42 protein-coding genes, 2 tRNA genes and 1 pseudogene (2 of these 45 running past the window's edge) are annotated in these 57,671 nt (G+C 34.5%); 23 read left to right on the top strand and 22 right to left on the bottom strand.

Annotated elements, in window-relative coordinates; genetic code table 11:
- From JM658_RS00750 to JM658_RS00770, 5 genes are all read right to left on the bottom strand, one after another.
- Positions 1–349 carry the 5' portion of a c-type cytochrome gene (locus JM658_RS00750; RefSeq protein WP_236957319.1) on the bottom strand. It extends 242 nt beyond the left edge of the window, so 349 of the gene's 591 nt are visible here — the first part of the coding sequence; it begins with the start codon at positions 347–349; the stop codon falls past the left edge of the window.
- 9 nt (positions 350–358) lie between these two features.
- A complete protein-coding gene (locus JM658_RS00755) occupies positions 359–883 on the bottom strand; it encodes a DUF3341 domain-containing protein (protein ID WP_236957320.1) in 525 nt (174 codons plus the stop codon).
- Positions 884–886: 3 nt separating this feature from the next.
- Positions 887–2,623, bottom strand: coding sequence for an NrfD/PsrC family molybdoenzyme membrane anchor subunit (nrfD, locus tag JM658_RS00760; protein WP_236957321.1), 1,737 nt, complete (start codon positions 2,621–2,623; stop codon positions 887–889).
- A 36-nt stretch (positions 2,624–2,659) separates the two neighbouring features.
- On the bottom strand, positions 2,660–5,776 hold the full coding sequence (locus tag JM658_RS00765; RefSeq protein ID WP_236957322.1) for a TAT-variant-translocated molybdopterin oxidoreductase: 3,117 nt from the start codon (positions 5,774–5,776) through the stop codon (positions 2,660–2,662).
- A gap of 87 nt (positions 5,777–5,863) precedes the next feature.
- Complete coding sequence (locus tag JM658_RS00770; protein WP_236958047.1) at positions 5,864–7,150, bottom strand: c-type cytochrome; 1,287 nt, start codon at positions 7,148–7,150, stop codon at positions 5,864–5,866.
- Positions 7,151–7,362: 212 nt separating this feature from the next.
- Here JM658_RS00770 and JM658_RS00775 point away from each other — a divergent pair, with 212 nt between their 5' ends.
- Positions 7,363–7,767 carry an SPOR domain-containing protein gene (locus JM658_RS00775; RefSeq protein ID WP_236957323.1) on the top strand — a complete coding sequence of 135 codons (405 nt, stop codon included), beginning with the start codon at positions 7,363–7,365 and terminating at the stop codon, positions 7,765–7,767.
- Between the two features lie 68 nt (positions 7,768–7,835).
- On the opposite strand, the gene infB is transcribed toward JM658_RS00775, so the two are convergent.
- The 5 genes from infB to JM658_RS00800 all read right to left on the bottom strand — a co-directional run bounded on the left by infB (position 7,836) and on the right by JM658_RS00800 (position 13,671).
- Positions 7,836–10,820, bottom strand: a complete 2,985-nt coding sequence (gene infB, locus JM658_RS00780; RefSeq protein ID WP_236957324.1) for a translation initiation factor IF-2 — start codon at positions 10,818–10,820, stop codon at positions 7,836–7,838.
- 130 nt (positions 10,821–10,950) lie between these two features.
- Entirely contained in the window at positions 10,951–12,183 is a 1,233-nt protein-coding gene (gene nusA / locus JM658_RS00785) for a transcription termination factor NusA (protein ID WP_236957325.1), read from the bottom strand.
- A 13-nt stretch (positions 12,184–12,196) separates the two neighbouring features.
- Complete coding sequence (rimP, locus tag JM658_RS00790) at positions 12,197–12,658, bottom strand: ribosome assembly cofactor RimP (RefSeq protein ID WP_236957326.1); 462 nt, start codon at positions 12,656–12,658, stop codon at positions 12,197–12,199.
- A gap of 336 nt (positions 12,659–12,994) precedes the next feature.
- Positions 12,995–13,363: a helix-turn-helix domain-containing protein gene (locus JM658_RS00795; RefSeq protein WP_236957327.1), complete on the bottom strand. Its 369-nt coding sequence runs from the start codon at positions 13,361–13,363 to the stop codon at positions 12,995–12,997.
- A gap of 11 nt (positions 13,364–13,374) precedes the next feature.
- Positions 13,375–13,671, bottom strand: coding sequence for a type II toxin-antitoxin system HigB family toxin (locus JM658_RS00800; protein WP_236957328.1), 297 nt, complete (start codon positions 13,669–13,671; stop codon positions 13,375–13,377).
- Between the two features lie 159 nt (positions 13,672–13,830).
- Here JM658_RS00800 and JM658_RS00805 point away from each other — a divergent pair, with 159 nt between their 5' ends.
- Positions 13,831–16,257: an alpha/beta hydrolase family protein gene (locus JM658_RS00805; protein WP_236957329.1), complete on the top strand. Its 2,427-nt coding sequence runs from the start codon at positions 13,831–13,833 to the stop codon at positions 16,255–16,257.
- Positions 16,258–16,306: 49 nt separating this feature from the next.
- Here the strand turns inward: JM658_RS00805 and JM658_RS00810 are convergent.
- Positions 16,307–16,381, bottom strand: a tRNA-Gln gene (locus tag JM658_RS00810).
- A gap of 190 nt (positions 16,382–16,571) precedes the next feature.
- Here JM658_RS00810 and JM658_RS00815 point away from each other — a divergent pair.
- Both JM658_RS00815 and JM658_RS00820 read left to right on the top strand, forming a co-directional pair.
- Positions 16,572–19,934 carry a protein O-mannosyl-transferase family gene (locus tag JM658_RS00815; protein WP_236958048.1) on the top strand — a complete coding sequence of 1,121 codons (3,363 nt, stop codon included), beginning with the start codon at positions 16,572–16,574 and terminating at the stop codon, positions 19,932–19,934.
- Positions 19,935–20,071: 137 nt separating this feature from the next.
- Positions 20,072–20,707 (top strand): polysaccharide deacetylase family protein, encoded by a 636-nt coding sequence (locus JM658_RS00820; protein ID WP_236957330.1) that lies wholly within the window; start codon positions 20,072–20,074, stop codon positions 20,705–20,707.
- Between the two features lie 60 nt (positions 20,708–20,767).
- Here JM658_RS00820 and JM658_RS00825 read toward each other — a convergent pair whose 3' ends face one another.
- The 3 genes from JM658_RS00825 to JM658_RS00835 all read right to left on the bottom strand — a co-directional run bounded on the left by JM658_RS00825 (position 20,768) and on the right by JM658_RS00835 (position 23,202).
- Positions 20,768–21,064, bottom strand: a complete 297-nt coding sequence (locus JM658_RS00825; protein WP_236957331.1) for a thioredoxin family protein — start codon at positions 21,062–21,064, stop codon at positions 20,768–20,770.
- Between the two features lie 106 nt (positions 21,065–21,170).
- Positions 21,171–22,415 (bottom strand): metallophosphoesterase, encoded by a 1,245-nt coding sequence (locus JM658_RS00830; RefSeq protein ID WP_236957332.1) that lies wholly within the window; start codon positions 22,413–22,415, stop codon positions 21,171–21,173.
- 64 nt (positions 22,416–22,479) lie between these two features.
- Positions 22,480–23,202 carry a copper homeostasis protein CutC gene (locus JM658_RS00835; protein ID WP_236957333.1) on the bottom strand — a complete coding sequence of 241 codons (723 nt, stop codon included), beginning with the start codon at positions 23,200–23,202 and terminating at the stop codon, positions 22,480–22,482.
- 62 nt (positions 23,203–23,264) lie between these two features.
- Between JM658_RS00835 and JM658_RS00840 the strand changes: the two genes are divergently transcribed.
- The 19 genes and pseudogenes from JM658_RS00840 to JM658_RS00930 all read left to right on the top strand — a co-directional run bounded on the left by JM658_RS00840 (position 23,265) and on the right by JM658_RS00930 (position 52,209).
- A complete protein-coding gene (locus JM658_RS00840) occupies positions 23,265–24,260 on the top strand; it encodes an isoaspartyl peptidase/L-asparaginase family protein (protein ID WP_236957334.1) in 996 nt (331 codons plus the stop codon).
- Between the two features lie 120 nt (positions 24,261–24,380).
- Positions 24,381–27,209 (top strand): DNA polymerase I, encoded by a 2,829-nt coding sequence (polA, locus tag JM658_RS00845; RefSeq protein ID WP_236957335.1) that lies wholly within the window; start codon positions 24,381–24,383, stop codon positions 27,207–27,209.
- Positions 27,210–27,634: 425 nt separating this feature from the next.
- Complete coding sequence (locus JM658_RS00850) at positions 27,635–30,769, top strand: SusC/RagA family TonB-linked outer membrane protein (RefSeq protein ID WP_236957336.1); 3,135 nt, start codon at positions 27,635–27,637, stop codon at positions 30,767–30,769.
- A 9-nt stretch (positions 30,770–30,778) separates the two neighbouring features.
- A complete protein-coding gene (locus tag JM658_RS00855) occupies positions 30,779–32,272 on the top strand; it encodes a RagB/SusD family nutrient uptake outer membrane protein (RefSeq protein ID WP_236957337.1) in 1,494 nt (497 codons plus the stop codon).
- A 235-nt stretch (positions 32,273–32,507) separates the two neighbouring features.
- Positions 32,508–32,824, top strand: a pseudogene (locus JM658_RS00860) (DNA polymerase); the annotation flags it as partial.
- A 102-nt stretch (positions 32,825–32,926) separates the two neighbouring features.
- Entirely contained in the window at positions 32,927–36,055 is a 3,129-nt protein-coding gene (locus JM658_RS00865; RefSeq protein WP_236957338.1) for a SusC/RagA family TonB-linked outer membrane protein, read from the top strand.
- 9 nt (positions 36,056–36,064) lie between these two features.
- Positions 36,065–37,561 carry a RagB/SusD family nutrient uptake outer membrane protein gene (locus JM658_RS00870; RefSeq protein ID WP_236957339.1) on the top strand — a complete coding sequence of 499 codons (1,497 nt, stop codon included), beginning with the start codon at positions 36,065–36,067 and terminating at the stop codon, positions 37,559–37,561.
- Positions 37,562–37,832: 271 nt separating this feature from the next.
- A complete protein-coding gene (locus JM658_RS00875) occupies positions 37,833–38,546 on the top strand; it encodes a DUF547 domain-containing protein (protein WP_236957340.1) in 714 nt (237 codons plus the stop codon).
- 272 nt (positions 38,547–38,818) lie between these two features.
- Positions 38,819–39,274 carry a 50S ribosomal protein L13 gene (rplM, locus tag JM658_RS00880; RefSeq protein ID WP_236957341.1) on the top strand — a complete coding sequence of 152 codons (456 nt, stop codon included), beginning with the start codon at positions 38,819–38,821 and terminating at the stop codon, positions 39,272–39,274.
- Positions 39,274–39,660 carry a 30S ribosomal protein S9 gene (rpsI, locus tag JM658_RS00885; protein WP_236957342.1) on the top strand — a complete coding sequence of 129 codons (387 nt, stop codon included), beginning with the start codon at positions 39,274–39,276 and terminating at the stop codon, positions 39,658–39,660. Before rplM ends, rpsI begins: the two co-directional genes overlap by 1 nt.
- A 208-nt stretch (positions 39,661–39,868) precedes the next feature.
- The gene (gene rpsB / locus JM658_RS00890; protein WP_236957343.1) at positions 39,869–40,666 is read left to right on the top strand and encodes a 30S ribosomal protein S2; all 798 of its coding nucleotides are present in this window, start codon (positions 39,869–39,871) and stop codon (positions 40,664–40,666) included.
- Positions 40,667–40,760: 94 nt separating this feature from the next.
- Positions 40,761–41,585 carry a translation elongation factor Ts gene (gene tsf / locus JM658_RS00895; protein WP_236957344.1) on the top strand — a complete coding sequence of 275 codons (825 nt, stop codon included), beginning with the start codon at positions 40,761–40,763 and terminating at the stop codon, positions 41,583–41,585.
- 161 nt (positions 41,586–41,746) lie between these two features.
- Positions 41,747–42,454: a UMP kinase gene (gene pyrH / locus JM658_RS00900; protein ID WP_236957345.1), complete on the top strand. Its 708-nt coding sequence runs from the start codon at positions 41,747–41,749 to the stop codon at positions 42,452–42,454.
- 46 nt (positions 42,455–42,500) lie between these two features.
- Positions 42,501–43,055, top strand: a complete 555-nt coding sequence (gene frr / locus JM658_RS00905) for a ribosome recycling factor (RefSeq protein ID WP_236957346.1) — start codon at positions 42,501–42,503, stop codon at positions 43,053–43,055.
- Between the two features lie 100 nt (positions 43,056–43,155).
- The gene (locus tag JM658_RS00910) at positions 43,156–45,681 is read left to right on the top strand and encodes a DUF5686 and carboxypeptidase-like regulatory domain-containing protein (protein ID WP_236957347.1); all 2,526 of its coding nucleotides are present in this window, start codon (positions 43,156–43,158) and stop codon (positions 45,679–45,681) included.
- 45 nt (positions 45,682–45,726) lie between these two features.
- A complete protein-coding gene (locus tag JM658_RS00915) occupies positions 45,727–48,111 on the top strand; it encodes an efflux RND transporter permease subunit (protein ID WP_236957348.1) in 2,385 nt (794 codons plus the stop codon).
- 504 nt (positions 48,112–48,615) lie between these two features.
- Positions 48,616–50,049, top strand: coding sequence for an asparagine--tRNA ligase (gene asnS, locus JM658_RS00920; protein WP_236957349.1), 1,434 nt, complete (start codon positions 48,616–48,618; stop codon positions 50,047–50,049).
- Between the two features lie 91 nt (positions 50,050–50,140).
- Complete coding sequence (rpoN, locus tag JM658_RS00925; RefSeq protein WP_236957350.1) at positions 50,141–51,604, top strand: RNA polymerase factor sigma-54; 1,464 nt, start codon at positions 50,141–50,143, stop codon at positions 51,602–51,604.
- The gene (locus tag JM658_RS00930; RefSeq protein WP_236957351.1) at positions 51,604–52,209 is read left to right on the top strand and encodes a hypothetical protein; all 606 of its coding nucleotides are present in this window, start codon (positions 51,604–51,606) and stop codon (positions 52,207–52,209) included. Before rpoN ends, JM658_RS00930 begins: the two co-directional genes overlap by 1 nt.
- Here JM658_RS00930 and JM658_RS00935 read toward each other — a convergent pair.
- The 8 genes from JM658_RS00935 to JM658_RS00970 all read right to left on the bottom strand — a co-directional run.
- Positions 52,204–52,899, bottom strand: a complete 696-nt coding sequence (locus JM658_RS00935; RefSeq protein ID WP_236957352.1) for a porin family protein — start codon at positions 52,897–52,899, stop codon at positions 52,204–52,206. The genes JM658_RS00930 and JM658_RS00935 overlap by 6 nt on opposite strands.
- Before the next feature lie 104 nt (positions 52,900–53,003).
- On the bottom strand, positions 53,004–53,486 hold the full coding sequence (locus tag JM658_RS00940) for an ExbD/TolR family protein (RefSeq protein WP_236957353.1): 483 nt from the start codon (positions 53,484–53,486) through the stop codon (positions 53,004–53,006).
- A 20-nt stretch (positions 53,487–53,506) separates the two neighbouring features.
- Complete coding sequence (locus JM658_RS00945) at positions 53,507–54,127, bottom strand: ExbD/TolR family protein (protein WP_236957354.1); 621 nt, start codon at positions 54,125–54,127, stop codon at positions 53,507–53,509.
- 18 nt (positions 54,128–54,145) lie between these two features.
- Positions 54,146–54,565 (bottom strand): hypothetical protein, encoded by a 420-nt coding sequence (locus JM658_RS00950; protein ID WP_236957355.1) that lies wholly within the window; start codon positions 54,563–54,565, stop codon positions 54,146–54,148.
- A gap of 24 nt (positions 54,566–54,589) precedes the next feature.
- Positions 54,590–55,390 (bottom strand): MotA/TolQ/ExbB proton channel family protein, encoded by an 801-nt coding sequence (locus JM658_RS00955; RefSeq protein ID WP_236957356.1) that lies wholly within the window; start codon positions 55,388–55,390, stop codon positions 54,590–54,592.
- A gap of 76 nt (positions 55,391–55,466) precedes the next feature.
- Positions 55,467–55,554 (bottom strand) — tRNA-Ser (locus JM658_RS00960).
- A 70-nt stretch (positions 55,555–55,624) separates the two neighbouring features.
- The gene (locus tag JM658_RS00965; RefSeq protein ID WP_236957357.1) at positions 55,625–56,644 is read right to left on the bottom strand and encodes an asparaginase; all 1,020 of its coding nucleotides are present in this window, start codon (positions 56,642–56,644) and stop codon (positions 55,625–55,627) included.
- On the bottom strand, positions 56,634–57,671 hold the 3' portion of the coding sequence (locus JM658_RS00970) for a 1-acyl-sn-glycerol-3-phosphate acyltransferase (protein WP_236957358.1). The gene runs 102 nt beyond the window's last position; only the last 1,038 of its 1,140 coding nucleotides appear in the window; its start codon lies off the right edge, out of view; its stop codon occupies positions 56,634–56,636. The genes JM658_RS00965 and JM658_RS00970 overlap by 11 nt, the downstream gene beginning before the upstream one ends.

Genomic DNA, 57,671 nt, shown 5'->3' on the forward strand with positions numbered 1-57,671 from the left:
AGATATTAAAAAGATCTCCACCCTTCTGTAAATACGAATCTGTAACAGTAGAATCAGCATTTCTAAAAGCTTCAAACGGTAACGGATTTTTAAGATTTGCTTTTGCCGCATTATATCCCTCTAATGTGTTAGGATAATCATATGGCATATGCCCTCTTGCAATTGTTCCTTCTACAGGTAATTGCCCTTCTTTACCATTCCTAAAAGCAGCAGTCTCTTGGTAGGTTTCGTAACCTACAGACTTATACATATTAGGCATGTATTGATAATTTCTTGATGATTTATTTTGACATGATGCTACCAAAGTAACAACACCTAAAACAATCCCTATTTTTACAAAAACTCTCATTTCGAATTATTAATGCTTATCTGAAACTTTAACTTCTACTGCTCCTGTATCTACCAAGAGTCTTGTTAACTCGTCTTCATTGCCATTCAAAGACACTTCCATTAAAAAATGGTCATCTGTAGTTCTAACATCAGGATTCTCAGCTTTCTTGAAAGGCCATAATCTACTTCTCATATAAAAAGTAATAACCATTAAGTGGGCTGCAAAGAAAACTGTTAATTCGAACATAATCGGTATAAAGGCCGGCATATTCTGAATGAAACTAAAACTAGGCTTAGCTCCGATATTCTGAGGCCAATCTTCTATCATAATAAAGTTCATCATTGTAACAGCTACAGTAAGACCAATACAACCATATATAAATGCTGTGATTGCTAATCTTGTTGGAGCTAATCCCATCGCTTTGTCTAGTCCATGGACTGGAAAAGGCGTATAAACTTCTTCTATATGATGATGCGCTTCTTTAACACGTTTTACGGCTAACATCAAAACGTCGTCATCATTGTACATTGCTTGTATAACTTTTGAAGCCATAGATTAATTTATTAGATTTTTAGCTTGACCTGCCCAATCATCTCTTTGTGCTCTTCCTGGGAATTTTCCAGTAATTGAGTCTAAAAGATTATATTCTTTCTCGGACATTTTACTTACTTGTTCATATTTATAAATCCCAATCTGATTTAATGTCTGTTCCATAACTGGACCAACACCATCAATCTTCTTAAGATCATCTGCTTTATCTTCTTCAGGGTTAAACGCTCCTAAAGCACCTATTAACTGAGCTTGCTTTTCAGCATCTATAGTTACACTAGCTGTAGAAGTTTCTTTACTTACTTCAGCAATATCTGAAGTTCTGTTATCCGCTCCTGTACCTACTAAACTATTTCCATCTTCACGAAGACGTTTGTAACGCTCTCCAGATGATTTCAATATAGTTTTAACCTCTGCCTGTGCAATTACAGGGAATGTTCTAGCATATAAAAGGAATAATACAAAAAAGAATCCTATTGTTCCTAAGAAGATACCAACATCTACAAAAGTAGGAGAGAACATTGTCCATGAAGATGGTAAATGACCTTTACTTAAGTTGATCACGATAATATCGAAACGCTCAAACCACATTCCTATATTAATTATAATAGAACATATAAATGACCAAATATAGTTTCTTCTTAATTTTTTAATCCAAAGTGTTTGTGGCACTATAAAGTTACAAATAATAAGTGCCCAGAAAGCCCACCAATATGGTCCTGTTGCTGCACCTATAGATAAGTATGTATAATCTTCATAGTTACTACCAGAATACCATGCAATAAAGAACTCTGTAATATAAGCAACACTTACAATACCTCCAGTAAGCAAGATTACTTTATTCATATTCTCGATATGAACTCTAGTAATATAAGCTTCTAGGTTAGATACTTTACGCATTATAATAAGTAACGTTAATACCATCGCAAAACCAGAGAAGATAGCCCCAGCAACGAAGTACGGAGGATAAATTGTACTGTGCCAACCAGGAATTACCGAAGTAGCAAAGTCAAAAGATACAATGGTGTGTACAGAAAGTACTAATGGAGTTGCTAAACCTGCCAACACTAAAGATACTTCTTCAAAACGTTGCCAGTCTTTCGCTCGACCACTCCAACCGAAACTTAATAAACTATATATTTTTTTCTGAAAAGGCTTAACTGCTCTATCTCTAAGCATTGCAAAATCTGGAAGTAAACCAGTCCACCAGAAAACCAATGATACTGATAAGTACGTAGAGATTGCAAATACATCCCAAAGTAATGGAGAGTTAAAGTTCACCCAAAGAGAACCAAATTGATTAGGAATAGGAAGTACCCAATATGCTAACCATGGTCTACCCATGTGAATTATTGGAAACAATCCTGCTTGTACTACCGAGAAGATAGTCATAGCTTCTGCTGAACGGTTAATTGCCATCCTCCATTTCTGACGGAATAACAATAATACTGCCGAAATAAGTGTTCCAGCGTGACCGATACCTACCCACCATACAAAGTTGGTAATATCCCAGGCCCATCCAATGGTTTTATTTAATCCCCATACACCAATACCAGTTGATACAGTATAGATAATACAGCCTATTCCCCAAAGGAAGGCTACTAAAGCTATTGAAAAGACAATCCACCATAGTTTGTTAGCTCTTCCCTCAACCGGGGCAGCAACGTCTACAGTAACATCATGGTAAGATTTTTCTCCCGTTACTAAAGGTTCACGTATAGGTGCTTCGTAATGCGACGCCATAATACTTTATATAATTATTCTTGTTAATTCTTTTTTTTATGCTTCTTCTGTATTTCTAACTTTCACATGATAGAATACATTTGGTCTAGTTCCTTTAAACCCAAGTAAGTGATACATACGGTTGTCTTCTTTCAATTCAACTATCTCACTTTCCTTATCGTTAACATCTCCAAACTTAATTGATCCAGAGCTACAAGCTGCAGAACAAGCGGTCTTAAACTCACCATCTTTAATCGGTCTACCCTCTCTCTTAGCGTCTAAGATTGTCTTCTGTGTCATTTGTATACACATAGAACATTTCTCCATAACACCACGAGATCTAACCGTTACATCTGGGTTTAATACCATTCTACCAAGGTCGTCATTCATATGGAAATCAAACTCATCATTCTCACTATATAAGAACCAGTTAAAACGACGTACTTTATACGGACAGTTGTTTGCACAATAACGAGTACCTACACAACGGTTGTATATCATTTGGTTTTGACCCTGCTTACCATGAGAAGTTGCCGCAACAGGACAAACAGTTTCACAAGGAGCATGGTTACAATGCTGACACATTACCGGTTGGAATGCCACCTGAGGATTCTCAGAAGGGTGCTCTAACTGATGATATGTACTTATTGAATTTGGAGCAGCTTCCACTACTTCATTATCTCCTTCAAAACTTTCTTCTGAAGAATAATATCTATCGATACGCAACCAGTGCATATCTCTGTATTTTCTAACTTCGCTCTTACCTACAACTGGTACATTATTTTCAGCGTGACATGCTATAACACAAGCCCCACAACCAGTACATGAGTTAAGATCTACAGATAAGTTAAAATGATGACCAACACTAGAATCAAATTCTGCCCAAAGGTTAGCTTCTTCTGCCGCAACCTCTTGATGATTTACAGAAACCTCTGGTTGAGGATTCCAATCATGAGAATTTTTAGTATTGAAAATCTCTAGAGAAGTTTCTCTTAAGATATCACCTCTTCCGTCCATAGTACTTTTCATTTGCACAGAAGCAAACTCATGAGTACCAGAAACTTTTTCTAACTTAACTTCTTGAGAAGCATTAAAACCTAAGTAAAGCGGATATGCATTTACTCCAGTTTTCATTTCTTCTTTCACACCAAGCGTTTTACCGTAACCGAAAGAAAGACCTACAGTCCCCTTTGCTTGTCCTGGCTGAATTAACGCTGGTACTTTATCTAATGTAACACCTCCAACAACTACTTTTACGTAGTCACCATTTAAGGCTCCATCAGAAACAGTATAATTTTCTACTCCTAAAGCTTCAGCATCTGCTAAAGATATAGTAAGGTAGTTATCCCATGTATTTCTTGTAATAGGATCTGGCAACTCTTGTAACCAAGGATTGTTTGCCTGACGCCCATCACCTAATCCTGTTTTAGGATATAGTGTAATTTCCATTCCATTTGCAGTTGCACCAGCAAGCTGATTAACAGCAGAAGCAACAGATGCTACCGCAGCTTCAGCATTCATTGGCTCTGTATCTGCAGGAGCAGCAAAAGGAACCGCATCTTCATCAGCTTCAGCAGTTACATTTCCATTTCCAACAAAAACACCATCGTGCAATGCAGTATTCCAAGAAGAACCACCAAGAATAGTAGATCTCCAAGTTTCTTTTATATAATCGCTATAACTAGCATCGCTATCAGTCCATTTTAATAAAGAATCTTGAAATTGTCTTGTATTAAATAAAGGACGAATAGTAGGCTGCATTAAGCTATAATGACCTTTTTTCATTTCTACATCACCCCAAGATTCTAAGTAATGAGGCTCAGCTGCAATGTATCCAGCTTTTGTAGAAGTTTCATCTTCTTTTAAAGAGAATGCAACAGATAAATCTACATTTGCCAACCCTGCCTCAAACTCAGCAGCATTTGGCAATGTATAAAGTGGATTAACACCACTCATAATCAATGCACCAACTTTACCAGCATTCATATCTTCAACTAAAGCAGCAACTTGTTTTACATTTCCTTGGCGAGTCATTCTAGGTGCATCTACATCCATAACAACACTTCCAATAGATTTATTTATTGATAAAACAACTTTTTGAGCATTTACGTCGGTAATTCCAGTAACAACTACTGCATTTTTACCTGCTCTTGCTACTTGTGCAGCTGCATTTTTAACAGCTTCATCAATTTTTGCTGGCAACTCACCTCCAACAGATTTTCCGTTTAAATACCCATAAAACTTAGCTAAGGCTACTTTTTGCTGAGATGGTGTTAACGGAACTCTCTTATCGGCATTTGCTCCAGTTAAGCTCATATTAGACTCAAACTGAATATGTCTCGACATTTTACCATGCGCAGGAACACGTCCTTTAGCATAGCCAGTATCGAAACCTCCACCTTGCCAATCTCCTAAGAAATCAGCTCCAAACGAAACTATAACTTCAGCTTTAGAGAAGTCGTAATCCGCTAAAGCGCGAACTCCATATGACGACTCAAAAGCATCTAATGCTGCATCTTCAGATATGGCATCGTACTGAATATGCTTTACGTTTCCGTACTTAGCAGAAAATTCAGCAATTAATCTTTTTACAGAAGGACTAGCAAAAGTTTGTGTCAATAACACAATTTGTTTTCCACTAGCCTTAGCAGCGTTAAGTCCGTTTGTTACATTTGTATCAAGATCTCCCCAAGAAATATACTCGCCTTTTGCTTTTGGTCCTTGAACACGCATGCTATCATACAATCCTAAAACAGATGCATGAACTCTAGCATTTGCGCCACCATTAACTTTAGCGTCATTATTACTTTCAATCTTAATAGGTCGACCTTCACGAGTCTTTATTAATATGCTAGCAAAATCGTATCCATCTGCAATTGTAGTAGCATAGTAATTTGCTACTCCAGGAATAATATTCTCTGGCTGAACAACGTAAGGTATAGATTTTGTTACTGGACCTTCACAGGCTGCTAAAGAAGCAGCAGCTGTAGTAAATCCTACATATTTAAGAAAATCTCGTCTACTCGTAGACGAAGAACCTAATGAATCTTCATCTCCTAAAAATTCATCGTTAGGGATTTCCTCAACAAACTCATTCTGTTTAAGCGTCTCAGCGATAGAGCTATTTGGATTTAGCTCCTCAACACTTGACCAGTATTTTTTGTTTGATGCCATGTTATATATAACTATTTTAAATCAACCTGCCTAAACAGGCTTATCTTAGATTCTTTTATTCTAAATTCTTTTTTTAAAGCGTCTTTATTAATAGTGACACTTAGCACATTCGATTCCCCCAAGCTGAGCAGCCGTTAACTGATCTACCCCATATTTCTTAGAAAGCTCTTCATGTATTTTTGCGTAGTACTCATTACCCTCCATCTTAACATTTGTAGTACGGTGACAATCTATACACCACCCCATAGTTAAAGGAGCTTCTTGATGTACAATCTCCATCTCTTCGATTGGACCGTGACATTTCTGACAAGCGATCTGACCAACAGTTACGTGTTGCGAGTGATTAAAGTATGCGAAATCTGGTAAGTTATGAATACGAACCCACTTAACAGGTTTTGTTTCCCCAGTGTACTGCTGATTTTCATTATCCCAACCAACAGCATCGTATAATTTAGCAATTTCTTTATCGTAAAACTCTTTAGAATACTCCTCAGTAGCTGTAGACTCAGCAACTTCTGGAATACTTTTGTGACAGTTCATACATACATTCAAAGATGGAATCCCTGAAGTTTTAGAACTTCTTGCAGATGAGTGACAATATTTACAGTCAATCTCATTATCTCCAGCATGAATTCTATGTGAATAATGAATAGGCTGTATTGGCTGATACCCTTGATCAACACCAACCTGCATCATCCAACCATATGCAAAATATCCTGAAGCTAATAATAAAAACACTACAGAAACCAATACTAAGAATTGATTCTTAACAAAGGCTTTCCATAACGGCAAGCTCTTTTCTTTAACAGCGTACTCAACACCATTCGCTTCTGCAATTCTTCTTAAGGTCTTATTAACCAAAACAAGCATTACAACTAAAACAGCAAAGATTAAAATAAGTGCCCCTAAAATAATGTCATTCCCTACACCTCCAGAATTAGCATCACCATCACCTGCAGCCTGCGCATTTGCTTCTGCAGCTGGCGCCTCTTTTTTAGGCTCCATTGTATAAGCGATGATATTATCAATATCTTCAGTACTTAATTGAGGGAAAGCTGTCATCACAGAAGGCTGATACTCATCCCAAAGCTTATTCGCTTCTGCATCTCCAGATTTAATTAACGCTTGACTGTTCTTGATCCAAGAATGCAACCATTCGCTATCATGTTTATCTCCAACACCTCTTAGCGCAGGTCCAGTCATCTTTCTATCTAGATGGTGACATGCAGCACAATAAGTATTAAATAAAGATTTTCCTGCAGCAGGGTCTCCTTGTTGATCCTGAGCAAAAGCAGTAGTTGTAAACGCTAGCAAAAGCGCTAATCCGATACCTAAAATTCGCGTAATTGAATTAGGGTGTATCACCTTTTTCATATTAGAATATGTATTTTCTATCATAAATTGGCACGATTTTTACACTGTAAAAGTCATAAACCGTTTTATTAATCCGAGCACAAAAATACGACATAGACTCGATTTGCGAAATGTTAGGGAAGCGTTAATACATAATTTATACTTATTCTAAATAAAAAAAATTATTTTTAAACAAAATATTAGATTTACATTTGCATAAAACAGCATTCATTATGAGAATATTAGCACATAAAAAACAATTAACTTTAGTAGTTTCTGCCCTTATTTTCAGCGGAATTACTCACGCTCAGAGCAGTGTTAAAACTTCAAAAGAGGTAGGAAAAATAAATATTGAACAAGACGCGAGGATAGAAAAACTGGTTGCATATAAAACCAATATCAATAAAACTGACGACGAAAAGCACTATAAAATCCAAATTTATAACGGAACATTAGAAGGAGCTCAAAAGGCAAAACAAGAATTCAATAGAGAATTTAAAGATATAGTTTCCGACATCGCCTTCGAAACACCAAACTACAAAGTAAGAGTTGGTCAATTTAGAACCAGATTAGAGGCCGACAGATATTTAATTGAAGTAAAAGAAGATTACCCTAGCGCATTTTTATTACAGCCTTAAATTGCGTAAAAATAAGACATAAAAAAAGCGACTCATTTGAGTCGCTTTTTTTATGCTTGATACTGAAATTATTTCAGCTTTTTCTTAACCTCTACTTCTCTGAAACTTTCTACAACATCTCCAATATGGATATCGTTGTAGTTCTTAACTTGAAGTCCACAGTCATAACCTTTAGAAACTTCTTTAACATCATCCTTAAATCGTTTTAAAGAAGATAATTCTCCAGTGTAAACTACCACTCCATCTCTAATTAATCTGATTCCAGAATTTCTATAGATCTTACCATCTGTTACCATACAACCTGCAATGGTACCAACTTTAGAAATCTTGAATGTTTCACGGATTTCTGCAGTACCTGTAATCTCTTCTTTAAGCTCTGGAGATAACATACCTTCCATCGCATCTTTAAGATCATTAATTGCATCGTAGATAATAGAATATGTACGGATATCAATTTCTTCTTTATCAGCTACCGAACGAGCATTACCCATTGGCCTTACATTAAATCCGATGATAATCGCATCAGATGCTGTTGCTAATAAAACATCAGATTCTGTAATTGGACCTACTGCTTTATGTATAATATTGATATGAATCTCTTCTGTCGATAATTTTTGGAACGAATCTGTTAAAGCCTCTACAGAACCATCAACATCTCCTTTAAGGATAATATTAAGCTCTTTAAAGTCACCTAACGCAATACGTCTTCCAATTTCGTCTAAAGTAATATGACGCTGTGTTCTTACAGATTGCTCACGTTGTAATTGTGTACGTTTAGTAGCAATTTGCTTAGCCTCACGTTCATCTTCATAAACATTAAATTTATCACCAGCCTGTGGCGCTCCATCTAAACCTAGAATAGAGATTGGAGTTGAAGGCCCAGCAACTTTAACTTCGTTACCACGCTCATCTTGCATTGCTTTAATCTTACCACTATGCGTTCCCGCAAGTACGTAATCTCCAATATTTAATGTTCCTGCTTGTACAAGTACAGTAGACACATAACCTCTACCTTTATCTAAGTAAGCTTCTACAACTGTACCGTTAGCTATCTTATTTGGATTTGCTTTCAATTCTAAAATCTCAGCCTCCAATAATACTTTCTCTAATAATTCTGGAACTCCTTGTCCTGTTTTTGCTGAAATATCTTGAGATTGAATTTTACCTCCCCAATCTTCAACAAGAAGATTCATTTGCGCTAACCTCTCTTTAATCCTTTCTGGATTTGAAGTTTCTTTATCAACCTTATTGATTGCAAAAACAATAGGAACTCCAGCAGCTTGTGCGTGACTAATTGCCTCTTTTGTTTGTGGCATCACATCATCATCCGCTGCAATTACAATAATTGCAAGGTCAGTTACTTGAGCTCCACGAGCACGCATTGCCGTAAAGGCCTCGTGACCAGGAGTATCTAAAAATGCAATTTTATTTCCATTTTTTAAAGTAACACCATAAGCACCGATATGCTGCGTAATACCTCCACTCTCTCCAGCAATAACATTTTCTTCACGGATATAATCCAATAAAGATGTTTTACCATGATCTACGTGTCCCATTACCGTTACAATTGGCGCACGGAATACTAAATCTTCAGGAGCATCTACTTCTTCAACTACTGCTTCTTCAATATCAGTTGTTATAAACTCAACTTCATATCCAAATTCATCAGCAATAATAGTTAATGTTTCAGCATCTAATCGCTGATTCATAGTAACCATCATTCCTAGAGACATACAAGCAGAAATAATTTGCGTAACAGGAACATCCATTAATGTTGCAACCTCACTTACAGTAACAAACTCTGTTACTTTAAGCACTTTGCTTTCTGCTTCCTGCTGCGCTTGTTCTTTCTCAGTTTTCTGTCTATGGAAATCTCTTTTCTCTCTACGATACTTAGCACCTTTAGACTTACTTGATTTACCTTGCAGTTTTTCAAGCGTCTCTCTTACTTGTTTTTGAACTTCTTCTTCAGTAGGCTCTACTTTCTCAACAGGAGCTGATCCACGTCTACCTCTTCCTGTTCCGCCAGAATTTCTGCCTTTAGCAAATCTTCCGCCACCACCAGATGTGTTATTTGGTCTAGGCCCTTTATTATTGTTGTCCTTACTTATTCTACGACGACGTTTCTTTTTGTCATCAGCAGCTTTAGAACCACCTTTTTTATCAGTTGACTTAGCGTCTTCTTTCTTTTTCTTAGGCTTATTAAACTGGGAAAGATCTATTTTCTCTCCAGTAAAGTTAGGACCAGATAATTTAGTATACTTTGTCTTAACTTGTTCAGAATCTACTTCCTCACCATCTACAATAACCTTTTTAGTTTCCTTAGGAGCATCTGACTCTTTTTTGGCAACTGGTTTAGACTCTTGTTTAGGTTTTTGCTGAACAGCTTCTTGCTTCTCTTTAGGAGCCTCCTGTTTAGCTTTAACAGGCGCCGCTTCCTCTTTCTTTTCAGTTTTACTTTCCACAGGTTTATTTGCTTCAGGTTTTTTATCTTCAACCTTTTTCTGTTCTACCTGTTTTGGCTCAACTTTTTTCTCCTGCACCTTCTCTACTTCAGCCTGCTTTTTCTCCTCCACCTTCTTAACCTCAGGTTTTTTTACTTCTTCCTTAGGCTCTTCTTGTTTGTTTTCTTGCTGAGGCGTCTCTAATTTCTCGGCTGGCTTTTCTTCCTTCTTCTCTGGAGCAGCTTTTTCTTTCTTACCATCAAGATCAATCTTACCAACAGTCTTTGGACCTGCTAAATTCGCCTTAGCCTTCACAATTTCTTGCTCTTCTTGCTTCTGACGCTTTAGCTCATTCTCTTTTTCCAATTCCTGCCTGATCGCTTCTTTCTCTTTACGCTTTTCCTCCCCAACCTCTTTAGAAGCAACTTTCTTACTTCTGTCCGTTTGAAATTCGTCTAAGAGAACATTATATACCTCATTGGTGATTTTTGTGGTAGGGCGTGCCTCCACATCATGACCTTTTGACGATAGATATTCTACCGCACGATCCAATGAAATATTTAACTCTCTTAAAACTTTATTTAGCCTCAATTTTGCGCTTTCAGCCATACAATATTTGTTATCCTAAATTTTATTTACTCACCCATTGTGAGTTGAATGTTTCGATATCAATCGAAATTCATTTATTATTCCTTTCAAAAACCTCGCAGGCATTACCCGAGGTTGTGCACTCTAAAAACTAGTCATCAAACTCTTCCTTAAGAATTCTTACTACTTCTAAAATTGTTTCTTCTTCAAGATCTGTTCTACGAATTAAATCGTTCACATCTTGATCTAGAACACTCTTAGCCGTATCAAGACCAATTTTTCTAAACTCATTAATAACCCATGCTTCAATTTCGTCAGAGAATTCTGTTAACTCAACATCCTCCTCTACACCTTCACGAAGCACGTCAATTTCATAACCGGTTAATTGACCAGCTAAACGTATATTGAAACCACCTTTACCAATTGCTTTAGAAACCTCTTCTGGTTTTAAAAGCACTTCAGCATGCATAGTTTCATCATTCAAAGTTACTAAACTTACTCTAGCTGGACTCAATGCACGGCTAATAAACAACTGTGGGTTGTTAGTAAAATTAATAACATCGATATTTTCATTTCCTAATTCACGAACTATTCCATGAATTCTAGAACCTTTCATCCCAACACAAGCCCCAACAGGATCTATTCTATCATCATAAGAATCTACCGCTACTTTTGCTTTCTCACCAGGAATCCTAACAACTCTCTTAACAGATATCAATCCGTCAAAAACTTCTGGAATCTCTTGCTCAAATAATTTCTCTAAAAATGCAGGTGCAGTTCTAGACATAATTATCATTGGCTTATTACCTTTCAGCTCTACGCCTTCAATAATACCTCTTACATTTTCTCCTTTTCTGAAAAAATCTGAAGGGATTTGCTTATCCTTCGGAAGAAGAATCTCATTACCTTCATCATCTAACAAAATAACAGCTTTATGACGAATATGATGTACTTCCGCAGTATAAATCTCTCCAATAAGATCTTTAAACTGTTTGTATACAGTTGTATTATCGTGTTCGTGTATCTTAGAAATTAAGTTCTGTCTTAACGCAAGAATAGATCTTCTTCCAAGATCGATCAACTTCACCTCTTCAGACACATCCTCTCCTACCTCAAAATCTGGCTCAATTTTTCTAGCCTCTGTAAGTGAAATTTCTTGATTATCATCTTCCACCTCATCATCTGCAACAACGATTCGGTTTCTCCATATCTCTAAATCTCCTTTATCAGGGTTTATAATGATATCAAAATTATCATCAGATCCAAACTTTTTCTTTAGCGCATTTCTGAATACATCTTCCAAAATGGCCATTAACGTTACACGATCTATGAGTTTGTCGTCCTTAAACTCAGAAAATGATTCGATCAATGCAAGATTCTCCATGTCAATTTCTTAATTAAAATGTTATCATCACTTTAGCTTCTTTAATATCCGCAAAAGGAATCTCTTTTTCGTACTTTACGGTTACCTTACCCTTACCTACCGGCTTAGGTTCACGAGCTTTCCAACTTAAATGGATCCCGTTATCTGTAACAGCCGTAAGTTCACCTTCAATTTTCTCTTCAGCAGTTTTCACCTGAAGCTTTCTTCCTACACTTTTTTTATACTGCCTGTTGTGTACTACAGGTTCTGTTGCTCCCGGAGAAGCTACTTCTAGAGCGAAATCATGTTCATCTCTATCAATATTATGCTCAACATGTCTACTTACAGTCATACAATCTTTCAAAGTAACCCCATTGTCACCATCAATAACTATCTTGATTTTGTTATCTGGAGTCATAGAGAAATCGATCAAAAAAATCGACTCATTCTCTGCTAATACTTCATTCAAAAGCGCTGTTACTCTTTCCTTCAACATGTAATATTTGTATAAAAAGAGGGGACTTTTTGTCCCCTCTGAAATAGATTATTCATTTTCAACGGTGCAAATATACAATTTTTTTTAAACCTAAAAACACCTTGATACATCTTTATATTACATATCTTTCTATAAATGAATTTATTCCTACCCAAAAAAGATAAGCTCCACAGAAAATAATTCTGATTCTGAAGCAATAAAACACCTTAATATTTCGTCTAAATAAATTACAACCTCCCACAAAAGGGATGTGTAGTATATACAATTTTACTAATATTTCATAATAATTTAAAGAACAAAACAAGATAAAACCGCTGCTATTATTAAAATCAGCTATTATCTTTTGAGATGATAATTACTAACTAAAACAGAAGCAGATATATGTAGTGTTCGCTCCAACTCTCTTATCATTTCGACAGTTAATTTCTTTCTTCGATTTAAAATTTCAGAAACACGACTCTTACCTCCAATTACTCCTACCAAATCCTTCTGACGCATATTTAATTCTTCCATTCTAATTTTTATCGCCTCAATTGGATCGGGTGCTTCAATAGGATAATGCTCATTTTCATAGTTTTCGATAAGCAAAGAAAGTATTTCCGCCTCATCTCCCTCTTCACTATCAATTGAGGCATCAAAAATCACCTCTAAACGACTAAGTGCATCTCGGTAATCTTTGTCAGATTTAATTGGTCTTAACTTCATAACAGTTTTTCTTAAATTGTATCAGCATCAATTTTATCATATTCAGCATGCGTACCTACAAAACGTATAAATGCCCATTGTTTTTCATAATTAAATTTAACAATCAATCGATAAGAATTACCTTTAATATTAAAAACAACTCGGCCATTTTTCAAAATACTTGCATTAATATAAGTCTGCTTAACATCACTTGGAGAAAACCATTTTGCACTTTTAGCAGTGTCATACCAAGTCTTTAAATATTGTTCGGAATCAGCATGACTTTTCCAATATTCTCGAAGCGTACTTTTTGCAATCATTCGTTTCATTTATCCGACTCTAAACCAAAGATACAACAAGTTCTCTAATAACGAACTAAATAACTTCTAATAAATCACTCTTCAAAACAAACACACAACACCTAAATCAATTTGTTTTAATAAAACCTAAACTGTACTTTTAAAAACAGATAATCTAAATATAATTTAATGAAAAAAATACTATTCTTACTTGCCTTAGCTGCAAATATTTGCACCGCACAAGAAAAGTTATCCTACCAAAAGCCATCAAGCGAAATTCTAGAACTCGCAGATGTACAATTAGCTCCATCAGTAAAAATAGCAAGCAATCAAGAATACATGATTATGCTATACAGAGATCGTTACAAAAGCATCAACGAGCTTTCTGAATCGGAATTACGTCTTGCAGGACTCCGAATAAACCCTAAAACGAATATCGGCAGCAGAACTACTTACTACAACAATATCACAATAAAAAACCCTAAAGAGAAAGAAGCTTCTGAAGTTAAAAACTTACCTAAGGAGTTGCGCCTTTCTAACTACAAATGGTCTCCAGACGAATCTAAAATTGCCTTTACAAACACCGTAGAAAACGGAGTAGAGCTATGGGTAATTGACTTAAAAAGTAAGTCTGCAAAAAAACTTACGGATGCAAATGTTAATGCAAACCTTGGAGATGTTATAAATTGGTACAAAGACAGCAACTCTCTTCTTGTAAAAATGATTCCTAATGAAAGAAAAGAACTTATAAATCAGAATGAAAGCGTCCCTACTGGACCTACAATTTCCACAAACAACGGGAAAAAGGCACAAAACAGAACATACCAAGATCTTTTAAGTAATCCTAATGACGAATTTAATTTCGAACAATTAGCGGTTTCCGAAATCTACAAAATCTCTCTCGACGGAAGCAAAACTAAATGGAAAGATAGCGATATGTACAGAAATATTAGCTTTTCTCCTGACGGAAACTATGTAATGACCACAACTATAAAAAGACCATTTTCATACCTAGCTCCCTATTATAGATTCCCATCTGTAACAACTATTTACAAGAAAGACGGAACACTCGTAAACGAAGTCCTTAACGCACCTCTTAACGAAGATTTACCAAAAGGATTTATGGCTACTGAAGAAGGTAGAAGAGACATTTCATGGAGGAAAGATAAAGCTGCAACGCTCGTTTATGTTGAAGCGTTAGACGGTGGAGATCCTGAAAATGATGTAGAATATAGAGACGAAGTTTTTACACTAGAAGCGCCATTCAACGGAAATGGAACGAGCATATTAAAAACAAAAAATAGATTCAGTGGAATTATTTGGGGAAATGAAACAACAGCTATCGCCTATGATAGATGGTGGAACAACAGAAACACTAAAATATACCTTTTTAACCCTGAAAACACTTCAAAAGCACCAAAAATAATTTCAGATAGAAATTACCAAGACGTTTATAGCGATCCAGGTTCTTTTGTAACACATGAAAATAAATACCACGAAAACATACTTTATTTAGATAATAAAGAAAATACTTTCCTTATTGGAGATGGTTTTTCTGAAGAAGGACAACATCCATTTGTAGATAAGCTAAACTTAAACACACTAAAAAAGGAAACCCTTTACAAATCTAACTTAAAAGATAAAAAGGAAGACTTATTGGAGTATGATCCAGAGACAGATCAATTACTTACGAGAATTGAATCTCCAAGCGAATACCCAAATTACTATTACAAAAACATTAAATTAAGAAAAGCTGCACAACAACTAACATTCTTTAAAAATCCGTTTGATAAAATTAAAGACATTCACAAAGAGGTTATTACTTACAAAAGAGATGATGGATTAGAACTCTCTGGGACACTTTACCTCCCTGTAGGCTACGACATGAATAAAAAGGAGAAAATGCCAATGATTTTATGGGCATACCCAAGAGAATACAAAGACAAAAACAGCGCTTCTCAAAACACTCAGAATCCAAATGAATTTACATACCTATCCTATTCATCTCCTATTTTCTGGGTATCTAAAGGTTATGTAGTTTTAGATGATGCTGCTTTCCCTATAATTGGAGAGAATAATGAGCAACCAAACGATACTTTTAGAAAACAACTCGTTGCAAATGCAAAAGCAGCTATAGACGCAGTTGATAACTTAGGATATATCGACAGAGACCGTGTTGCTGTAGGCGGACATAGCTACGGTGCTTTCATGGTAGCCAACTTGCTATCACACTCAGATTTATTTGCAGCTGGAATTGCAAGAAGCGGTGCTTACAACAGAACACTTACTCCTTTCGGATTCCAAAGCGAAGAACGTAACTATTGGGAGGCTCCAGAAATTTATTACAACATGTCTCCATTTATGCATGCTGAAAAGATGAACAATCCTCTTTTACTAATCCACGGGGAGGCAGACAACAACTCAGGAACTTACCCAATGCAAAGCGAGCGCTATTTTAATGCATTAAAAGGATTAGGAGCCACAGTAAGACTTGTAATGTTGCCAAAAGAAAGTCATGGATATAGAGCTAAAGAAAGTATTTTACATGTTATTTGGGAGCAAGACCAATGGCTAGAGACGTATGTGAAAAACAAAAAGACAGAAAAAAGCAACTAGCAGAAAGTATATAAAAAACAAAAATCCCGATTTTCATCGGGATTTTTTTTGGTTGGCCTACTAGGACTCGAACCTAGAACGACTGGACCAAAACCAGCTGTGTTGCCAATTACACCATAGGCCAATCAATCTTGCTTCACTTGACACGTGGTCTTTAAAAGCAGGTGCAAATTTAATACAAACTTTGATATGCACAAACATTTTTTTAAATTATTTTTAAATCATTTAAAACTCTCTTGTTAACATTTATCAAAAGTGGGGTACATTCGCTTATAATTTATTAAATTCGCCTGCTATATATGAAAAACAGTTACATGTCTGCAAATCAATTTAAAAAATGGGATACAATCCTTGGATGGATCGTATTTTTGATCGCATTAATTACCTACCATTTAACGGTTGAGCCCACCTCAAGTTTTTGGGATGCTGGGGAATACATTGCCACATCTGCAAAATTACAAGTAGGACACCCACCGGGAGCTCCTTTCTTTCAGATGATGGGTGCATTCTTTGCTATGTTCGCTCCAGATGCAGAAGCAGTAGCTGTAACCGTAAATCATATGTCGGTTTTTTCGAGTGCTTTTGCCATTCTATTTATGTTTTGGTCAATAACTAATATCACTAGAAAATTAGCCTTAAAATCAGGAGAACTTACTACTGCAAACTATATTGCTATCTTAGGAAGCGGTGTAGTTGGCGCATTAGCATTTACATTTTCAGATAGTTTTTGGTTCAATGCTGTAGAAGCTGAAGTATATGCAATGGCCATGCTTCTTACCTCTTTAATGGTTTGGCTTGGACTTAGATGGGCAGACGAAATGAACACTCCACGAGGAAATCGCTGGTTGATTCTAATCTCTTTGGTAGTAGGACTTTCTTTTGGAGTTCACTTTATGGCATTACTTACCATTCCTTCCCTAGGAATGATTTATTACTTCAAAAACTACAAAGACTATAACGCAAAATCTTTCATAATAGCCAACATTGTTTCGATAGCAATTTTACTTTTCCTATTTAAATTACTCCTTCCAAACGTTCTTAAAGTGTTTGGATATTTAGAAGTTTTCTTTGTAAACAGCATCGGACTTCCTTTTAATTCAGGAACAATTATCGCGGGGATTATTATTATTGCAATATTCTACTTCGCTTTAAACTATACGAGGAAGAAAAATTACAAACTCATAAACACGATCGTTTTAAGTGTTATGTTCATACTGATTGGATTTTCCACTTGGATGATGATTCCTATCCGTGCGAATGCTGGAACGGTAATTAATGAGAATAGCCCAACAGATGCACGTCAATTATTAGCCTATTATAATCTAGAGCAGTATCCAGAAACACATTTGTTTTACGGACCTATGTATTCTGATGCTTTTGCTGGTCAAGATCCAGACAATCCATATAAAGACGACAAGCCTAAGTACGAAAGAAAAGGTGGTAAATATGTTATTGTAAACAAATACAAGAATTCTAGAGTAGCTCCAAATAGTAGTCAAGAAGGATTCTTACCAAGAATGTGGAGTAGCGAACATGCTGCTAACTACATGAAAATTACGGGCCCATTAGACATAAAAGTAAAACCAGAATATCGTAGTGAAAAGCAACTCACCGATGCGGTTAGTCAGTTTAAAAGAGATCTTGAAAATGGTACTATTGATGAAGATGAATACATAAATTTCATCAAACAATTTAATGAATATCTCACCATAGAGAAACCTTCATTCATGCAAAATATGCGATACTTATTTGAGTTTCAAATGGGATATATGTATTGGAGATATTTTATGTGGAATTTTGTTGGACGCCAAGATGATATCCAAGGAAGGTTAGACAACCATGGAAATTGGCTAAGTGGAATTAAGTTCGTTGACGAATGGCGATTAGGATCTCAAGACAACTTACCTTCAGATGTACTAAACAATAAAGCTAGGAACACCTATTTCTTCCTTCCATTAATTTTAGGACTGATAGGATTTCTATTTATATTAAAATCCAGTAAACAACAATTCTGGATACTCTTTACGCTCTTCCTGTTTATGGGAATTGCATTAAAAATATACCTAAATGAGCGCCCATTTGAGCCTAGAGAACGTGATTATGCCTTAGTCGGCTCTTTCTTTGTCTTCTCTATGTGGATTGGAATGGGAGTTTATGCGCTTTTTGATGAATTTAAAAAATACCTAACACCAAAAATATTAGCTCCGATTGTTACAGTAGTTTGCTTATTGGCAGTTCCTACAGTAATGGCTTATCAAAATTGGGATGATCACGATAGATCAGACAGATATACAGCACAATCTATGGCGAAATCGTATCTAAATTCTATCGAAGAAGATGCTGGTGCCATGCTATTTACTATTGGAGATAACGATACTTTCTCATTATGGTATGCACAAGAGATTGAAGAATACCGTACCGATGTAAGAACCATAAACACAAGTTTATTTGCTACGGATTGGTATATCGATCAGATGAAACGTGCTGCATACGAGAGTGCACCAATTCCTTCACAGCTTACTCACGACAAGTATGCCTTTGGAGTTAGAGATGCCGTTTACTACCAACAGCTTACAGACGAACGCTGGGATATCAAGAAATTTATGGATTGGATTGCGAATGATGATAACACAATTCGAAACCTCATTAAGAAAAGAGGAGGCGATACAAGTCAGTATCCAGAAAGCTATTTAAACCTTCCTTTCTATCCTACCAATAAAATCCGTGTTCCTGTAAATAAGAAAAACGCTTTAGCTACAGGACTAGTAAAAGAAAAAGATGCTGCTGAAATTGTAGATTATATAGACATCGATTTACCAAAAAGCGCCTTGCCAAAAAACCGACTATTGATGCTAGATTTATTAGCAAATAACGATTGGGAACGTCCAATATATTTCACTGGTGGTAGTTTTGATCCTGCGGAATATCTATGGATGAAAGATTACCTTCAATTAGATGGATTGGTTTATAAGTTAGTGCCTATAAAAACACCTATCGATAAGAACAATCCATACGAAATGGGTAGAATTGATGAAGATCTTATGTATGATATCGTTATGGATTGGGATTGGGGTAACTCCGACTCACCAGATATTTATCACGACCCTGAAACTCGTAAAAACAGTATTTCTTATCGTGGTAATTTAGCGAGGCTTACAGAAAAACTTATCAATACTGATAAAAAAGAGAAAGCTAAAGATGTTTTAGATTTAGCTATGGATAAAATGCCATTTGGATACTTTGGATACTATGTATTTTTAGAACCTTATGTACAAGGTTATTACAAAGTAGGCGAAACAGAAAAAGCAAGAGAACTATATTTAAATGTAGCTAAGAAATACCAAGAGAGCTTAAATTACTACAGCAACCTTCCTATAGATGATCAATATGATTATGCTTCAGACATTGTTAGCGACATAGAGCGCTACAGAAGCCTTCTAGACATCGTTGTAAGTAATGATAGCAAAGAGTTTGGATTGCCAGAAACTACTAAATTCAACGAATATTTAGAGCGTTTTAATCATTTCTATAGAAGACCTCCTGGAAGTGCGGAGCCTACTCCTACTCCTAATGAAGAACCTATAACTGATGGAAATGCAATGCCTCAAAATATAGATTCTACTATTCTGGAAGATAATACTCCTATTAATGGAGGTATAATTCCAGAGAGTGAATAGTAACAAAATTCTTATCCTTAGAAATTAAAACTCTTTGGATAGTATAAAACAAATGCTACCTTTTTATACGAAGTCGAGAAAATTAAGATTTTAAATTTCTCGACTTCGTAAAAGTGGCGACAAAATTCTGCTACTACGTGAAGCCCTATTTAATAAAAACACCTCGTGCCGTAAAGCTCATCTTCAAGAAACTTACTTGGGATATTAAAACGGAGAAAAAAGAGGTTTTTTTAACTTTTGATGACGGCCCAACTCCAGATGTTACCGCTTTTGTTCTGGAACAACTACAAAAGTATAATGCCAAGGCTACGTTCTTCTGTATCGGTAAAAACGCCTCACTATATCCAGAAATTTTAAAAGCTATTTTAGCTGAAGGACATTCTATTGGAAATCACACCAATAATCATTACAACGCAAGTAAGCACAAGTTAGCAGCTTACCTAGAGAATGTAACCCTAGCTAAAAACACAATTGAAGAACACATAAATTTCTCTACAAAACTCTTTAGACCTCCTTACGGAAGGATTTCTTCAAAAGCATCTAAAGCTATCAGAAGAAAAGGGTATACTATAATAATGTGGGATGTGCTAAGCGCCGATTTCGACACTTCTATTTCAGTAGAAAAATGTATTAATAATGTTATTAAAAACGTAACATCAGGGAGTATTGTAGTATTTCATGATAGTAAGAAATCCTATCCTATATTAAAAAAAGCACTTCCTGTCATATTAGAAAAACTCCAAACAGAAGGCTACTCTTTTAGCGCTATTTAGCCAATAAAAATCGAGAGAATAGGCTTAATTGCTAACCTATTTATACAACTAAAAAGGCAACTATATATAATCTTGCAACAAAGCTATTAGCGAATTTGCGTCTTGCTCTCCACTTTTACGCCATACCATTTCGCCAGCTTTATAAATCATTAACGTAGGCAAACCTTTAACCCTTAAAGCCTCTGCCAACTCCTGGTTTTTATCAATATCGATTTTTATAACTCTAGCTTTATCTCCCAATGCTGCTGCCACATCTCGAAGAACAGGATGCATCGCTGTAGAAGATTCATTCCAATCCGTATAAAAGTCTAATAAAACAGGTATGTTACCATGAATTAACTCACCAAATTTTGACATATATATCCAATTTTAACATCTTGATAAATCAAATGTAATAAAAAAACCGTTAAAATGCTCTAAACAAGGCTTTTTAGCTACTTTCAACCTATAAAAGGACAAAAACTTAAGAAACTACTCCTTTAGATTTTTTCTTTAACTCTATTACCGTTACTTCTGGCCAGATACCTACTCTACCAGGATATCCTATAAAACCAAGACCTCTATTTACATTAATAAACTGGCCTGCTTTTTCATAAACTCCAGCCCAATATTTATATCTATATTTTGCAGGACTCCATTTAAGCCACCCTGGAATTTCAACTCCAAATTGCATTCCATGCGTGTGTCCGCTTAAAGTTAAATGGTAATGATAAGGGTGGTCTATAACTTGATATTGCCAATGAGAGGGATCATGACTCATCAATATTTTAAAATCATTGCTATCGATATTCTGAATTGCCTTCTCTAAATCTCCAGCCTTTTTAAAACCACCTTCTCCCCAATTTTCAACTCCTACAAGCGCTAATCGTTCGCCGTCTTTTTCTAAAAATCGGCTGTCATTCAATATCAAATCAAATCCCATATCTTTTTGAATCTGCTTCAATTCATCAAGGTTAGCTTTTTTTGCTTCTTCTGAAGGCCACTCTGCATAATCACCATAATCGTGATTCCCTAGAACGGAATACTTCCCATCTTTAGCACTTAATTTGGAAAATGTATCTTTCCAAGGATGCATTTCTGCAGCCACATTATTTACAAGATCTCCAGTGAATAATAAAATATCTGAACCTTGCTCATTAATAAGATCTACAACATATTCTATCTTCTCCTTATTATCGAAACTACCACTGTGAATATCTGAAATCTGAGTTATTTTATATCCATCAAAAGCATCTGGAAGATCGTCAAATTCTAACGTATGTTTTATCACTTGGAAGTCGTACTTCCCTTTGTACATACCATATAATAATGATAAAAATGGTACGGCAGCAACACCAAGCGCAACCTGACTCATAAATCTTCTACGTGAAGGAAATCCTTCAGCAGAAACCGTATCCGACTGAAATAATTTTCCGAATATCCATCCGAAAAAGCGAACGATATCTTCTATCAACATAAAAATACCTGTACAAAAACCTAACGCCATAAAAGCCAAAAAGAGACCTACAGAAACTCCCATAGCATGACTCATTCCTTGAGAACGATCAAAATGATTAAACTGCACATATACATTAACCAAAACTGCAACAAAAACAAGGGCATAACCTATTTGCAGATATGGATTTTTAACAAGAGTTCTAAAGGCTTGAAAGCCATAAAAGGCTCCGATGAGATAAACTATTCCTAATACTATAAAAAAACGCGACATATATTTCTTTCTCTATTTAAAGCAAAATTATCTTATATACAGCCAAATAGAACGCTTTTAGAGTTTATTTAACGTTATCTACCATTTGCTGAACTATAGATGAGTCGGATTTTCTGACAAAACTTTCATCAAAAGCATTCCCATTAAAAGAGATTGGAGCAGCTACAAATACATTTTTATAAAGTTTACTTGCTGAAAAATGAATCTCCGAAAAGCCTTCCTTTTTAAAAGCTTTTACATTGTCGATATTTACCCCACTGCCTGGCATAATTTTAATTTTGTCTTTATATTCCTGCTGAAGTTTTACCAGCAATGGAAGACCATCAGCAGCCTTATTTGCTTGCCCACTGGTTAAGATTCGATCACAACCCATTTCTATTATCTGCTGTATTGCTTCCTCCGGATTCGGAATCCAATCGAAAGCCCGATGGAAAGTAAATGATAATGGTTTTGCTAACTCCACCAACTCTTGAGTTCTTTTAAAATCTAACGTATTATCATTATTTAATACTCCAGAAACAATTCCGCTACAACCTATCTTTTTACAAAGTAGAATATCCTCTTTCATCACCTCAAATTCTTCATCAGAATACGTAAAATTCCCACTTCTTGGTCTAATAAGTACAAATACAGGAATTTCAAGTTGAGCTACAACCCCTTTTAAAACACCGTAAGAAGGAGTAATTCCACCTACTTCCAATTCTCCACAAAGCTCAATTCTACTAGCCCCTCCTTTTTCAGCATTCAACGCAGATTCAACAGAGTTTGCACAAATTTCTATAATCATATTTCTTATATTTAACCCGAAATTATCATTAACACCCTTGTAAAAATAAACAAGATATAGCCATGCAAAGAAGAAATTTTCTAAAAAAGACAGGATTAGGAGCCACAGGAATTCTATCGATTCCATTTTTAGCCTCTTGGACAGAGGAAGATATTAAAGTGAATCCTAAAACGATAGCTACACCAATGACTCCAATTGCAATCTGCACCTGGAATTTTGAAAATGCTACCGCAAAAGCATGGGAAGTTTTAAGTAATGGAGGAACTGCTTTGGATGCTGTAGAGCAAGGGGTAATGATTGAAGAAGCTGATGAAACCAATCAAACTGTTGGAAAAGGAGGACGCCCAGATAGAGATGGAAACGTAACTCTTGATGCGTGTATTATGGATAAAGATGGAAACTGCGGTTCTGTTGTGTATTTACAAAATATAACACATGCTGTTTCTGTTGCCAGAAAAGTAATGGAAGATACTCCACATGTAATTTTAGCAGGAAAAGGAGCTGAGCAATTTGCGTATGAAAAAGGCTTTAAGAAAGAGAATATCTTAACAGAAAAATCAAAAAGAGATTGGTTAAAATGGAAAGAGAAATCTCAATATGAAACTATTATAAACATAGAGAATCACGACACGATAGGAATGCTAACCATCGATAAAAATGGTGATATTGCTGGCGCTTGTACTACAAGTGGAATGGCTTATAAAGTTGGCGGAAGAGTTGGAGATTCTCCTATTGTTGGAGCTGGACTTTTTATAGATAATGAAGTTGGTGGCGCTACGGCAACTGGTGTCGGGGAAGAGGTTGTAAGAACTGTTGGTTCTTTTCTAATTGTTGAATTAATGAGACAAGGAAAATCACCTCAAGAAGCATGTGAAGAAGCTGTAAAAAGAATCATCGCTAAAAATAAAGATCATGATTCTTTCCAAGTAGGCTTTTTAGCTATCAATAAAAAAGGAGAAACTGGAGCATATTGTATTCATCCAGGGTTTAGTTTCAGAAAATATACCGAAGAAGGGCATACCAATAATCCTGCTGGATCATACGTAAAAGGAGAATAAAGAATACATCAAAAAAAGTAAAAAATCAATTTAAAGAAATAGAGTTAAAAGAAACGGACAAGCACCTTCTCTTCTTAAATCTTTATAACTTTACACATTATATAATTTATCATAGAAAACATGGCAGACCAAAAAAGGTTATTTCTTTTAGACGCATACGCATTAATTTTTAGAGGCTATTATGCATTTATAAAAAACCCAAGAATTAACTCTAAAGGAATGGACACCTCTGCGGTTCTAGGATTTATGAATTCTCTTTTAGATGTTATAAAAAGAGAGCAGCCAGATCATTTGGCGGTAGCGTTTGATAAAGGAGGAAGCAAGGATCGTGTGGAAATGTTCGAAGAATATAAAGCCAATCGTGATGAAACTCCAGAAGCCATCCGCATTGCTGTACCTATTATTCAAGACATCTTAAAGGCAATGCATATTCCGTGCATTGTAAAAGACGGTTTTGAAGCTGATGATATTATTGGAACACTAGCCAAACAAGCAGAAAAGGAGAACTATAAAGTGTATATGGTTACTCCAGATAAAGATTTTGCTCAATTGGTTTCTGAGAACATATTTATGTATCGCCCAGCAAGAATGGGGAACGGTATAGAAATATTAGGAATTCCTGAAGTACAAAAAAAATTCGAAGTAGAAACTCCTGAGCAGGTAATAGATTTCTTAGGAATGATGGGAGATGCTGCGGATAATATTCCTGGACTTCCGGGAGTTGGAGAAAAAACAGCTAAGAAATTTTTAAAAGAATTTGGAAGCATGGAAAACCTTTTAGCAAACACCGATAAGCTAAAAGGGAAAATGAAAGAGAAAGTAGAAGCAAATAGAGAGCTGGGATTACTATCTAAAGAACTCGCTCGAATTATGCTCGATGTTCCTGTTCAGTTTCATGAAGACGACTACAAACTCGACACTCCAGATATCGATAAAGTACAAGAAATTTTCCAAGAGTTAGAATTTAGAAGACTAGCAGATAGTATTTCTAAAATCTTCGGAAAAGAAGTTGCTATAGAAGAATCTAAAAACGCAGACAATAAAGCTAAAGTCAACGATGGCTTAGAAGTTCAATATGACCTTTTTGGAAGTAATGAAAAAGCAGACAACTCAACTACTGGGCATGTTACTGGCTATAAAACGATAACAGATGTACCGCATTTTTATCAGCATGCTAATACTGCTCTTGCTAGAAAATTATTAATCAAAAACTTACTTCAGCAAAAAAGCGTTTGTTTTGACACCGAAACTACAAGCTTAAAATCTTTGGAAGCTGAATTAGTAGGTTGCGCATTTTCATGGAAACCAGGAACAGGATTTTATGTTTCTTTTCCAGAAAATCAAGAAGAGTCAAAAGCCATTTTAGAAGAATTCCGTCCATTTTTTGAAAATAAAGAAATTGAAAAAATTGGTCAGAATTTAAAGTACGACATAAAAGTGCTCTCCAATTATAACATGCCTGTTGAAGGCCCTATTTTTGACACTATGATTGCGCATTATCTTATAAACCCAGATATGCGTCATAATATGGATATTTTAGCAGAGACTTATTTAAACTATAGTCCTGTTTCTATTGAAACTCTAATTGGAAAAAAAGGTAAAAACCAACGTTCCATGAGAAGCGTTGCTTTAGAAGAACAAACAGAGTATGCTGTTGAAGATGCTGATATTACCCTTCAGCTAAAAAACATTTTTGAAAAAGAACTACCAAATCTAAATGCTAAAAAGCTATTCGATGAAATTGAAGCGCCACTTGTAAAAGTATTAGCAGAAATGGAAATAGAAGGTATTAATTTAGATGAAGAGTTTTTATTCTCTCTTACAAAAGATCTGAATAGTGATATTCTAAGATTAGAAGGTGCTATTTTCGAACAAGCAGGAGAAGAGTTCAATCTAGCATCTCCAAAACAACTTGGCCTTATTTTATTTGATAAATTAAAGTTGGTAGACAAACCTAAAAAAACTAAAACTGGACAATATTCTACTGCAGAGGATGTGCTTTCTTATCTAGCAAAAGATCATCAAATTATAAACGATATTTTAGAGTGGCGACAATTAAATAAATTAAAAAGCACCTATGTAGATGCGCTGCCAAATGAGATCAATTCCAAAACGAAGCGTATTCATACTGTTTACAGTCAGGCAGTAGCCGCAACAGGAAGACTAAGCTCTAACAACCCTAATCTTCAAAATATCCCGATAAGAACTGAAAGAGGTCGCCAAGTAAGAAAGGCGTTTGTTCCAAGAGATAAAAACTACACATTGCTAGCAGCCGATTATTCGCAAATAGAACTTCGTATTATTGCTGCTCTAAGTGAAGAAGATACAATGATAAAGGCTTTTCAAGATGGCGTGGATATCCACACCTCTACCGCCGCAAAAGTATTTAATGTTCCTCTCGAAGAAGTAACCCGTGAGCAACGTAGTAATGCTAAAACGGTAAACTTTGGTATAATATATGGTGTTTCCGCTTTTGGTTTAAGTAATCAAACTACATTAAGTAGAAGTGAAGCCAAAGAATTAATAGACACCTACTATGAAACATACCCAAAACTAAAGGCATATATGAGCAAACAAGTTCATTTTGCACAAGACAATGGCTATGTGGAAACTGTTCTTGGTAGAAGGAGGTATTTAAAAGATATTAATTCTAGAAATCAAGTGGTTCGTGGGGCTGCAGAGAGAAATGCTGTAAACGCACCTATTCAGGGTAGTGCAGCAGATATCATAAAGATTGCAATGATTAATATCCAGAAAAAGCTTAAGGACGGTAACTTCAAAACAAAAATGCTTCTTCAGGTACATGATGAACTAGTTTTCGATGCTTACAATGAAGAACTCGACACTATAAAAACTATGATTAAGACCGAAATGGAAAGCGCCTACAAGCTAAATGTACCTTTAGATGTTGAAATAGGACTAGGAAAAGACTGGCTTGAAGCGCATTAGAAATTAACAAAATATACTTACAATCTAATACTTAAAAATCTTCAGACAAAGTAGGAGTTGATTAAAATAGTACGCTACCGTATTATAAGATAGACCCGGTGTATGATCGATAAAGTGATTACATTAAAAATTAACTTAAGCAGATCAAAAGCTCCCGAATATACTCGGGAGCTTTTTTTTACAAAAAACATTCTGTAAACTACTTTAGTACTTTACAAACAATAACTAGTTATCATAAAATCAATGGAATTTTAAATCTGAAAAATCAAAAATAAATATTCATTTTAATAACTCTACAAATAGCTATTCTATATGGTATGATAAAAATATAAATGCATAATTTTTCCTACGCATAATTAAAGATTTCATATTGCATTTAACATTAATTTTCGCTTTATTTAACAAAATTTTAAAGCTAATCAAAAATGAATGTAAAATTTAAATGGATTTTAACACTCTTGTGCCTTTTAACGATGCAAATATCGCTAGCACAAGAGAAAACAGTCTCAGGTACTGTTGTTTCAAAAACAGATGGCTTCCCTTTACCAGGAGCAAACATTGTTGTTAAAGGAACCACAAACGGCGTACAAACAGATTTTGATGGAAATTACAGCATCTCCACCAAAGCAGGAGAAACAATCTCTTTTTCTTACATAGGGTACAAAACTACTGATGTAAAAATTGGTAATTCTAACACTATTAACGTCTCATTAGAAGAAGATGCCCAATCATTAGACGAAGTAATAGTTGTTGCCTATGGTACATCAAAGAAAGAAGACTTTACAGGTTCTGCAACACAAATTAATGCAGAGCAACTAGAAAGTAGAGTTATCACAAATGCTGTTAATGCCTTAGATGGTGCTGCCGCTGGTGTTAATGTTTCAGCACCTAGTGGTCAACCAGGAGCTAGCCCTAATATTAGAATTAGAGGAACAGGTTCCTTTAGCGCATCTAACTCTCCTCTATACATAGTAGATGGAGTTCAATTTAACGGAGAACTTTCTAGTATCAACCCTAATGATATCGAAAGTATGACTGTACTTAAAGATGCAGCTTCAACATCTCTTTACGGAAGTAGAGCTGCAAACGGAGTAGTTCTAATTACTACTAAAAAAGGAAAACAAGGAAAGAGCAAAGTTTCTTTGAATGTAAGTCAGGGGCTTACTTCAAGATCTATACCAGAATATGATCGTGTAAATGCTCAACAATATTACCCTTTGCTATGGGAAGCATATAGAAATGGACTTTCCATCTCTGGAAACACTCCTGTAGCGGATGCTAATACTGAAGCTTCTGCTGAAATATACAATGAGTTAGGATACAATCCTTTTAATGTAGCTAATAATCAAATCGTCTTAACTAATGGGCAATTGAATCCAGACGCTCAACTAAAAATTGATCCAAAGGATTTAAATTGGCAAGATCAACTTATTAGAACTGGAGTTAGACAAAACATAGATTTCTCATACCAAGGAGCTAACGAAAACACTGATTATTATGCTTCTATTGGATACTTAAATGAAGAAGGGTACATAGTAAACTCTGATTTCGAAAGAGTTTCTGCTAGAATTAATGTGAACTCAAAATTAAAAAAATGGTTTAAAACAGGAATAAACCTATCTGGAACTAGTTCAATTTCAAACCAAGCTGCAGATGCAAGTAGTACAGGATATGTAAATCCTTTTTACACCACACGTGCTATTGCTCCAATATATCCAGTTCATCAACATGATTTAACTACAGGCGCTTATATCTTAGATGATAATGGAGATAGAATTTACGACATTGGAGACTACCGAGTTGGAGGTGGTGGTAGCGGAAGAAACGTTATACAGGAAACAATGCTTAATGTAGATCAAGATAAAATATTTTCTTTTTCTGGTCGTACCTATGCTGAATTCTATTTTTTACAAGACTTCACCTTCACAGTTAACGCTGCCTTAGATAAAAGATTTTACTATAACGAAGAATTTGACAACCCTATAGTTGGAGATGGAGCACCAGATGGTAGAGCTGGAAGAACTTCCACAATGCGTAGTACCCAAAACTACAATCAATTATTAAGATATGATAGAGATTTTGGAAAACATAGCGTCTCTGCCCTTTTAGGACATGAAAGCTTTGAAACTGAATATAATTATTTAGATGGTTTCAGACAAGAACAAATTGTTGAAGGTAACACAGAACTTATAAACTTTACAACCACTAACAATTTAGAATCTTATACAAGTAGACAAACTACGGAAGGTTATTTCTCAAGATTAAATTATGATTTTGATAATCGTTACTATATCTCTGGATCATTTAGAAGGGACGGTTCTTCTCGTTTTGACCAAGATGCTAGATGGGGTAATTTCTTCTCTGTTGGAGGAGCATGGAGATTGGATCAAGAAGCATTTATAAAAGGAGTAGACTGGATCAATCTGTTAAAATTAAGAGCTTCTTATGGTCAAGTAGGTAATGATGACTTAGGTGGATATTATGTAAGTCAATCGTTATTTGATTTAGGGTACAACAATGGACCTGAAGGTGGGATTTTAGTTAGCTCACCAGGGAACCCTTTCTTAAAATGGGAAACTAATATTCAAACAGACTACGCTTTAGAATTTGGTCTTTTCCAAAACAGAGTAGCAGGTACTGTTGAATATTACCAACGTAAATCTGAAGATTTATTATTTGATGTTCCTCTTCCTGTTTCTTCAGGTTTAGACGATTATCCAGATAACATTGGTAGCTGGACTAATAAAGGTATTGAAATAGAGTTAAATTTTGGAATAGTAAGAAATGAAAATTTCACTTGGGATTTAGGAATCAATGCTTCTACACTTAAAAACGAAATCAATGAGCTTTCTCAGGAAGAAATCATAAATGGATCAAAAAAACTAGTTGTTGGTGGAGATATTTATGATTATTGGTTAAGAGATTGGTATGGAGTAGATCCAGCTGACGGATCGGCATTATATATTGTAGATCCTGAATTAATTGAAGAAAATGACGATGATGTTAGAACTATCGATGGTACACTTGTTACTACTAACCAAAACAAAGCTCTTTATGACTTTGTAGGGTCTGCAACTCCAGATGTATTCGGATCTATAAGAAACAGCTTTACTCTTAAAGGTTTTGAACTTGGATTTATGTTTACATACCAGCTTGGAGGTGAAACTTACGATTCCAATTATGCAAACTTAATGAGTTCTGGAGAATATGGGTCATCATTAAGTACAGACATATTAGATCGTTGGCAACAACCTGGAGACATTACCAATGTTCCTAGACTAGACGCTACTAAAACAGCTGTTTTTGGAGCTGGTTCTAGCAGATGGTTAACAAGCTCAGATTACCTATCTCTAAGACAAGTAAACTTAGGTTATAATTTTGACAGTCATTTACTTGATGCTTTAGGATTAGGAAGTCTTAAAATATATGCTTCTGGTGAGAACTTATTTAAACTTACTGATAGAAGTGGTATGGATGTAGGAGAAAACTTTAGTGGTACTACTAGCAACAGGTTCACACCTGCTAGAGTAATATCATTAGGACTAAACGTAACTTTTTAAATTGTAATCATGAAAAGAATATTAAAAAATAAAATACTAATAGGCTTAGCCATTTTAAACCTTGGCCTTTTTTCCTGTAGTGACGACTTTTTAGACGAAGTCCCTACAGAAAGTGTATCAGATCAATCTGCAACTACAACAACTGGAAATTTATTCTTAGTAATTAACGGAATTCATAGGTCTTTATATATAAGATACGGATCCCAAGGGAGAAGCGGTATTGGATCTCTAATGATTCAAAATGATGTACTAGGAGAGGATTTTGTAATGACATCTAGAGGAAACGGTTGGTTCGTTAGCGCATCAGCATGGAATGACCATACAAATGCTAATGATAGTGATGATCTATTTCCATATAGAACTTATTATAGAATCATTAGAAATGCCAATGTTGTGATTAATGGAGCTGAAAATGCAGAAGGACCAGAAGCAGAAAGAAATGCAGCTCTTGGACAAGCATACTTTTATAGAGCATGGGCACATTTCCAAACAGTACAACTATTTGGAAAAAGATATGACGGCACTACAACTAACTCCCAATTAGGAGTTCCTATTAGACTTACAGCAGACAATGAGCCATTAGCTAGAAATACTGTTGAAGAAGTATATGCACAAGTTCATGAGGACTTGAACCAAGCAATCTCACTATTAGACGGTTATTCAAGAACAAACAAATCCCACTTAGATAAGTCAGTAGCTCTTGGACTTAAAGCAAGAGTTGCTTTAGTTCAACAAGATTATACAACCGCTGCTAATTATGCTAAACAAGCAAGAAGCGGGTACAGTCTTATGTCTAGAGACGATTACTATGCTAATTTTAATGATTATGGTAATGGAGAATGGATGTGGGGAAGTCACATTCAGGAAGATCAAACAGATTATTTTGGAAACTTCGGAGCATATGTTTCTAGAAACTACAGCTCTACTAACATCAGAACAAATCCAAAAGCTATTAATAATCTGCTATACGATAAAATAGCTCCAACAGATATTAGAGCTAAAATATTTGATCCTACAGGGGAGCATGATAGCCTTCCTCCAGGATATGAAATCGGATCTAATTTCAGCAAAGAACCTTATACAAGTCAGAAATTCCTTGCTGTGGGAGCAGGAGACAGTAGAATGGACGTTCCATACATGAGAGCTGCAGAAATGTATCTAATTGAGGCAGAGGCTCTTTCATACTCTAATGAAAGTGAAGCAAAACAAGTTCTTTTTAAGCTAGCTTCAAATAGAGATCCCAATTATACACTTTCTACAAATTCAGGAGATACTCTAAAAGAAGAGATTTACGTACAGCGAAGAGTAGAATTATGGGGTGAAGGGTTTAGATTTTACGATTTAAAACGTTTAAATCAACCTTTAGACAGAACAGGTGCTAATCATGTTGGAAGCGTTATCAATAACGTATATGAGGTGCCTGCTGGAGATAATAGATGGCAATGGCTTATCCCACAGGATGCACTTAATGCTAACCCATTATTAGAACAAAATCCTATATAAAGTAATAACATAGATATCTTTATAAAACCAACAAGCTCGTTATTCTAATAAATAACGAGCTTGTTTTGTATTATAGTAAGTCTCTTAGAGCTATAAATAAATACCTCTCTTTATATTTTTACTCCCTATTTATTAAAGGAGTAATAATATTCAGATTAGACAGAAAAATCAAACTCTTATTGAATTCCCGAATAAATATAGTGATACATCTATTAATGAACATGCAACGCTATTGTATTTAAAAGTTATTAATTCTAGAAATCAAGTGATTGGTGGAGTTGCAGAGAGAAATGTTGTAAACGCAACTATTCAGGGTAGTGCAGCAGATATCATAAAGATTGCAATGATTAATATTCAGAAAAACTTAAGGACGATAACTTCAAAATCAAAAGGCTTCTTCAGGTACATGATGAACTAGTTTTCGATGCTTACAATGAAGAACTCGACACTATAAAAACTATGATTAAGACCGAAATGGAAAGCGCCTACAAGCTAAATGTACCTTTAAATGTTGAAATAGGACTAGGAAAAAACTGGCTTGAAGCGAATTAGAAATTAATCTATGTTAAATAGCATTTAATTTATTTTAAGTAGAAATATTTCTATTTATTGGCTTTTTTTTGTTTTCTTTAACAAAATTAAAAGCTAATTAAAATGGAGTTAAAAATTAAATGGATCTTAACACTCTTGTGCATAGCTGTCACACAATTTGCACTATCCCAAGAGAAAACAATAACAGGTACTGTTGTTTCTGCAGCAGATGGTTTCCCATTACCAGGGGCTAACATTGTTGTTTTAGGTACCACTAACGGGGTTCAAACAGATTTTGATGGAAAATTCAGCCTTAACACTAAAGTAGGGGAAACTATAACCATATCGTATATTGGTTTTAAATCAATCGATGTAAAAATTAGCGGTGCTAATAATATAAACATTTCCCTACAAGAGGATGCTCATTCTTTAGACGAAGTAATTGTTGTTGCTTACGGTACTACTAAAAAAGAGGATTTTACTGGTTCAGCTACACAAATCAATTCCGAACAACTAGAAACTAGAGTTATTACCAATGCTATAAATGCTTTAGATGGAGCATCTGCAGGGGTTAATGTTTCTGCCCCAAGCGGGCAGCCTGGTTCAACTCCTAATATTAGAATTAGAGGTACAGGATCTTTTAACGCTTCTAGCTCACCACTTTATATAGTAGATGGAGTACAATTTACTGGTGAACTTTCTAGCATAAACTCAAATGATATAGAAAGTATGACAGTACTTAAGGACGCTGCATCAACTTCTCTTTACGGGAGTAGAGCAGGGAATGGAGTCGTCTTAATTTCTACGAAAAAAGGAAAACAAGGGAAAAGCAAAGTATCTCTAAATGTTAGTCAAGGTATTACTACTAGATCTATAGAAGAATATGACCGTGTAAATGCTCAACAATATTACCCACTTATGTGGGAGGCTTATAGAAATGGCCTTTCTATCTCAGGCAATACTCCTACTGAAGAAGCAAACATGCAAGCTTCTTCAGAAATTTTCGAAAGGTTAGGATACAATCCTTTCAATGTAGCTAATGATCAAATAGTTTTAACAAATGGACAACTAAACCCAGATGCACAGTTAAAAATTGATCCACAAGATTTAGATTGGCAATCACCCCTTATCAGAACGGGAGCAAGACAAAACGTAGATTTCTCATATCAAGGAGCAAATGAAAATACTGATTATTATGCTTCTCTAGGATATTTAAATGAGGAAGGATATCTAGCTAATTCTGATTACGAAAGGGTATCTGCTAGAATAAACGTAAATTCAAAACTAAAGGAATGGGTAAAAGCGGGTTTAAATTTGTCTGGAGCGAGTTCCATATCAAATCAAGCTGCAGACGGGAATAGTACAGGGTTATCCAACCCATTTTTTGTTACCCGACGCATGAGTCCTATATATCCAGTTCATCTACACGACGTAGATACTGGCAATTATATTTTAGATGATGAAGGGCAAAGAATTTATGATTCGGGTGAATATAGAATCGGAAGTTCTAATGGAAGAAATATTGTTCAAGAAACAGAATTAAATGTTGATAGAGACAAAATATTTTCATTTTCAGGTCGAACTTATGCTGAGTTTTACTTCTTAAAAGACTTTACATTTACACTTAATGCTTCCTTAGACAAAAGGTTTTATCACAACGAAGAATTCGACAATCCAATTGTTGGAGATGGTGCACCAGACGGTAGAGCGGGAAGAACTTCGACAACACGTAGTACTCAAAACTACAACCAATTATTAAGGTATGATAAAGAATTCGGCAAACACTCTATCTCTGCTCTTCTAGGGCATGAAAACTTTGAAACTGAATATAATTATTTGGATGGGACAAGACGAGAAGAAATTATTGAAGGAAACACAGAACTTGTGAATTTCACAAACATAACCGACTTAGAGTCTTATACAAATAGACAAACTACTGAAGGTTATTTCTCGAGAGTTAACTACGATTTTGATAACCGTTATTATATATCTGGATCTTTTAGAAGAGACGGATCTTCTAGATTCCATGAAAACACTTGGGGTAATTTCTATTCTGTTGGTGGAGCATGGAGAATAGACCAAGAGGCTTTTATTAAACAGATAGATTGGATAAACTTATTAAAGTTAAGAGCATCATATGGTGAAGTTGGGAACGATGATTTGGGCGGATATTATGTAAGCCAGGCACTATTTGACTTAGGCTTTAACAATGCTACCGAGGGAGGAATATTGTTAGAGTCTGCAGGAAATCCCAATTTAAAATGGGAAACGAATGTCCAAACTGATTACGCACTTGAATTTGGTTTCCTTCAGAATAGAATAACTGGTACATTAGAGTATTACAGACGTAAATCTCAAGACATTCTTTTTGAAGTTCCACTTCCAATTTCCTCAGGTCTTGATGATTATCCTGCTAATATCGGAAGCTGGACAAATAAGGGAATAGAAATTGAACTTCAACTCGGAATTGTAAGAAATCAAAATTTCAGTTGGGATTTAGGAATTAATGCATCTACACTCGACAATGAAATTAATGAACTACCCCAAGAAGAGATAATTGATGGTTCTAAAAAATTAGTTGTTGGAGGAGATATTTACGATTATTGGTTAAGAGATTGGTATGGTGTAGATCCATCCGATGGTGCAGCATTATATATTGCTGATCCTGAATTGATAGAAGAAAATGATGATGAAATTAGAACTATTGACGGTACTAATGTTACTACAAATCAAAGTAAAGCGTTATATGACTTTGTAGGATCTGCTACTCCTGACTTATTTGGTTCAATCAGAAACAACTTTAGATACCATGGAATAGAGCTTGGCTTTATGTTCACATATCAACTTGGAGGTGAAACTTATGATAGAAATTACTCAGGAATAATGCATTCAGGAACATATGGTACAGCACTGAGTACAGATATATTAAACCGCTGGCAACAACCGGGGGACATTACTGATGTACCTAGATTAGATACAACAAAAACAACTGCTTTTGGAGCAGGGTCAAGCAGATGGTTAACAAGCTCAGACTATCTTGCGCTAAGACAAGTAAGCTTATCTTATAATTTTGATAGCTCTCTTATTGACGCACTTGGTCTCGGCAGCCTTAAAATATATGCATCAGGAGAAAATTTATTTAAAATAACTGATAGAAAAGGTATGGATGTAGGAGAGAACTTTAATGGTACTACTAGCAATAGATTTACACCTGCTAGAGTAATATCATTAGGATTAAACGTAACTTTTTAAATCGTAATCATGAAAAAAATACTTATAAATAAAATACTAATCGTCTTAGTTATTTTAAATTTCAGTCTGTTTTCATGTAGTGATGACTTCTTAGAAGAAGTTCCTACAGAAAGCATATCAGAACAAGCAGTTGCAACAACAACTGGTAATCTATTTTTAGTAATTAACGGAATTCACAGGTCTCTTTACATAAGATATGATTCTAATGGTAGGGCTGGAGCAGGATCTCTTATGATTCAAAATGATGCGCTAGGTGAAGATTTTGTGATGACAGGAGAAGCTAATAAATTTTTCATCCAAATGGCAGGATGGTCAGATCACACGGATGCTAGTGACAGTTATGACTTATATCCATATAGATTCTATTATAGAATTATTAGAAATGCTAATGTAGTGATAAATGGCGTTGGTAATGCTGAAGGTCCAGAAATTGAAAAAAACACTGTTTTAGGAGAAGCTCTTATTTACAGAGCATGGTCTCATTTCCAATTAGTACAATTATATGGAGAAAGATATGACGCTTCTAGTGAAAACACCCAATTAGGTGTACCTATAAGACTTACCACAGATAACAATCCTATAACTAGAAATACTGTGAAAGAAGTTTACACACAAATTCATACAGATTTAGATCAAGCTATTAAAGTATTGGAAGATTACTCAAGGGCAAATAAATCTCACCTAGATAAATCCATAGCACTTGGCATTAAAGCAAGAGTAGCACTAGTACAACAAGATTACACCACTGCTGCAAGCTATGCAAACCAGGCAAGAAGTGGATATAGTCTTATGTCTAGAGACGATTATTACGCTAATTTTAATAATTATGAAAATATTGAATGGATGTGGGGAAGTCATATTCAAGAAGATCAAGTAGGAACTTTTAGCACTTTTGGAGCCTATGTATCTAGAAACTTTAGCTCATCAAACATTAGAGGAAATCCTAAAGCAATTAACAATCTACTTTACGACAAAATAACTTCAACAGATATAAGATCAAAACTTTTTGATCCTACAGGACAGCATGACAGTCTACCTCCAGGACATGAGGAATTGAGTTCTAGGTTCAGCAAAAAGCCATATACTAGTCAGAAGTTTTTAACAGAGAGTACCGGAAGCAGTAAAATGGATGTACCTTACATGAGAGCTGCAGAAATGTATCTTATTGAAGCGGAAGCACTTTCATATTCTAATGAAAGTCAAGCCAAGCAAGTTCTTTTTGAATTAGCTTCAAATAGGGATCCTAACTATACACTTTCTACAAACTCTGGAAGTGCATTAAAAGAAGAAATATATATTCAACGCCGAGTTGAATTATGGGGTGAAGGTTTCAGGTTTTATGACTTAAAACGGCTAAATATCCCTTTAGATAGAATAGGCACTAATCATACTGGAGAACTTATAAATTATGTTTATGAAGTACCTGCTGGAGATAATAGATGGCAATGGCTTATCCCACAGGATGCACTTAATGCTAACCCATTATTAGAACAAAATCCTATATAAAGTAATAACATAAAAACTTTATAAAATAAGCTCGTTATTCTAATAAATAACGAGCTTGTTTTGCATTATAGTAAGTCTCTTAGAGCTATAAATAAAAGCCTTCCTTTATATTTTTACTTCCTATTTATTTAAGTAGTAATAATATTCAGATTAGACAGAAAAATCAAAAATGATGAAAGTGTTTCCTTAAGCCAATTATGTAATACATTTGTTATAAATGCTAGGTACTTTAGTTAATTATTAACGAAGATTACTCTTAAACCATAAAAATATGAAATACAAACTAATCATATTTCTATCAATTACCATTACTGTTTTTTCTATTGAAAAAAGTTATACTCAAGAGTTAGATCATGAAATTTGGAATCAACTACTTAAAAAATATGTATCTGAAAATGGAACTGTAACGTACAGTAATTTTGATGAAGATTTATTAAATACGTATTTGAAAGAATTAGAAACCAATCAGCCAAATGATTCATGGAGTAAAAATAAAGTATTATCCTATTGGATCAATGCATACAATGCATTTACAATAAAACTTATATTGAAAAACTTTCCACTTAATAGTATTAAAGACATAAAAGACCCTTGGAATCAGAAGTTCATTCCCTTAAAAGATGAACAACTAATATCTTTAAACGATATCGAACATAGGATTTTAAGAAAAATGAATGAACCTAGAATACATTTTGGGATAAATTGCGCCTCTATCTCATGTCCAAAACTATTAAACGAAGCATTTACAAGCAAAAATGTAGATCTACAGCTTAATAAAGCAAGTCTTGATTTTATTAATGATAAATCAAAAAATAATATTTCTACATACAGAATTGTAGTTTCTCCTATTTTTGATTGGTTCAAAGAGGATTTTACAAAAAACCAAACTCTTATTGAATTCCTGAATAAATATAGCGATACAACTATTAATGAACATGCAACACTATCGTATTTAAAATACAACTGGAATATAAACGGCAAATAATTAGAAGCTTTACCAAAAATAGAGTTGAAATTTAGATTTTCAACTCTGTTTTACATTATATGAAACTATAAATTGCGGTTCTATTCAAAATTGTTAATTTGCAGCTTCTTACCGTGTTGTTTTAACTTACTAAAAACCAAACGGTTCAAAACAACAAATAATTAACACCCCCTATTTGTATATAACATAAATAGTTGTACTTTTGCACCCCATTATCCCGAATTCACGTTTGGGTATGGGAATGGAATGTTTAATTTTTTAAAAAATTTAGTGTGGATACATTAAGCTACAAAACAATTTCAGCAAACAAGGCTACTGTTAACAAACAGTGGGTTTTAGTTGATGCTGATGGTCAGACGCTAGGACGTCTTTCTTCTAAAGTGGCAAAGCTACTTAGAGGTAAGTATAAGCCTAATTACACACCGCATGTTGACTGTGGAGATAATGTAGTTATTATCAATGCAGAGAAAATCAACTTGACGGGTAAAAAATGGGATGCAAAAGAATACGTGCGTCACACAGGTTACCCAGGTGGTCAAAGAACAACAACAGCTACGGAACTTTACAAAAAAGATCCTACACGTTTGTTGGAAAAATCTATTAAAGGAATGCTTCCTAAAAACAAATTAGGCGCAGAGCTATTCCGTAATTTAAAAGTGTACGTTGGTGCAGAGCACGCTCAAGAAGCTCAAAAACCAACTGCTATTAACTTAAACGATCTTAAATAATGGAAGTAATTCACAAAATCGGCAGAAGAAAAACTGCAGTTGCAAGAGTTTACGTTTCTGAAGGTGAAGGTAAAATCACCATCAACAAAAAAGAATTTGCACAATACTTCCCAACGCCAACTTTACAGTACAAAGTTAAGCAGCCTCTAACATTAACAGAGAATGTTGAAAACTTTGACATTAAAGTAAATGTTTTTGGTGGTGGAGTAACAGGACAAGCTGAGGCTATCCGTCTTGCAATTTCTAGAGCTATGTGTGAAATCGATGCAGAGCATAGATTAACTCTTAAACCAGAAGGATTACTTACAAGAGATCCAAGAATGGTAGAGCGTAAGAAATTCGGTCAGAAGAAAGCACGTAAGAAATTCCAGTTCTCTAAACGTTAATCTGTATCAGATTTTTTACATGTGTTTTATACACATTGTTCATTTATTATTGAATTTAAAACATGTCGTTGCTTCGTTTCTTGAAAAAGAAAAGGAGAGCAGTTTAGCATCCAAATGGTAAAGGCAATCGATTTTTATCGTGACCACTTTAACATTGCTAAATATTCAAACCCACTTAGTGGGCAACGGAAAGTAAACTATTACAAAAATGGCAAATAACATAGAAGTTAAAGACTTACTAGAAGCAGGTGTACATTTTGGTCACCTTACTAGAAAATGGAATCCAAACATGGCTCCTTATATCTACATGGAGCGTAACGGGATTCACGTTATCAATTTATACAAAACAGTTGCTAAAATTGAAGAGGCTAACGAAGCCCTTAAAAAAATAGCACAATCAGGTAGAAAAATCTTATTTGTAGCTACCAAAAAACAAGCTAAAGATATCGTTGCTGAGAAAGCAGGAGCAGTAAATATGCCTTACATCACAGAAAGATGGCCAGGTGGTATGCTTACTAACTTCGTTACTATTAGAAAAGCTGTTAAAAAAATGGCTGCTATTGATAGAATGAAGAAAGACGGTACTTTCGATACTCTTTCGAAAAAAGAAAAATTACAAGTAGATCGTTTAAGAGCTAAACTTGAGAAAAACTTAGGTTCTATTACAGACATGACTCGTTTACCAGGAGCATTGTTTATTGTAGATACTTTACGTGAACACATCGCAGTAAAAGAAGCACAGAAATTAAACATTCCAATTTTTGCAATGGTAGATACAAATTCTGACCCAAGAGAGGTTGATTATGTAATACCATCTAATGATGATGCTTCTAAATCTATCGAGAAAGTTCTTACTCACGTTACTGCTGCTCTAGCTGAAGGTCTTTCTGAAAGAAAAGCTGACAAAGATGCTGAGAAGAAAGCAGAACAGGAAGAAGAAAGTAAAGCAGAACAAGAAGCTAAAGAGAAGAAAGCTAAAGCTTTAGAGACTGAAGACAACGATTAAATAACAATATAATAAAGTCGTTATCCTCTTACCTTCTATACTTTTGTACAGAAATTAATGGATAACGACTTTACTAATTAAAACTGATATAGAAATGGCAAAAATTACAGCCGCTGAAGTAAATAAACTTAGAAAGGCTACCGGTGCAGGTATGATGGATTGCAAAAATGCATTGGTTGAAGCTGAAGGCGATTTTGATACAGCAGTAGAAGTTCTTCGTAAAAAAGGACAAAAAGTAGCAGCTAAAAGAGCAGATAGAGAATCTACTGAAGGTGCCGTCATCGCTAAGGTAAACGACGCTAACAGCAGAGGTATTATTATTTCTCTTAACTGTGAAACAGATTTCGTTGCTAAAAATGATACTTTCGTTGCTTTAGCTAACGAACTTGCAGATTTAGCTTTAAATTTTGACTCTAAAGAAGCATTTTTAGATGCAGACTTTAAAGGAGTTAAAGTTTCAGATAAATTAATCGAACAAACTGGAGTTATCGGTGAGAAAATCGAAATTGGTGACTTTAGAACTTTAGAAGCTCCTTTCGTAGGTTCTTACATCCACGCAGGAAACAAAATCGCTACACTTGTAGGTTTATCTGCTGGTGTTGAAGGTGCAGATGTTGCTGCTAAAGATGTTGCAATGCAAGCTGCAGCAATGAACCCAGTTGCTTTAAACGAATCTGGAGTAGACCAAGAAGTTATCGATAAAGAAATCGAAATTGCAAAAGATACTTTAAGAGCAGAAGGGAAACCAGAAGCTATGCTAGAGAACATTGCAAAAGGTAAATTAAAGCGTTTCTTTAAAGACAACACTTTAGTAAACCAAGATTTTATTAAAGATAGCAAACTAAGCGTTACAGATTATGTAAAATCTTACGACAAAGAACTTACAGTTCTTGCTTTCGAAAGAGTAGCTTTAGGATAATACATTACAGCTTATTCAATATAAGCTTTCATATATAAGACCACTTTTGAATTTACTTCGGAAGTGGTTTTTTTATACACGATATTTCTACTACTACGACTTAATTATTTTGCTTATTTTTGCTGAGGAAATTTTTCAGAAATAATCTTCAACAGAAAAACATGCAATACAAAAGAATACTTCTAAAGTTAAGCGGAGAAGCTCTAATGGGCAACAAACAGTACGGAATAGACCCAGTTAGGCTAAAAGAATATGCTGAAGAAATAAACTCAGTGATCGCAAAAGGTGTTCAAGTAGCTGTTGTAATAGGTGGCGGGAATATTTTTAGAGGACTTGCAGGCGCTAGTAATGGAATGGATAGAGTTCAAGGAGATCATATGGGAATGCTTGCTACCGTTATAAACGGACTTGCGCTACAATCTGCTCTAGAAGATGAAGGTGTACAAACTCGATTACAATCTGCTATAAAAATAAACGAAGTTGCTGAACCTTTTATTAGAAGACGTGCCATAAGACACCTAGAGAAGGGCCGTGTTGTAATTTTTGGTGGTGGAACAGGAAATCCTTATTTTACAACAGATTCTGCAGCTGTATTGAGAGCGATAGAAGTAAAATGTGATGTTATCTTAAAGGGAACTAGAGTTGATGGAATCTATACTTCAGACCCTGAGAAAGATAAAGACGCGACCAAATTTGATAATATTACATTTAAAGATGTACTTACAAAAGGACTAAAAGTAATGGATACTACAGCCTTTACATTAAGTCAAGAAAACGAATTGCCAATTATCGTTTTTGATATGAATAAACCTGGGAATCTGCTAAAAGTAGTATCAGGAGAAAAAATTGGTACAAAAGTTAATCTTTAATTATCTTGTAATTTAATTAGCTAAACTATTTTAAACATTAATAGTTATGAACGAAGAAACACAATTTATATTAGATACCGCCAAAGAATCTATGGACGGTGCGCTAAAGCATTTAGAGAAGGAGTTTGTAAACATCCGTGCCGGTAAAGCTAGCCCAGCAATGGTTGGTAGCGTTATGGTAGATTACTATGGTTCTCCTACTCCACTTAGTCAAGTTGCCAATATAAATACCCCAGACGGAAGAACAATTTCTATCCAGCCATGGGAAAAAGGAATGATTCAGCAGATAGAAAAAGGAATCATGATTGCCAACTTAGGGTTTAATCCTATGAATAATGGTGATATGGTGATTATTAACGTTCCACCGCTTACAGAAGAAAGAAGAAGAGACTTAGTAAAACAAGCAAAAGCTGAAGCTGAAGATGCTAAAGTATCTATAAGAAGTGCTAGACAAGAGGCTAATAAAGAAATAAAAAAATTAGATATCTCTGAAGATCTTAAAGCGAATGCAGAAGTAGATGTACAGGCATTAACAGATGAGTACATCAAAAAAACTGATGCTAGTTTAGCTACCAAAGAGAAAGAAATAATGACAGTTTAATTTTAGTTAAACTTTCAATAAAAAATTAAAGCGGCTCCAAGGAGTCGCTTTAATTTTTTGTAACATTACAAGATATTTTCAAAAGACCCGTTTCTAATAAATGAAAAATAAAGCGTCCTTTATTTTAATACTATTCTTACTACTGGCAAACGCAAGTTTTGCCCAAGATATCATATCTGGAAGAGTACTATCTGAAGAAAATGCTACCCCGCTTCCATTTGCCACTATTGTTACTAATAACGGCAAAAACACAATTACTAATTTAGATGGAGAATTCTCCATTGTTAAGAGTGATAGCCTCCAAATTCTAACTATAAGCTACATTGGCTATAAGCCAAAAAAGCAAGCAATCTTCTCCAACGATGATATTACTATAATTCTAGAAAAAAATATCGAAGAATTAGATGAAGTAATTTTAAGGGAAAAAGGAACTGATGGCTTAGCTATTATAAAAAAAGCAATTGAAAATCGTGAGAATAACAACCCTGAAGATATTCTAAACACATATTCTTACGACAACTATAGTAAACTAATTATTACTGCTGATAAAGATTCTATCAACGGAACAATCGATTCTATATTTAAGGTAAAAAGAAATGATAGATTAAAATTTAAAAAAATAGATTCAACTAACTATCAGCTAAAAAAGCAACTCGAAAAGTCTCATTTATACATTATTGAAAAAGCTTCTAAATTTTTGTATTCTAAACATAAAGGGGAGCGAGAAAATATCATTGGGACACATATGGCTGGTTTTAAGAAACCAATCTATGAAGCGTTAGCTCTAGAAATGCAATCTTTTTCTTTTTACGACAATCATTATAAAGTATTCGGAACCGAATTTGTAAGCCCACTTGGAAAAAATGCATTAAAAACATACAATTATAAAATTTTAGATACCGTAAACGAACAAGATCGTGATGGCTATATAATTCATTATTTCCCTAAAAAAGATAAAGAAAGAGTAGGCTTAGAAGGCGTTTTATATATCGACACAAAAAGCTACGCTATTCAAAAAGCCATTTCTCAATTAAATGCTGCAATAGATGTTCAAGCTGTACAAAACTATACTTATTTTGAAAAGGAAAATATATGGTTTCCTTCCAAAAGTAATGTTATGGTCGGAAAAGGAGAAAACAATAATGTAGTTACCTTATTTGGAAAATTAAGGATAGCCTCTAGCTCTAAAATGGAAGATTCTACTTTTGTGAGCACCAATCCTGATGATATTACTAAACATATTTATCTTATTGCAGAAACGAATAATTCTAATATCAACCTCAATCAACCAGTAACAATAGAAAGGAGAGACACTGCAATTGATCTTCTAAACGTAGCTGCAGATAGAGAAGAAGATTTTTGGAGAAGCTATAGAACTGATAGTATTACTGATAAAGAAAAAGAAACTTACATAGCAGTAGATAGTTTAGTGGAAGCTAATAACTACGAAAAGAAACTATCTTTTATAAGAAAAGTGATGGTAGGATATGTGAGTACAAAATATATTGATTTTGATTATAAATCGTTACTAAAGTTCAATAGGTATGAAAACTTTAGACTTGGACTAAGCGCTGTAACCAATAATAATTTCTCTACTAAATATAAAATACATGGTTATGGTGCCTATGGAACGAAAGACGGAGAATTTAAGTATGGTTTTGGCGCAGAAAGGAGATTAGATAAATATGATGACACCCGAATTGGAATAAACTATAAAGACGACTTAGTAGAAACTGGAAGTTTAACTTTTATTACTGACGGAAGGGCTTTTTATTTATTTGAACCGAGACTATTTAACATTAGTCAGTTTCATAAAGTAAACGACATAAGTGCTTATGTAACCCATGATTTTACTCCTAAAATAAGTTCTAGATTCGAGCTCTCTCACCAAGACGTAAAACCTACTTACGATTATACTTTTACCAATAATGGGCAAACCTATGAAACTTACCAAACAAGCTCCATTACAGCTGCAATTCAATGGAACCCATTTAATAAATACATGCAAACTAATGAAGGTAAAGTTATTATAGAAAACAAATACCCACAGTTTACTTTACAAACTACTCAAGCGCTTAGGAATCTATTTGACAGTGATTTAAGCTTCTCAAAAGTAGCTATGAGAGTTATGCATGAAATAAGTCCACTCAACAAAGGAAAAACAACATTTCTATTTGTTGGAGGGATAGGATTTGGCGACCTCCCAATAACAGAATTGTTTAACACCTCTCCAAACCAGCCAGACGGAGAAGTAATATTAGACAGATTTTCTGTTGCTGGACGTGATAGTTTTGAGACTATGTATTTTAATGAGTTTTTCTCTGATAGATATGCTGTCTTACAAGCAAAACATTACTTTAAGCGTTTCAATATTACAAAGAATTTTAGACCAGAATTGGTGCTAATATCAAGATTCGCAATAGGGAATGTATCCGAAAGACAACAACATGAGGGAATCGATTTTAACTCTTTAGAAAACGGATATTTAGAAAGCGGGATAGAAATAAATAAAATTCTCAAAGGTTTCGGACTCAACTTTATGTATAGGTACGGAGCTTATCACTTACCTAATTTTGATGACAATATCTCCTTTAAGTTTACCTACTATTTTAGTTTAGGTTTTTAGGCACATTCGCAGAGGTTTTCTACCTTTGCATTGAAATTTTTTTTGATGATAAACAAGATCAGTAAAGGCTTTTGGAAGAAAACAGCTAGAATAATTCTTCGCAATCGCATCGTTATTTTGTTGATTCTACTCGGAATCACTGTTTTCCTTGCTATGCAGTGGAAAAATATGCGCTTCACTTTTACAGAAGCTAATCTACTTCCAGATCACCATCCGGTAAATGTAGAATACAATAAGTTTCTTGACGCCTTTGGGGAAGAAGGAAACCTAATTATCATCGCTATAAAAGATGATAGCCTGTTTACTCCTGATAATTTTAATGAATGGAATAAACTGAGTAAAAAGCTGCAAGCAAAACCTGAAGTAGACCTCGTAATATCTACAGACAACCTTCAGAAACTAGTAAAAAATACTGAGAAGCAACAGTTTGAAATGGAACCTTTAATTAAAGGGGAAATAAAAAATAATGTTGAAATCGATAGTTTAAAGGACGAGTTATTCCATAGACTTCCATTTTATGAAAGCCTACTTTACAATAAAGAAACACACACTATTAGAACAGCTATTTATATTGATAAAGAGATTGTAAACACTAGTGTACGTAAAGATTTTGTGCTTAATGACTTTGAACCGCTAATTGACGATTTCGAAGCCAAAACGGGACTTGACGTTAGAGTTTCTGGAATGCCATACATAAGAACACTAAATTCTCAAAGTATCATAGACGAAATAAGTATGTTTATTGGTGCTGCCTTAGGTGTTACTTCTTTAATATTCTTTTTCTTTTTTAGATCCTTTAGAGCTACTTTCATTTCAATGATAGTAGTAATAATTGGAGTTATGTGGGCATTTGGAATCTTAGGCCTACTTCATTATGAAATTACTGTTTTAACTGCACTCATACCTCCTTTAATCATTGTTATTGGAATCCCCAATTGTATATTCCTCATCAATAAATATCAGCAGGAGGTTCAAAAACACGGAAACCAAGCTAAATCACTACAGCGTGTAATATCTAATGTTGGGAATGCTACATTGATGACCAATATCACCACTGCTGCTGGTTTTGCCACTTTTATTATTACAGAGAGTAAGCTTTTAAAAGAGTTTGGTATCGTTGCTTCTTTAAACATCTTTGCAATTTTTGTATTATCGTTACTTATAATTCCGATTATATACAGTTTTATGCCTTTGCCTAAAACAAAGCATTTAAAACATTTAAATACAAGATGGATCAACACATTTGTTGGTTGGATGGAAAACACCGTTCGTAATCATAAAATTGCTGTATTTATAGTTTCCCTATTAGCTCTAATTAGTAGCATCATAGGTATTTATCAAATTAGAATCTCTGGGAGTTTAATAGAAGATATGCCTCAAGACGCAGCTTTCTTTGATGATATTCGTTTTTTCGAAAAAGAGTTTGATGGAATCCTTCCTGTCGAAATAATGGTGGATACAAAGAGAAAAAATGGCGTTTTAAAACTCTCAACCCTTAGAAGAATGGAAGAGCTGGAAGACCTTATTAAAGAGATTCCAGAACTATCAGATCCGATTTCTGTAACTAATTTGGTAAAATACTCCAAACAAGCTTATTATAATGGGAATCCTGATTACTACCAGCTTCCTAATAATCAAGAAAATGCATTTATCCTTTCTTACGCAAAAAAATCTTCTAACAATGCCAATCTACTTAAAAGCTTTGTAGATTCTACCGGGCAAGTGGCAAGAATCACCACTTTTATGAAAGATATTGGTACTGACAAAATGGAAGGGATAGAAGCTGACCTATGGAAAAAAATACACAAAGTTCTTCCTGAAGATCGCTACGACATCACTCTTACAGGGAAAGCATTGGTATTTATGAAAGGAACGAAATACTTAGTGAAAAATTTAGTGATGTCTCTTGCGCTAGCAATTTTTCTTATTTCTCTATTTATGGCCTATATGTTTAGGTCCTTTAAAATGATCATAGTCTCCTTAATTCCAAATATCCTTCCGCTTATAATTACAGCCGGAATGATGGGATTCTTAGGAATACCAATTAAGCCGTCTACAATTTTAGTTTTTAGTGTTGCTTTTGGTATTTCTGTAGATGATACTATTCACTTTTTAGCAAAATACAGACAGGAACTTACAAAGAACCATTGGAACATAAGAAAATCTGTATATAACGCACTAAGAGAAACTGGAGTGAGCATGTTCTACACTTCTATAGTATTATTCTTTGGCTTCTCAGTTTTTATGTTAAGTAGCTTCGGTGGAACAAAAGCTTTAGGAGGACTTGTTTCTTTTACGCTATTAACAGCCATGTTAGCAAATCTAATTTTACTACCTGCCCTTTTATTAGCGCTAGAAAGAAACATAGCAAACAAGAAAGTTCTTAAAAAACCTAATATCGATGTGCTTCCTAAAAGCAGTAAACAGTAAAATTTTTCTTATTAAGAAATAAATCATTGAAAAAAAGCCATTGGCGAATTATTAAAAATTTGCTAATGGCTTTTTTTTATAAAATCTAATCAAGAAAGAAAATATTCATAGGGATTCTAAGTGCTTAGAAATAAAAAAAAGCCTGCCGGAAACAAGTTTCCGAACAGACTTTAAGGTTCCCCCAAACCTACAATCTTATATATTTTGAATTGCTTTAAGAGCAATATTTTTTACGAACTATTTTCTACAAAGGTAGAAATTAATATTAAATACACAACAGGAAAAATCCCTATTTTTATATTATAAAATTATCTTAAATTTCTTATTGTTATGTTAAATGTACAAAAAAAATACATTCAACAATTACTAAATACATTAAAATTAATGTATTTAATGAAAAATTAATATTACGTGATAAATAAATAAAATTTTCTAATGGCTATTGAGTTTATATGTAGCTTTAAAATTTTATCTTTGCTTCCTCACTTATTGAAGTAACTCATAATGAAATTAGATAGTATAAAAGAACTACTTGGAGGAGACAAACTTCTTCAAGAGGTGAACGTTAAAGGATGGATCCGTACTTTTAGAAGTAATCGTTTTATTGCTTTGAATGATGGTTCTACGATTAACAACATACAATGTGTTGTTGATTTTGAAAACACTTCAGAAAAAATCCTTAAAGAAATCAATACTGGAGCTGCCGTAAGTATCACTGGTACTCTGGTAGAAAGCCAAGGTAAAGGTCAGAATGTAGAGATTCAAGTAAAAGACATCTCTATATTAGGGCAAGCAAATCCAGATGAATATCCTATTCAACCAAAAAAGCACTCTTTAGAATTTCTTAGAGAAAAAGCACACCTTAGAGTACGTACAAGCACTTTTAGCGCTATAATGAGGGTTCGATCTGCACTTTCTTTTGCTGTTCACCAATACTTTAATCAGAATGGATTTTATTATGTTAATACACCAATAATTACAGGTTCTGATGCTGAAGGTGCTGGAGAGATGTTTAGAGTTTCTTCTTTAGATCCTAAAAACCCACCACTTACAGAAGACAACGAGATAAACTATAAAGAAGATTTCTTCGGAAAGGAAACAAATCTTACCGTTTCTGGGCAACTAGAAGCAGAGACATATGCTATGGGATTAGGGAAAGTATATACTTTTGGACCTACCTTTAGAGCAGAAAACTCCAATACTTCTAGACATTTAGCGGAATTTTGGATGATTGAGCCAGAAGTTGCCTTTCTAGATTTAGACGGAAATATGGACTTGGCTGAAGACTTTATAAAGTATGTTATTAAATATGCTTTAGACAATTGCAAAGAAGATCTTGAGTTTTTAGAAGAAAGATTACTAAACGAAGAAAAAACTAAACCACAGGCAGAAAGAAGCGAAATGAAGCTCACAGAAAAACTTCATTTTGTTCTAGATAATAACTTTAAAAGAGTTAGCTATACAGAGGCTATAGATATTTTAAAGAACTGCAAACCTAATAAGAAGAAGAAATTCAATTATATTATTGAAGAATGGGGAGCAGATTTACAAAGTGAGCACGAGCGTTACCTTGTAGAAAAGCATTTTAAAACTCCAGTGATATTATTTGATTATCCAGCGGACATAAAAGCTTTTTACATGAGAGCTAATGAAGATGGTAAGACGGTAAGAGCTATGGATATTCTTTTCCCTGGTATAGGTGAAATTGTTGGTGGAGCTCAAAGAGAAGAGCGCTACGACGTGCTTATGGAAAAGGTAAAAGCCATGGGAATCGATGAAAAAGAACTATGGTGGTACTTAGATCTTAGAAAATTTGGTACTGCAACTCACAGTGGTTTCGGTTTAGGTTTTGAGAGATTAGTGCTCTTTGCTACTGGAATGACTAACATAAGAGACGTTATTCCTTTCCCAAGAACGCCACAAAGTGCAGAATTTTAGAATAAATTAACACTATACAGTAATAAAACTAGCTTGTGAAGCCATTTCATAAAGCTAGTTTTTTTATTTTTATATAAAGGTTACAAGACATATGCTTAAACAGCACTTACAATTTAAATTATCGCAAAAATTATCGCCGCAACAGATACAGTTAATGAAACTGATACAGTTGCCGACACAAGCTTTTGAGCAACGCTTAAAACAAGAGCTTGAGGAAAATCCTGCCTTAGAAAACGGTAAGGATGATACTACTGATTATGATAATGACGATATCGATAACTCTACTCAAGAAGATGATTATGATAGTGAGTCTATAAATGCTGAAGACATAAATGTTGATGAATATCTTAGTGATGATGAAGTACCTGAATATAGACTACAAGCTAACAACTACAGCAGTGACGATGAAGATAAATCTGTGCCTTATGCAGCGGGAACATCTTTTCACCAACATCTTATAAATCAACTAAACACCTTTAGATTGAATGACGACCAAAGAGATATCGCTGAATTTCTTGTTGGAAGTGTTGATGAAAGTGGATACATAAGAAGATCTGTTCCAGATATTGTAGATGATTTAGCCTTTACCCAAAATGTTTTTACTGAAGAAAGTGAGGTAGAAAAAATATTTCAAGTAGTACAACAGTTAGATCCTGCTGGAGTCTGTGCAAGGGACTTACAGGAATGTTTGCTTATACAACTTGACAGGAAAGAACCCACCAAGAGCATAGAACTTGCGTATGAGATATTAGATAAATCTTTTGAGCAATTCACTAAGAAACACTACAGCAAGCTTATACAGAAATACGATATTACTGAAGAGGAATTAAGAGATGCCATTCATGAGATAGAACGGCTAAATCCTAAACCTGGCGGTTCGTATGCTGGTAATAACAGAATTGTAGAGCATGTAATTCCCGATTTTACAATTAAAATTATTGATGGGGAGCTGGACCTTTCTTTAAATGGAAGAAATGCTCCAGAGCTACACGTATCTCGTGAGTATAATAACATGCTTAAAGGATATAAAGACACCAAAGCAAAATCTAAGTCGCAAAAGGACGCCGTACAGTTTATAAAACAAAAATTAGATGCGGCAAAATGGTTTATAGATGCTATAAAACAAAGGCAAGAGACACTATATGTCACCATGAACTGCATTATGCATTACCAAGAGGAATATTTTTTAACTGGGGACGAGCGTAAACTTAGACCCATGATTTTAAAAGATATTGCCGACACAATTGGAATGGATGTCTCTACAGTCTCTCGAGTTGCAAACAGTAAGTATGTTGACACTCCTTATGGAACAAAATTGATTAAAGAATTCTTTTCTGAATCAATGAAAAATGATGAAGGAGAAGACGTATCTACGAGAGAAATAAAGAAAATATTAGAAACGGTAATCAATGAAGAGGATAAAAGAAAACCTCTAACAGATGATAAACTTGCTGCAATATTGAAAGAAAAGGGATACCCAATAGCTAGAAGAACTGTAGCAAAATATAGAGAACAACTTAACATCTCTGTTGCCCGCTTAAGAAAAGAAATTTAATGCGATTATTCTCAAAGTTAATTAGCCACATCTTTAATCCTATTTTCTTACCGCTAGCAGGTACGATACTGTATTTCCTTATATCACCAAAATACAACCCGCCAGAAGCCAGAAAATTAATTCTTTTAGCAATACTAATTATCACCGTAGTAATACCATTTATATTCTTTTTACTATTAAAAAACTTAGGATGGATAACTACAAATAGTCTGAGCAACGTAAAAGAAAGGAAAGTGCCGCTCTATTTATGTATTATATTAATTTATATAACGTTAAAAAAAGTAGCTACAATAAATTTTTCGATAGAACTTTACTTCTTCTTTATTGGAATTTTGGGAGCACTTATAAGCTGTTTAATTATGGTTTACTTCAATTTTAAAGCAAGTATGCATATGATAGGAATTAGCGGCTTAGCGACGTTTATTTTAGGCCTATCTTTTCATTATGAAATCAACATTACTTTTGGCATTGCATTATTAATCTTGTTGCTGGGAACAATAGCTACCGCACGACTCTATTTAAAGTCTCATAATTATGCTGAAATAATGGTTGGAATGTTTTTAGGAGTTGTTACCCAGTTCTTAACTTTTGGGTACTGGTTATAATATATAAAATATTAATCCTGCTTTAAATATTTTTGGAGCTACAGGCTCACCATCGATAGTATATATATCATCTTCAAATACATTGGTAAGATCATATTGCGCATAGAAATTCCACGTATTATATCCGAAACTAATATAGATTCCGTATTGCAAGTCTCTTATATCCTTATTTGAAAATTTGATTGTCTCATCGTCTGTAATAAACTTAGAATTTCCAGAAATTAAATAAGACAACTTAACCCCACCATATATTCGCCAAAAACGATAATCTTCTGCTCTTGAAGAACGCCAACGAAATTCAATTGGGATTTCTACAAAACTCATAGAAAGCTTATTTCTGTTATAAGAAACATCATCAGGCACTTTTTGATACGTAATAGTGCCATCTGCTTCTTCTGTAGCTAATAAATCACTATAAATAGCATTAAAAGATAATCCGGCACCAATACCTAACCCAATATTTCTTCTCCTATTAATTGGTAAGTCTTTAATAAAACCTCCAATAATTCCATAAGAGAAACTGCTTTGGCCTATATCGCTAGGCGCTTGTGTTAGCAAGTTATAATTAATACCGAAATAAAACTGGTCTTCAAAATACTTTTCATCTGCTTCTACCACTACAAGAGAATCTTGTTGCGCCCAAAGCAATGAGTTAAAGCATAATAAAAAGAAGAAAATAATTCTTTTCAATGAAGTCAGTTTTAATAATTTATAAAAGTAATTAAAATAAAAAACGCTTCATATCCAATTGGAAAGAAGCGTTTTTTAAATATAAGTTTAACCGAAATGGATTATTACTTTAAGTTTTGAAAAGCACTACCACCTTTGGTAGTATAGTTAATTTTTAATGCATTAACTTTTCTCAATTCTTGTTTAATATCCGAAACGAGTCCCATATTGGTTTCGTTATCAACTTTCAAAGCAGTTGTAAGTACGTTTTGCAACTCCTCACGCTTTGAAGCTCTTTCAGCAAGTACATAGTTAGCTACCTCAGAAACATCAGCAAATTTATCATTCAATTGAATTTTTGCTGCTGTTCCAAATTTCTCTTGGTAACGTTGACTAGGTTTACCTGCATAGATATAAATTACCCTGTCTTTTTTATCAAGCTTTTGAACTTGATCAGCATAAGGCAATTCATTTTTAACCATAAGAGAACTATCTTTCATTGTGGTAACGGTCATGAAGAAAAATAACAACATGAAAACGATATCCGGCAATGATGCGGTTGAAACCGCAGGTAAATCCCCTTTCTTTTTCTTTGTGAATTTTGCCATAATAGCTTGTACTAATTTAATTAGTTATTTTTTGGTTCAGCCTCAGATAATTTTTGAGGATACATTTTCTGAATACGCTCTAACTTAGGCTTAAGCTCATCTTTAATAGCATCTGAAGTTTTAGGATCTAAATAAGTATCATTCATTTCCGTAAAATCTCTACCATAAAGTCTTTGCGCTTCTCTGTTTCTCAACTCATTATAAGCAGCTACCAATTCATTCTGTACTGCTATATACGTCCCATATTCAGTTAATCTATCATTCTGTAAAGAAATAATAGCTTTACTTGGGTGATCTGAAGACTCAGGATTTTTTGCTCCTTTACAATAGTCGCAAGGCTCTCCTTTCTCTCCTGTTCCTCCACCGTTATCCAAAAATTTTACAGCAGCTTCGCGAAGGTTTTTAAGGTCCATCACTTCTTCTTCAACAAGTAAGTCGTTGTTTTTATTAACAACTACCGTAAAGATATTTTTCTGCTTAATAATTGGCGGATTTTCTGGCGGCTCTATTGGTGGCAACTTACGATCTAATCCTGCATCTGTTTCTATAGTTGTTGTTACCAAGAAAAAGATCAGAAGTAGGAAAGCGATATCTGCCATTGAACCTGCGTTAACTTCAGGCGGTGCTCCTCTTCTTGCCATTTTATATTGTTTTTATTGTTATTGTTTCTTAAATCCTCCTACTACCATTGCTAGTATAGCTAGTACAGCCAATATATAGAAAGTCCATAAACCTGCATCAACAGCTTTAACAGTCCCTTCTGTAACATCGATTCCTCTATCTGCCATTTGTTGTAGATTTACATCTGATCCATTAGCAAATACGAAGTAACTAACTAGTACGATTACAGCAAAAGCAGCAACAGAAATTAATGCTTTCTTCAATTTATCTGCATCAGATGCTAGACCTACTATTGAAAAAATAAATGTAATTCCAGCAACAATAACAGTTAACCATATTCCTAGATTAATCATTATACCGATAAAACCTTCGTTGTCGTCATTTTGCGCTATAAGAACCCACAGCACTAATCCGATCACACTAAGTATTATCGCTAATATTTTAGCTATTTTATACATATCATTAATTATATTAAGTGCTTATTATTTTTTGTGATCTACCAACATGTCTACTAAGATGATTGAAGCATCTTCCATGCTGTTAACTATACTATCAATTTTAGCGATAATGTAGTTGTAAAAAATCTGAAGTATAATAGCCACAATAAGACCAAATACTGTTGTTAATAAGGCAACTTGAATATCTCCTGCAATAAGAGATGCATCTAGTCCACCAGCAGCACTAATTTTTTCGAAGGCCTGAATCATCCCGATTACAGTACCCATAAATCCTAACATCGGCGCAATTGCGATGAATAGAGATAACCAAGAAACGTTTTTCTCTAATTGACCCATTTGTACACCACCATAAGCTACAACAGCTTTTTCAGCAGCATCAACTCCTTCGTCAACTCTGTCTAAACCTTGATAATAAATAGATGCAATAGGACCTCTTGTGTTTCTACAAACTTCCTTAGCAGCTTCTACTCCTCCAGACGCTAATGCATCTTCTACTTTCTGAGTAAGCTTTTTAGTGTTTGTAGTTGCCATGTTCAAGAATATAATTCTTTCGATAGCCACAGCTAATCCTAAGATTAAACATAAAAGTACAATACCCATGAAGCCTGCGCCCCCTTGGATAAATTTTTCTTTAAGGACTTGTTGGAATCCTTTTGACTCAGCTGCAGGAGCTTCATCTTGTACTAGTGCTGTTGAAGCATCATCAATAGCAACAATTTCTGAGATTTGATCAGCCACAACTGGAGTTAAATCCTTTGCGTTGGCAGTTGTTGCATTAAAAGCCAATAATCCGGCAATCGCCAGCATAGAGAATAGTCTTTTCATTTCTTCTAAACTTAAATTTGTTCGTTAATAGGGTTAAAGATAAAAAAAAAATGTTATTAAACATTAAAAACTACAGCAGAGAGGAAGGGATTCGAACCCTCGATACGCTTTTGACGTATACACACTTTCCAGGCGTGCGCCTTCGACCACTCGGCCACCTCTCTATATTTCATATAGCTTTAGACTGCCAAATAACGAATTTTTTTTTAGTTGTTAAAATTTATGCCGTTAATTTTAAGACATTTCACCTCTTAAAGGTGTTTCATATATGGTTTTGAACACTTTACGTTGAATATTATTCCCCATAAGATACATTAATTTTGTGATTGCAGCTTCGGTTGTTACATCTTTTCCACTAATTACACCTACTTTTCGTAAGTGAGAACTCGTTTCATACTGTCCCATTATTACACTTCCACCGGAACATTGCGTTACATTCACAATTATCTTACCTGATTTTATGGCCTTTTCTAATAATTCTTCGAACCATTTTTCAGTAGGAGCATTTCCAGCCCCATAAGTTTCTAATATAATAGCCTTTGTATTTGGATTGCATAACAAACAGTTTAATGTACTCTCTGTAATCCCAGGAAATAATTTTACCAAAGCTATATTTACATCCATTTCTTTATGGATCTTCAATTTTTTACGCGTTGGCTTCAACAAATATTCATAATTAACCTTTAAATGAACACCACTTTCCGCCAATGGTGGATAATTTAAAGAAGCAAATGCCTGAAAATGCTCCGCATTTATTTTTGTTGTTCTATTTGCTCTGTATAATTTATATTCAAAATAAAGACAAACCTCTCTAATAACCGCACTATTATTTTTTCTCAATGATGCAATCTGAATAGAAGTTATTAAATTCTCTTTTGCATCGGTACGTAAATCTCCAATTGGAAGTTGAGATCCCGTAAAAATAACTGGTTTTGAAAGATTTTCTAACATAAAGCTTAAAGCAGATGCTGTATAACTCATCGTATCACTTCCATGAAGCACTACAAATCCGTCATAATCTTCGTATCGCTCTTCAACAATCTCCACAATATGAACCCATGAACTCGGATTCATATTTGAGGAATCTATAGGCTCATCAAAAGAAACTGTATTTATATTACAATCTAAAAGGGAAAGCTCTGGGATGCTCTTTAATAATTTATCAAAATTAAAAGCATGCAAAGCACCAGTGGCAGAATCTTTAACCATACCAATAGTTCCTCCTGTATAAATAAGTAATATTCTAGCCTGCAATCGCTTTATGTTTTAAATGATTCGTAACAGGATTAGCATACATGCTTAAAAAATTTTGTAATTCAATTTCATTCGCTGCCTGCACCCTGCGTTTTATACGTCTATTAAATTGTCGCTTTTCTTTGTCTGTATATTTAGATTCAAATCTTGTAGTATTATTAAGCATATCATACGCTAAATAATTAGAAGGCCACAATTTATAATTTAGATGTATTTTTTCATCAATAATATCTGCTAACATCTGAAACTGCTTATTATTAGGCTCTCCGCTATCTCTAATAAGGTCTAATTCATCAGAAAGAACATCGCCAGCAGTAATTTGAATACGTTTTTTCTTTCCAGTAACTCCTTTTAATATACTATTAAAATCTTCATTACTAGATTTCACATACTCAATCTCCTTATGTTTCGCCATTAATTCTGGCATTTTCCAGATATCTGTTGGATCGTATTCGTAAGAAATGGCTATTGGAACAATTTTTAATTTCTTAAAATAATCCATCACATCAGCTTCATCACTAGCTAATGCTAACATCTTCAATACTCCCTGCTGTGTCTGATCATCTCCATTTTTAGTACGCCCTTCTCTTTGCGCAATCCAAACAGATCTTTTTTCCTGCTGAAGTAAATCTCCAATATAGGAAGATACCAACTTAGAACTCTTAAGCATTTCCCTTGGTGACAAACCCCTCTTGATTAAAAAATTTCTATTCAATCGAGATAAAGCCATTAAAAATGGTTTTTTAACAAGGTTATCACCAATTGCAGACGCCGTCATCACCAAATCATGCTCGTACAAAGCGACATTCAATAAAGATGTGTCAAGAATAATATCCCTATGATTACAAACAAACAAGTACGACTCATTTGGATCTAATTTATCAAAACCGGAAGTAAAAAAACCTTCAGAGCTCTTTTCGAGCACCATACGGACACTATTATATATTATCTTAGTTTGGAAATCTCTTATAGAATGACAACTCTTTGCTATCTCCATAATTTCATCTACTTCCTTATCTGGAAACGT

The sequence above is a fragment of the Joostella atrarenae genome, from assembly GCF_021764745.1.
In the GTDB taxonomy this organism is placed as follows: Bacteria; Bacteroidota; Bacteroidia; order Flavobacteriales; family Flavobacteriaceae; genus Galbibacter; species Galbibacter atrarenae.

What these genes read in the sequence shown, in the direction of transcription:
- JM658_RS00755 (WP_236957320.1), bottom strand. Translation starts at nt 883, where the DNA reads ATGGCTTCAAAAGTTATACAAGCAATGTACAATGATGACGACGTTTTG.
- nrfD (WP_236957321.1), bottom strand. Translation starts at nt 2,623, where the DNA reads ATGGCGTCGCATTACGAAGCACCTATACGTGAACCTTTAGTAACGGGA.
- JM658_RS00765 (WP_236957322.1), bottom strand. Translation starts at nt 5,776, where the DNA reads ATGGCATCAAACAAAAAATACTGGTCAAGTGTTGAGGAGCTAAATCCA.
- JM658_RS00770 (WP_236958047.1), bottom strand. Translation starts at nt 7,150, where the DNA reads ATGAAAAAGGTGATACACCCTAATTCAATTACGCGAATTTTAGGTATC.
- JM658_RS00775 (WP_236957323.1), top strand. Translation starts at nt 7,363, where the DNA reads ATGAGAATATTAGCACATAAAAAACAATTAACTTTAGTAGTTTCTGCC.
- infB (WP_236957324.1), bottom strand. Translation starts at nt 10,820, where the DNA reads ATGGCTGAAAGCGCAAAATTGAGGCTAAATAAAGTTTTAAGAGAGTTA.
- nusA (WP_236957325.1), bottom strand. Translation starts at nt 12,183, where the DNA reads ATGGAGAATCTTGCATTGATCGAATCATTTTCTGAGTTTAAGGACGAC.
- rimP (WP_236957326.1), bottom strand. Translation starts at nt 12,658, where the DNA reads ATGTTGAAGGAAAGAGTAACAGCGCTTTTGAATGAAGTATTAGCAGAG.
- JM658_RS00795 (WP_236957327.1), bottom strand. Translation starts at nt 13,363, where the DNA reads ATGAAGTTAAGACCAATTAAATCTGACAAAGATTACCGAGATGCACTT.
- JM658_RS00800 (WP_236957328.1), bottom strand. Translation starts at nt 13,671, where the DNA reads ATGAAACGAATGATTGCAAAAAGTACGCTTCGAGAATATTGGAAAAGT.
- JM658_RS00805 (WP_236957329.1), top strand. Translation starts at nt 13,831, where the DNA reads ATGAAAAAAATACTATTCTTACTTGCCTTAGCTGCAAATATTTGCACC.
- JM658_RS00815 (WP_236958048.1), top strand. Translation starts at nt 16,572, where the DNA reads ATGTCTGCAAATCAATTTAAAAAATGGGATACAATCCTTGGATGGATC.
- JM658_RS00825 (WP_236957331.1), bottom strand. Translation starts at nt 21,064, where the DNA reads ATGTCAAAATTTGGTGAGTTAATTCATGGTAACATACCTGTTTTATTA.
- JM658_RS00830 (WP_236957332.1), bottom strand. Translation starts at nt 22,415, where the DNA reads ATGTCGCGTTTTTTTATAGTATTAGGAATAGTTTATCTCATCGGAGCC.
- JM658_RS00835 (WP_236957333.1), bottom strand. Translation starts at nt 23,202, where the DNA reads ATGATTATAGAAATTTGTGCAAACTCTGTTGAATCTGCGTTGAATGCT.
- JM658_RS00840 (WP_236957334.1), top strand. Translation starts at nt 23,265, where the DNA reads ATGCAAAGAAGAAATTTTCTAAAAAAGACAGGATTAGGAGCCACAGGA.
- polA (WP_236957335.1), top strand. Translation starts at nt 24,381, where the DNA reads ATGGCAGACCAAAAAAGGTTATTTCTTTTAGACGCATACGCATTAATT.
- JM658_RS00850 (WP_236957336.1), top strand. Translation starts at nt 27,635, where the DNA reads ATGAATGTAAAATTTAAATGGATTTTAACACTCTTGTGCCTTTTAACG.
- JM658_RS00855 (WP_236957337.1), top strand. Translation starts at nt 30,779, where the DNA reads ATGAAAAGAATATTAAAAAATAAAATACTAATAGGCTTAGCCATTTTA.
- JM658_RS00865 (WP_236957338.1), top strand. Translation starts at nt 32,927, where the DNA reads ATGGAGTTAAAAATTAAATGGATCTTAACACTCTTGTGCATAGCTGTC.
- JM658_RS00870 (WP_236957339.1), top strand. Translation starts at nt 36,065, where the DNA reads ATGAAAAAAATACTTATAAATAAAATACTAATCGTCTTAGTTATTTTA.
- JM658_RS00875 (WP_236957340.1), top strand. Translation starts at nt 37,833, where the DNA reads ATGAAATACAAACTAATCATATTTCTATCAATTACCATTACTGTTTTT.
- rpsI (WP_236957342.1), top strand. Translation starts at nt 39,274, where the DNA reads ATGGAAGTAATTCACAAAATCGGCAGAAGAAAAACTGCAGTTGCAAGA.
- rpsB (WP_236957343.1), top strand. Translation starts at nt 39,869, where the DNA reads ATGGCAAATAACATAGAAGTTAAAGACTTACTAGAAGCAGGTGTACAT.
- tsf (WP_236957344.1), top strand. Translation starts at nt 40,761, where the DNA reads ATGGCAAAAATTACAGCCGCTGAAGTAAATAAACTTAGAAAGGCTACC.
- pyrH (WP_236957345.1), top strand. Translation starts at nt 41,747, where the DNA reads ATGCAATACAAAAGAATACTTCTAAAGTTAAGCGGAGAAGCTCTAATG.
- frr (WP_236957346.1), top strand. Translation starts at nt 42,501, where the DNA reads ATGAACGAAGAAACACAATTTATATTAGATACCGCCAAAGAATCTATG.
- JM658_RS00910 (WP_236957347.1), top strand. Translation starts at nt 43,156, where the DNA reads ATGAAAAATAAAGCGTCCTTTATTTTAATACTATTCTTACTACTGGCA.
- JM658_RS00915 (WP_236957348.1), top strand. Translation starts at nt 45,727, where the DNA reads ATGATAAACAAGATCAGTAAAGGCTTTTGGAAGAAAACAGCTAGAATA.
- asnS (WP_236957349.1), top strand. Translation starts at nt 48,616, where the DNA reads ATGAAATTAGATAGTATAAAAGAACTACTTGGAGGAGACAAACTTCTT.
- rpoN (WP_236957350.1), top strand. Translation starts at nt 50,141, where the DNA reads ATGCTTAAACAGCACTTACAATTTAAATTATCGCAAAAATTATCGCCG.
- JM658_RS00930 (WP_236957351.1), top strand. Translation starts at nt 51,604, where the DNA reads ATGCGATTATTCTCAAAGTTAATTAGCCACATCTTTAATCCTATTTTC.
- JM658_RS00940 (WP_236957353.1), bottom strand. Translation starts at nt 53,486, where the DNA reads ATGGCAAAATTCACAAAGAAAAAGAAAGGGGATTTACCTGCGGTTTCA.
- JM658_RS00945 (WP_236957354.1), bottom strand. Translation starts at nt 54,127, where the DNA reads ATGGCAAGAAGAGGAGCACCGCCTGAAGTTAACGCAGGTTCAATGGCA.
- JM658_RS00950 (WP_236957355.1), bottom strand. Translation starts at nt 54,565, where the DNA reads ATGTATAAAATAGCTAAAATATTAGCGATAATACTTAGTGTGATCGGA.
- JM658_RS00955 (WP_236957356.1), bottom strand. Translation starts at nt 55,390, where the DNA reads ATGAAAAGACTATTCTCTATGCTGGCGATTGCCGGATTATTGGCTTTT.